Source organism: Streptomyces sp. NPDC055099 (genome assembly GCF_053607685.1).
In genome coordinates, this window is record NZ_JBSGUA010000007.1 from 195,502 (window position 1) to 253,172 (window position 57,671).

At 70.8% G+C, this 57,671-nt stretch carries 44 protein-coding genes and 2 tRNA genes (1 of these 46 running past the window's edge); 16 read left to right on the plus strand and 30 right to left on the minus strand.

Going from position 1 to position 57,671, the window contains the following annotated elements; translation table 11 throughout:
- Positions 1-143 precede the first annotated feature (143 nt).
- The 3 genes from ACWFRU_RS19700 to ACWFRU_RS19710 form a co-directional block, all read right to left on the minus strand.
- Positions 144-1,808 (minus strand): BCCT family transporter, encoded by a 1,665-nt coding sequence (locus ACWFRU_RS19700; RefSeq protein WP_453688598.1) that lies wholly within the window; start codon positions 1,806-1,808, stop codon positions 144-146.
- Positions 1,809-1,941: 133 nt separating this feature from the next.
- Entirely contained in the window at positions 1,942-3,240 is a 1,299-nt protein-coding gene (locus tag ACWFRU_RS19705; protein WP_453688600.1) for a M14 family metallopeptidase, read from the minus strand.
- Complete coding sequence (locus tag ACWFRU_RS19710; RefSeq protein WP_453688602.1) at positions 3,237-5,198, minus strand: Xaa-Pro dipeptidyl-peptidase; 1,962 nt, start codon at positions 5,196-5,198, stop codon at positions 3,237-3,239. Before ACWFRU_RS19710 ends, ACWFRU_RS19705 begins: the two co-directional genes overlap by 4 nt.
- Before the next feature lie 216 nt (positions 5,199-5,414).
- Here ACWFRU_RS19710 and ACWFRU_RS19715 point away from each other — a divergent pair, with 216 nt between their 5' ends.
- Positions 5,415-6,923 (plus strand): M1 family metallopeptidase, encoded by a 1,509-nt coding sequence (locus ACWFRU_RS19715; protein ID WP_453688604.1) that lies wholly within the window; start codon positions 5,415-5,417, stop codon positions 6,921-6,923.
- A 129-nt stretch (positions 6,924-7,052) separates the two neighbouring features.
- Here the strand turns inward: ACWFRU_RS19715 and ACWFRU_RS19720 are convergent, their stop codons facing one another.
- On the minus strand, positions 7,053-7,898 hold the full coding sequence (locus ACWFRU_RS19720; RefSeq protein WP_453688606.1) for an oxygenase MpaB family protein: 846 nt from the start codon (positions 7,896-7,898) through the stop codon (positions 7,053-7,055).
- 288 nt (positions 7,899-8,186) lie between these two features.
- Here ACWFRU_RS19720 and ACWFRU_RS19725 point away from each other — a divergent pair, with 288 nt between their 5' ends.
- A complete protein-coding gene (locus ACWFRU_RS19725) occupies positions 8,187-9,647 on the plus strand; it encodes an aldehyde dehydrogenase family protein (protein WP_453688608.1) in 1,461 nt (486 codons plus the stop codon).
- Positions 9,648-9,689: 42 nt separating this feature from the next.
- Here the strand turns inward: ACWFRU_RS19725 and ACWFRU_RS19730 are convergent, their stop codons facing one another.
- A complete protein-coding gene (locus ACWFRU_RS19730; protein ID WP_453688610.1) occupies positions 9,690-10,301 on the minus strand; it encodes a TetR/AcrR family transcriptional regulator in 612 nt (203 codons plus the stop codon).
- Positions 10,302-10,414: 113 nt separating this feature from the next.
- Here ACWFRU_RS19730 and ACWFRU_RS19735 point away from each other — a divergent pair, with 113 nt between their 5' ends.
- The gene (locus tag ACWFRU_RS19735; protein WP_453688612.1) at positions 10,415-11,569 is read left to right on the plus strand and encodes an acyl-CoA dehydrogenase family protein; all 1,155 of its coding nucleotides are present in this window, start codon (positions 10,415-10,417) and stop codon (positions 11,567-11,569) included.
- Positions 11,570-11,596: 27 nt separating this feature from the next.
- Here ACWFRU_RS19735 and ACWFRU_RS19740 read toward each other — a convergent pair whose 3' ends face one another.
- From ACWFRU_RS19740 to ACWFRU_RS19760, 5 genes are all read right to left on the minus strand, one after another.
- Positions 11,597-12,370 carry an alpha/beta fold hydrolase gene (locus ACWFRU_RS19740; RefSeq protein WP_453688614.1) on the minus strand — a complete coding sequence of 258 codons (774 nt, stop codon included), beginning with the start codon at positions 12,368-12,370 and terminating at the stop codon, positions 11,597-11,599.
- A 61-nt stretch (positions 12,371-12,431) separates the two neighbouring features.
- Positions 12,432-12,911 carry a F0F1 ATP synthase subunit B family protein gene (locus ACWFRU_RS19745; protein WP_453688616.1) on the minus strand — a complete coding sequence of 160 codons (480 nt, stop codon included), beginning with the start codon at positions 12,909-12,911 and terminating at the stop codon, positions 12,432-12,434.
- A 91-nt stretch (positions 12,912-13,002) separates the two neighbouring features.
- Positions 13,003-13,482: a macro domain-containing protein gene (locus ACWFRU_RS19750; RefSeq protein ID WP_453688618.1), complete on the minus strand. Its 480-nt coding sequence runs from the start codon at positions 13,480-13,482 to the stop codon at positions 13,003-13,005.
- Positions 13,483-13,538: 56 nt separating this feature from the next.
- Complete coding sequence (locus ACWFRU_RS19755) at positions 13,539-14,996, minus strand: amino acid permease (RefSeq protein ID WP_453688620.1); 1,458 nt, start codon at positions 14,994-14,996, stop codon at positions 13,539-13,541.
- A 205-nt stretch (positions 14,997-15,201) separates the two neighbouring features.
- On the minus strand, positions 15,202-17,013 hold the full coding sequence (locus ACWFRU_RS19760; protein WP_453688622.1) for an AMP-dependent synthetase/ligase: 1,812 nt from the start codon (positions 17,011-17,013) through the stop codon (positions 15,202-15,204).
- 151 nt (positions 17,014-17,164) lie between these two features.
- Here ACWFRU_RS19760 and ACWFRU_RS19765 point away from each other — a divergent pair, with 151 nt between their 5' ends.
- Positions 17,165-17,899, plus strand: coding sequence for a MerR family transcriptional regulator (locus tag ACWFRU_RS19765; RefSeq protein WP_453688896.1), 735 nt, complete (start codon positions 17,165-17,167; stop codon positions 17,897-17,899).
- An 18-nt stretch (positions 17,900-17,917) separates the two neighbouring features.
- Here ACWFRU_RS19765 and ACWFRU_RS19770 read toward each other — a convergent pair whose 3' ends face one another.
- The 6 genes from ACWFRU_RS19770 to ACWFRU_RS19795 form a co-directional block, all read right to left on the minus strand.
- Complete coding sequence (locus tag ACWFRU_RS19770; RefSeq protein WP_453688624.1) at positions 17,918-18,640, minus strand: hypothetical protein; 723 nt, start codon at positions 18,638-18,640, stop codon at positions 17,918-17,920.
- A 108-nt stretch (positions 18,641-18,748) separates the two neighbouring features.
- The gene (locus ACWFRU_RS19775) at positions 18,749-20,920 is read right to left on the minus strand and encodes a 3-hydroxyacyl-CoA dehydrogenase NAD-binding domain-containing protein (RefSeq protein ID WP_453688626.1); all 2,172 of its coding nucleotides are present in this window, start codon (positions 20,918-20,920) and stop codon (positions 18,749-18,751) included.
- 263 nt (positions 20,921-21,183) lie between these two features.
- On the minus strand, positions 21,184-22,404 hold the full coding sequence (locus ACWFRU_RS19780) for an acetyl-CoA C-acetyltransferase (protein ID WP_453688627.1): 1,221 nt from the start codon (positions 22,402-22,404) through the stop codon (positions 21,184-21,186).
- Positions 22,405-22,455: 51 nt separating this feature from the next.
- Positions 22,456-23,598, minus strand: a complete 1,143-nt coding sequence (locus ACWFRU_RS19785) for an acyl-CoA dehydrogenase family protein (RefSeq protein WP_453688629.1) — start codon at positions 23,596-23,598, stop codon at positions 22,456-22,458.
- A gap of 18 nt (positions 23,599-23,616) precedes the next feature.
- Complete coding sequence (locus ACWFRU_RS19790) at positions 23,617-24,642, minus strand: LLM class F420-dependent oxidoreductase (RefSeq protein WP_363207597.1); 1,026 nt, start codon at positions 24,640-24,642, stop codon at positions 23,617-23,619.
- Positions 24,642-25,799 carry a CaiB/BaiF CoA transferase family protein gene (locus ACWFRU_RS19795; protein ID WP_453688631.1) on the minus strand — a complete coding sequence of 386 codons (1,158 nt, stop codon included), beginning with the start codon at positions 25,797-25,799 and terminating at the stop codon, positions 24,642-24,644. Before ACWFRU_RS19795 ends, ACWFRU_RS19790 begins: the two co-directional genes overlap by 1 nt.
- 196 nt (positions 25,800-25,995) lie before the next feature.
- On the opposite strand from ACWFRU_RS19795, the gene ACWFRU_RS19800 reads away from it, so the two are divergent.
- Positions 25,996-27,207, plus strand: coding sequence for a saccharopine dehydrogenase family protein (locus tag ACWFRU_RS19800; protein WP_453688633.1), 1,212 nt, complete (start codon positions 25,996-25,998; stop codon positions 27,205-27,207).
- On the opposite strand, the gene ACWFRU_RS19805 is transcribed toward ACWFRU_RS19800, so the two are convergent.
- Positions 27,179-27,907, minus strand: a complete 729-nt coding sequence (locus tag ACWFRU_RS19805) for an endonuclease V (RefSeq protein ID WP_453688635.1) — start codon at positions 27,905-27,907, stop codon at positions 27,179-27,181. The genes ACWFRU_RS19800 and ACWFRU_RS19805 overlap by 29 nt on opposite strands.
- 30 nt (positions 27,908-27,937) lie before the next feature.
- Positions 27,938-28,546 carry a hypothetical protein gene (locus tag ACWFRU_RS19810; protein ID WP_453688637.1) on the minus strand — a complete coding sequence of 203 codons (609 nt, stop codon included), beginning with the start codon at positions 28,544-28,546 and terminating at the stop codon, positions 27,938-27,940.
- 157 nt (positions 28,547-28,703) lie between these two features.
- Here ACWFRU_RS19810 and ACWFRU_RS19815 point away from each other — a divergent pair, with 157 nt between their 5' ends.
- Complete coding sequence (locus tag ACWFRU_RS19815; protein ID WP_453688639.1) at positions 28,704-29,000, plus strand: YciI family protein; 297 nt, start codon at positions 28,704-28,706, stop codon at positions 28,998-29,000.
- 6 nt (positions 29,001-29,006) lie between these two features.
- Here the strand turns inward: ACWFRU_RS19815 and ACWFRU_RS19820 are convergent, their stop codons facing one another.
- Complete coding sequence (locus ACWFRU_RS19820; protein WP_453688641.1) at positions 29,007-30,122, minus strand: WD40/YVTN/BNR-like repeat-containing protein; 1,116 nt, start codon at positions 30,120-30,122, stop codon at positions 29,007-29,009.
- A gap of 171 nt (positions 30,123-30,293) precedes the next feature.
- Between ACWFRU_RS19820 and ACWFRU_RS19825 the strand changes: the two genes are divergently transcribed.
- Positions 30,294-30,710 carry an SsgA family sporulation/cell division regulator gene (locus ACWFRU_RS19825; RefSeq protein WP_453688643.1) on the plus strand — a complete coding sequence of 139 codons (417 nt, stop codon included), beginning with the start codon at positions 30,294-30,296 and terminating at the stop codon, positions 30,708-30,710.
- A 33-nt stretch (positions 30,711-30,743) separates the two neighbouring features.
- Here the strand turns inward: ACWFRU_RS19825 and ACWFRU_RS19830 are convergent, their stop codons facing one another.
- The gene (locus ACWFRU_RS19830; protein ID WP_453688645.1) at positions 30,744-31,427 is read right to left on the minus strand and encodes a GOLPH3/VPS74 family protein; all 684 of its coding nucleotides are present in this window, start codon (positions 31,425-31,427) and stop codon (positions 30,744-30,746) included.
- Positions 31,428-31,781: 354 nt separating this feature from the next.
- Here ACWFRU_RS19830 and ACWFRU_RS19835 point away from each other — a divergent pair, with 354 nt between their 5' ends.
- The 4 genes from ACWFRU_RS19835 to ACWFRU_RS19850 all read left to right on the plus strand — a co-directional run bounded on the left by ACWFRU_RS19835 (position 31,782) and on the right by ACWFRU_RS19850 (position 37,716).
- The gene (locus ACWFRU_RS19835; protein ID WP_453688647.1) at positions 31,782-33,413 is read left to right on the plus strand and encodes an ABC-F family ATP-binding cassette domain-containing protein; all 1,632 of its coding nucleotides are present in this window, start codon (positions 31,782-31,784) and stop codon (positions 33,411-33,413) included.
- 10 nt (positions 33,414-33,423) lie between these two features.
- Positions 33,424-35,715 carry an ATP-binding cassette domain-containing protein gene (locus tag ACWFRU_RS19840; RefSeq protein WP_453688649.1) on the plus strand — a complete coding sequence of 764 codons (2,292 nt, stop codon included), beginning with the start codon at positions 33,424-33,426 and terminating at the stop codon, positions 35,713-35,715.
- A gap of 72 nt (positions 35,716-35,787) precedes the next feature.
- Complete coding sequence (gene ddaH, locus ACWFRU_RS19845; RefSeq protein WP_453688651.1) at positions 35,788-36,564, plus strand: dimethylargininase; 777 nt, start codon at positions 35,788-35,790, stop codon at positions 36,562-36,564.
- Between the two features lie 180 nt (positions 36,565-36,744).
- Positions 36,745-37,716: an acyl-ACP desaturase gene (locus ACWFRU_RS19850; protein WP_367046664.1), complete on the plus strand. Its 972-nt coding sequence runs from the start codon at positions 36,745-36,747 to the stop codon at positions 37,714-37,716.
- Positions 37,717-37,749: 33 nt separating this feature from the next.
- Here ACWFRU_RS19850 and ACWFRU_RS19855 read toward each other — a convergent pair whose 3' ends face one another.
- The 5 genes from ACWFRU_RS19855 to ACWFRU_RS19875 all read right to left on the minus strand — a co-directional run bounded on the left by ACWFRU_RS19855 (position 37,750) and on the right by ACWFRU_RS19875 (position 44,082).
- Positions 37,750-41,094: a hypothetical protein gene (locus tag ACWFRU_RS19855; RefSeq protein ID WP_453688653.1), complete on the minus strand. Its 3,345-nt coding sequence runs from the start codon at positions 41,092-41,094 to the stop codon at positions 37,750-37,752.
- A 52-nt stretch (positions 41,095-41,146) separates the two neighbouring features.
- Positions 41,147-41,219 (minus strand) — tRNA-Trp (locus tag ACWFRU_RS19860).
- A gap of 79 nt (positions 41,220-41,298) precedes the next feature.
- Positions 41,299-42,492: a ribonuclease inhibitor gene (locus ACWFRU_RS19865; protein WP_453688655.1), complete on the minus strand. Its 1,194-nt coding sequence runs from the start codon at positions 42,490-42,492 to the stop codon at positions 41,299-41,301.
- On the minus strand, positions 42,489-43,979 hold the full coding sequence (locus ACWFRU_RS19870) for an SDR family NAD(P)-dependent oxidoreductase (protein WP_453688657.1): 1,491 nt from the start codon (positions 43,977-43,979) through the stop codon (positions 42,489-42,491). The genes ACWFRU_RS19865 and ACWFRU_RS19870 overlap by 4 nt, the downstream gene beginning before the upstream one ends.
- 31 nt (positions 43,980-44,010) lie before the next feature.
- Positions 44,011-44,082, minus strand: a tRNA-Gly gene (locus ACWFRU_RS19875).
- A gap of 126 nt (positions 44,083-44,208) precedes the next feature.
- Here ACWFRU_RS19875 and ACWFRU_RS19880 point away from each other — a divergent pair.
- Complete coding sequence (locus tag ACWFRU_RS19880) at positions 44,209-46,680, plus strand: hypothetical protein (protein ID WP_453688659.1); 2,472 nt, start codon at positions 44,209-44,211, stop codon at positions 46,678-46,680.
- Positions 46,681-46,734: 54 nt separating this feature from the next.
- On the opposite strand, the gene ACWFRU_RS19885 is transcribed toward ACWFRU_RS19880, so the two are convergent.
- A complete protein-coding gene (locus ACWFRU_RS19885) occupies positions 46,735-46,974 on the minus strand; it encodes a WhiB family transcriptional regulator (protein ID WP_453688660.1) in 240 nt (79 codons plus the stop codon).
- A 245-nt stretch (positions 46,975-47,219) separates the two neighbouring features.
- Here ACWFRU_RS19885 and ACWFRU_RS19890 point away from each other — a divergent pair, with 245 nt between their 5' ends.
- Positions 47,220-48,446: a glycoside hydrolase family 64 protein gene (locus tag ACWFRU_RS19890; RefSeq protein WP_453688662.1), complete on the plus strand. Its 1,227-nt coding sequence runs from the start codon at positions 47,220-47,222 to the stop codon at positions 48,444-48,446.
- A 108-nt stretch (positions 48,447-48,554) separates the two neighbouring features.
- Here ACWFRU_RS19890 and ACWFRU_RS19895 read toward each other — a convergent pair whose 3' ends face one another.
- The 3 genes from ACWFRU_RS19895 to ACWFRU_RS19905 form a co-directional block, all read right to left on the minus strand.
- Positions 48,555-48,803: a chaplin gene (locus ACWFRU_RS19895; protein WP_453688664.1), complete on the minus strand. Its 249-nt coding sequence runs from the start codon at positions 48,801-48,803 to the stop codon at positions 48,555-48,557.
- 268 nt (positions 48,804-49,071) lie between these two features.
- A complete protein-coding gene (locus ACWFRU_RS19900) occupies positions 49,072-50,091 on the minus strand; it encodes a LacI family DNA-binding transcriptional regulator (RefSeq protein WP_453688666.1) in 1,020 nt (339 codons plus the stop codon).
- A gap of 143 nt (positions 50,092-50,234) precedes the next feature.
- A complete protein-coding gene (locus ACWFRU_RS19905; protein WP_453688668.1) occupies positions 50,235-51,845 on the minus strand; it encodes a GMC family oxidoreductase in 1,611 nt (536 codons plus the stop codon).
- Between the two features lie 150 nt (positions 51,846-51,995).
- Here ACWFRU_RS19905 and ACWFRU_RS19910 point away from each other — a divergent pair, with 150 nt between their 5' ends.
- On the plus strand, positions 51,996-52,964 hold the full coding sequence (locus ACWFRU_RS19910) for a hypothetical protein (RefSeq protein ID WP_453688670.1): 969 nt from the start codon (positions 51,996-51,998) through the stop codon (positions 52,962-52,964).
- Between the two features lie 27 nt (positions 52,965-52,991).
- On the opposite strand, the gene ACWFRU_RS19915 is transcribed toward ACWFRU_RS19910, so the two are convergent.
- Positions 52,992-54,032 (minus strand): multicopper oxidase domain-containing protein, encoded by a 1,041-nt coding sequence (locus ACWFRU_RS19915; protein ID WP_453688672.1) that lies wholly within the window; start codon positions 54,030-54,032, stop codon positions 52,992-52,994.
- Positions 54,033-54,231: 199 nt separating this feature from the next.
- On the opposite strand from ACWFRU_RS19915, the gene ACWFRU_RS19920 reads away from it, so the two are divergent.
- Both ACWFRU_RS19920 and ACWFRU_RS19925 read left to right on the plus strand, forming a co-directional pair.
- Positions 54,232-56,778, plus strand: a complete 2,547-nt coding sequence (locus tag ACWFRU_RS19920) for a ThuA domain-containing protein (protein ID WP_453688674.1) — start codon at positions 54,232-54,234, stop codon at positions 56,776-56,778.
- Positions 56,778-57,671 carry the 5' end (the start) of an OmpL47-type beta-barrel domain-containing protein gene (locus ACWFRU_RS19925; RefSeq protein ID WP_453688898.1) on the plus strand. 1,308 nt of this gene lie beyond the right edge of the window, so 894 of the gene's 2,202 nt are visible here — the first part of the coding sequence; the start codon lies at positions 56,778-56,780; its stop codon lies beyond the right edge, outside the window. The genes ACWFRU_RS19920 and ACWFRU_RS19925 overlap by 1 nt, the downstream gene beginning before the upstream one ends.

A 57,671-nucleotide genomic window follows, 5' to 3' on the forward strand; every position in this document is an offset into this window, starting at 1 on the left:
TTGGGGGGGGGGGGTGTTTTCGCGCTCCGCGGGGCCCCGGCTTGGGTGTGGGGCGGGGGGGGGGTTGGGGGGGGCCCCCCCCCCGCGGGGGGGCGCCCCCTTTTGTTGGGGGGGCCCCCCGCCTCCTGCCTGCGGAAGTGGACTCAGACCTTGGTGGCTCCGGCGTCCTCCTCGTCTCCGTTGTCGCTCGGGCCGATGCGGATCTCGAAGTCGCCGTCGTACTGCTCGTGGCCCGCGATCACGGCCTTCTCGACGGCCTCCGTGCCGTGCTCACCGCGGACGATCAGCGGGTCGTGGCGCAGGTCCCGCATCAGCGCCACGCACATCCCGATCATGACCAGGGTGAAGGGCGCGGCGACCAGGATCGTCAGATTCTGCAGGCCCTGGAGTGCGTTGCCGGACCCGTCGCCGATGAGCAGCATGATCGCCGCCACGGCTCCCGTCACGACGCCCCAGAAGACCACCACGAGCTTGCCGGGTTCCAGCGCGCCCTTCTGCGAGAGCGTGCCCATCACGATCGACGCCGCGTCGGCACCCGACACGAAGAAGATGCCCACGAGGATCATCACGAGCAGGCTCGTCACCGTGGCGATGGGGTACTCGTGCAGCAGGCCGAAGAGCTGGCCCTCGGGGGTCGACTCGCCGCCGAGACCGCCGCTCTCCTTGACCTTCATGGCCGATCCGCCGAAGACGGCGAACCAGATGAGGCTGACGGTGCTCGGCACCAGGATGACGCCACCGACGAACTGCCGGATCGTGCGCCCGCGGCTGATCCTGGCGATGAACATGCCCACGAAGGGCGTCCAGGAGATCCACCAGGCCCAGTAGAAGACCGTCCAGCTGCCCAGCCAGTCCGAGACGCCCTTGCCGCTCGACGCCTCGGTGCGCCCGATGAGCTGGGGCAGGTCGCCGAGGTAAGAGCCGATCGAGGTCGGCAACAGGTCGAGGACGATGACGGTCGGGCCCGCGATGAAGACGAACACGACGAGCAGCAGCGCGAGCACCATGTTGATGTTGGACAGCCACTGCACGCCCTTCTCCACACCGGAGATGGCGGACGCCACGAAGGCCACCGTGAGGACGGCGATGATGGCGACGAGCAGGCCCGTGCCCGCGTTCTCCATCCAGTCGAGCACCTCGAAGCCGCTGCCGATCTGCAGGGCACCGAGGCCGAGCGACGCGGCGGAGCCGAACAGCGTCGCGAAGATCGCGATGATGTCGATGACCCTGCCCCAGGAGCCGTTCGCGCGCTTCTCGCCGATGAGCGGGGTGAAGACGGCGCTGATGGTCTGCCTGCGCTTGCGCCGGAAGGTGCTGTACGCGATGGCCAGACCCACGACCGCGTAGATCGCCCACGGGTGGAGCGTCCAGTGGAAGAGGGTCGTGGACATCGCCGTTTCCATCTTCGCCGCCGAGTCGGCGGGATCGGTGCCCGGCGGGGGCGTGGTGAAGTGGGCGAGGGGCTCGCTCACGCCGTAGAACATCAGGCCGATGCCCATACCGGCGCTGAACATCATCGCGACCCAGGAGATGGTGCGGAACTCCGGCTCCTCACCCTCCTCACCGAGCGTGATCTTTCCGTACCGGCTGCAGGCGAGCCAGAGCGCGAAGACCACGAACCCGCTCGCCGCCAGCATGAAGGCCCAGCCACCGTTGTGGATGAGCCCGTTGAGCATCTTCGTGGAGGCGCTCTCCAGCGAGTCCGTGGCGACGGCTCCCCAGACCACGAAGGCCAGGGTGAGCACCGCGGTCACGCCGAACACGACGCGGTCGGTCTGGGGATGGGCGCCGCCATGGGCGGCGTGCATGATGTGCCCGTCCCCTCCCCCGCCGTCCGCTTTCTGTTGGTCTTGCGTCACAAGTACACCTCTCACGGTTTCGCATTCGTACAAACTCTGTGGTCCGCTACCCAGTACCACATGTGACGCACCTAACAACCACTCAACAATTGGTGTCGGGCGAACCTGTGACGAGGTGGTAGGCAGCGCGCTCGTCGAGAAGCAACGGTACGAGAGAACGCGCCGACTGCCGCATCGGCACGTAGGCTCCCTTGCCGTCCCTCCTGACCTTTACTCCGTGCAGGGCGAGTTCGTCCTTGATGTCACCGAACTGGTCCGCGTCGAGCCGGTAGCCGCACGGCGGGTCCTGGATCACCTCGGCCGGCTCGGCGGGGTCGTTGTCGGCGCCGCCGACATAGACGGGTCCGCGGTCGCGGAAGCCTTCAAGACGGGCCGCTGCGGTGGCCGCATCCAGCTGTCCGCGCCGCTCATCGGCATAGTTGAACAGGCCTCCGAGCGCCGCCAGTTGAGAGGTGACGCGGCGCCGGTTGTTCAGCGCCTCGTCCTTCTTCTCTGCTTCGGTGAGCGGATCGACACGGCTCTCTATGAGCAGACCGGCCGCGTGCTTGATGCCGGAGACGTTGCGCAGGATGCGTTCCTGACCGTCGCCCGCCGTCTGTTTGATGGGCTCACCCGTCACCGGATCGGTCCAGATCCCATACGTCCCCGTCGTATGTCCCGCCTTGCTCGCGGCGGGCCTGACGTACGCCTTGGACAGGGTCTGCGCCTCCTTGTGCACCGCCTCGTCGGTGTTGAGGTTGCGCGGCCACAGGTCGAACAGGTCTTTGTCGTAGTACTTCGGGGTCGCGCCGTACTCGTGCAGGTCGTAGATGGAGTCGGGCTTTTTGTCGCGGATGACGGCGGCCATGGCGCGTGCCTCCGCGGTCTGCAGGGAGATGTGGTCGCGGTTGATGTCGACGCCGTCGGAGTTGCCGCGGGTGTTGGCGGCGCGGCCGTCCGGGTTGGCGGTGGGGATGACGAGGAGCGTGGTGCGCGAGAGGAACCTCTGGGTCTTCTTGTCCTTCGCGTACGCCAGATCGCGAATCGTCGACAGGCAGGCGTCGCGTCCGGACGGCTCGTCGCCGTGCTGGCTGCAGATCAGCAACACCGTGCTCTTCGTGGGGCGTTCACCGATGCGGACGAGCTGGACGGGCCGGTCCTGCTTGGTGGTGCCGATGCGGGACACCGAGACCCGGTCGGTGGCCTTGTCGACGGTGGCGAGCAGCTTCTGTTCCTCTGGCTGACTGGTCCAGCGCGCGCCGTCGGACTCCTCGAATCCGGTGCGGGGCGGGGTCGGCGTCGCCTGCGCGGGCACCGTCAGGAGGGGCGCGGCGAGCGCGGCGGTGGCGCAGGCGAGCACCAGGGTGCGGACACGAGGCGTGAGGCCGGTGCGGGGGCTCATGAGGTGCTGCCTCCAGGTACGGGGCGGAACGGACGCGGCGGGGCCACGCCGTCGAGACGGGAGTCGCGGTCGATGACGGGCCCGGTGGCGCGGAACGCGTCGGCGCCGCCCACCAGCGGGACCTTCGCCGACGTACGCGCCAGGTCGATGGCGAGCGTCGGCCGGTCGGACGGAGGGTCGATGAGGTCCTTGTCCGTGCCCGCGATGATCAGCGCGAGGCGGTGGCCCTTGGGCACGACGTGGTCGCTCGCGGCCAGGTCGAGGGTGATGGTGTGCTTCTTGCCCGGTGTGAGGGGGCGGCCCTTGTGGTCGTCCGCGTAGTTGCCGAGGTCGGCCCAGCCGCGGCTGAAGATCGTGTGCTCGACGTCGGCGGTCTTGGCCTTGGTCTCCTTGAAGCAGGAGCTGTCGCCGGCGGTGCTCGGACCCCAGCAGGTGCGTTCGGGGAGCGTGGTGATGCCCTCGCCGGCGCTCGCGTAGTCGCGGATGGTGGCGGGGCCGAGGTCGACGAGGACCGCGGAGAGGTGGGCGGTACGGGTCGTCGGGGTCGCGGTGACGGTGACCTCGGAGGAGCCGGAGAGGCGCAGGTCGCTGCCGAGAGGACGGCTGATGAAACCGGCCTTCGACGGGGTGGAGGTGTCGATCTGCGCGGCCCAGTCGGTCTCGCTCCGCTTCGGGTCGTCGGTGAAGGTCTCGCTGCCGGAGCCGGGACGTGTCCCGAGGGTGCCGACGCCAGGCGACGTCCCCTTGCCGGGGCGGAGCTTGACCGTTTCGGTGCCGCGCGGGGGCCAGACGCGGTCGGTGGTCCACTGTCCGGGGGCGCGCTCGATGTCGGCCATCGGCTCGCGGTCGACGCCGTTGTCGTAGCCGAGGAGTTCATGGTCGAACCAGCGGTGCAGTGTGCGCACCCAGTCACCGCGGCGGAAGTCGAAGGGGTCGACGTGACCGGTCTGGCTGAGCCACACCTTGCGGTCGACGCCCTCGTCGGCGAGCGCGTCCCACCACTGTCCGAAGTGCTTCATGCGGACGTTCAGGTCCTGCATGCCGTGTACGGCGAAGACGCTGGCCCGCACCTTGTCCGCGTCCGGGGTGTAGTCCCGTTCGCTCCACAGCCGGGTCCAGTCACCGGTACGGGGCGCTTCATCGACAAGTCGCTTCTGTACGGCACCGCAGCGGGCCCGCGCCTCGGGGCTCTCCACGTAGTCCGAGAGCCAGTCGGGGCCGCTGTCGTAGAGCGGGGCGCCCTTGGCGAAGTAGTAGTCGTACCAGGAGGAGATCGCGCCGATCGGCACGATGGTCTTGAGACCTCGCACTCCGGTGGCGGCCACGCCGTTGGCGACCGTGCCGTCGTAGCTCTTGCCGATCATGCCGGTGGCGCCGTTCGACCAGGACGCCTTGGCGCTCTTGCCTCCGGTGCGGGTGGTGTAACCGCGGGCCCGGCCGTTCAGCCAGTCGACGACCGCCTTGGCGGACTGGACGTCGGAACGGCCGCCCACGTCCACGCAGCCGTCGGAGCGGTTCGTGCCCGCGAGGTCGACGGCGACGAAGCCATAGCCGCGGGGGACGAAGTAGTTGTCGTAGTAGAGCGGGAACTGGACGGGGTTGCCGTCCGCGTCGTACGTCTTCTTCTGGCTCTCGTTGCCGCGCCCGCAGCAGGAGTAGTACGGGCTGGCGTCCATGATCACGGGGATTTTCCGGCCGTGCTGCGCCGGTTCGCGGGGACGGACGATGTCGACGGCGACCCGGTCGGTCTTCCCGTCGCTGTCGCCGTCGATCTTCGTGTCGACCCAGACGGATTCGCGGATCGCACTCTCGTAGGAGTAGACGGGCTTGCTCTCACGTGGGGCGCTCGGCGCCCCCTGGGCGGCTCCCGGGGTCAGGAGCGTGGACAGCAGGGCGGCGATGGCCGCCGCCGGCAGGGATCTCCAGATCAAGCGCGTGCGTCGCGCACGTATCGGCATGGCGCGGAAGGTACACCGGTCAACTCCTGCGCGACAGAGGGCAGTACACACGCATGACAGGTTCGTGGGGCGTTTTGGCGCATGTCGGCTGAATGGCGATCGTGTGACAGCAGCGACCATGGACATGACGCGTGGCCAGGGGGCTCAATATGGTCGGACCGAGCCACGGAACCACGCTCACGACCACCCCTACGACGCGTATGACTTGGAGCTCTCGTGCACCGCAGACTCATCGCCCCGGGCGCGCTCGCGGCCTCTCTGCTGCTGGCGATCCCGGCATCGGCGGCCGACTTCACCCCTGGGGCGCCGGGTATCGGCGATCCCTATTACCCGGCGAGCGGCAACGGCGGATACGACGTCTCGCACTACGACCTGCGGCTGAAGTACCAGCCGCGGACCGACCTGCTCGAAGGCACGGCGACCATCAACGCCACCACGACGCAGAACCTCTCCCGGTTCAACCTCGACCTCGGCCTGAAGGTCAGCGAGGTGCGGGTCAACGGCAAGAAGGCCGCCTTCAAGAAGTCCGGCGAGCAGGAGTTGGAGATCACCCCGGCGGCCGGCCTGCCCAAGGGCACGCCGATCACGGTGGTCGTCCGTTACGCGGGCAAGCCGTCCGAGGTGAAGATCAACGGCTTCACCGCGTGGGCGCGCACGCCGGACGGCGGTGTGGCCGCCCAGGAGCCGGAGTCGGCCGCCTGGTGGTACCCGTCCAACGACCACCCGCTCGACAAGGCGACCTACGACGTCTCGGTCTCCGTGCCCGACGGCTCCCAGGCCATCTCCAACGGCGTTCTCCAGTCGCAGAGTTCCAGGCTCGGCTGGACGCGCTTCAACTGGCGCTCGAACAAGCCGCAGGCCAGCTATCTGACGACGCTCGCCGTCGGCAAGTTCGACATCACGACGGACAAGACCGCCGACGGCCTGCCCGTCCTGAACGCCTACAGCAAGGACCTCGGCGACAACGCGGGGGCCGCGCGGGCGAGCATCGAACGGTCGGTCGAGGTCGCGGAGTGGCTGGAGACGGTCTTCGGGAAGTACCCCTTCAACGCGCTCGGCGGGTACGTCCCGAACGTGACGAGCGGCTTCGCCCTGGAGACGCAGACGCGGCCGTTCTACAGCCCGCGGCAGTTCGCGAACGGCTCCAACGTGTCCGTCGTGGTCCATGAGCTGGCCCACCAGTGGTACGGCGACAGCGTGTCCGTCGACGGCTGGAAGGACATCTGGATCAACGAGGGCTTCGCGCGGTACAGCCAGTGGCTGTGGTCGGAGAAGGAGGGCGAGGGCACGGCGCAGGAGCTGGCCGACTACGTGTACGCCCAGCACCCGGCCGACGACCCGTTCTGGAAGGTCAAGCCGGGCGACCCGGGGCCGGAGAACCAGTTCGACATCGCCGTGTACGACCGCGGGGCGCTGGCCCTGCAGGCGTTGCGCAACGAGATCGGCGAGAAGTCCTTCTCGGCGATTTTGAAGGGGTGGCCGAAGGAGCATGCGTACGGGAACGCGAAGGTGGGTGACTTCGTGAAGTACGCGGAGAAGGTTTCCGGGAAGCCGCTGGCTTCGCTGTTCGACGCGTGGCTGTTCCAGCCGTCGCGGCCGGATGCGCCTGCTGCGCGAGGCGCTGGGATCGCTCGGTCCTCGGCGGTTCCGGCTGCGCCGAAGTCGTGGAAGTCCATTGCCGCGACCAACGGTGTGCATGAGGGTGGGCATGGGCACGGTCACTGATTGCTGAGCCGCCGCTTCGCGGCGGATGTCTCCCACCCACCCACCCGTTTACCCGGCAGCGAGCTGCTGGGGAGGGCGGGTGGGTGGGGGGGCGGCCCGTGGTTCAGGGGTCACCGGCGGAGCCGGGGGTCAGCGGTGCGCCCGGGCCCTGCGTGCCAGCGGCAAGTAGCGCAGGCGTTCCGGGAGGCGTGGGACCACCGTCCGCACCACCCCGCCGAAGCGGCGCAGCCTCCGTTCCTGGGCCGGCGTCCACGGCAGGCCGATCGCCGACCTCGCGTCCGGCGGCATCAGGCCGATCGTGAGGAAGCGGCGGAAGCGGGCCAGCGGCGGAAGCAGCAGCGGCCACAGGGCGCGCAGCGCCACCCGCAGAAGGTAGGGGCCGCGGTCCGGAGGCGGGACCGGGCGGTCCGTGGCGACGAGATCGCGGACCACCTCGGTCTCCTCCAGCTCGTCGGCGAGGACCTTCGCGTAGTACGGCCAGAACTCCTCCAGCGTCTGCGGCATGTCCCGGTCGTGGATGCCGAGGATCCGGCCCACCTGGAGCCACTCCGCGTACAGCTGCCGCGCCTCCGCGTCGGTGAACGGCCGGCCCAGGTACTTCTGCGCGTGGTGGTAGACGGGGAACCCGGTGGCGTGGACCCACGCGTAGTAGGCGGGCGTCAGCGCGTGGTAATCACGGCCGTGCGCGTCCGTGCCCCGGATGTGTTTGTGCAGGTCACGCAGCCTGCGCCCCTCCTCGGCCGCGCTCTCGCCGCCGTACACCCAGGTCTGCAGCGACCGCAGCGAGCGCTCGCCGCGCCCCCAGGGGTCGGTCCGGAAGACGGAGTACGTGTCGACGCCCGCGCCCACCGCGGGGTGCGCGACCTGCATCGTGAGCGCGGCGGGCAGGGCGAGCAGGGCGCGGACGTCGCCCGCGATGTCCCACAGGATGCCGCCGGGCGGGGGCGGCTCGGGAGCCTGGCGGCGGTCTGGCATCACACGGCTCCCAGGGGTCGGCGGGCCCGCGGATCGGTGCCCGGTGTGTATGTGTTCCAGTATGCGACTGGTGTTGACTCGACCGGTGAAACAAGTCGATAGTTCTTGTAACTTTGACACACCAGGCGGGAGAGGTCATCAAATGGCTTGGCTCGGGGGCAAGTTGAGGCCAGTGTCGGCCGGTCAGGTACTCGTGGAGGCCGCCGAGGTCCGCTACACCGTACGGAGGCACAGGCACCGTCGGCCCGCACGGCCCACACCCCGGTCACACCCCTGGAGCGCCGCATCATGACCACCTTCTTCGTACGTTCCCCCGCCACCGGCGAACCGCTCGGCGAGTACCCGGTGCACGGCGCCGACGACATCGCGCACGCGGTCGCCCGCGGCCGGGGCGCCGCCGCCGTCTGGGCGGGCCTCGGCTGGTCGGGCCGCCGTGCGCGGCTGCTCAAGTGGAAGCGCTCGCTCGCCGTGCGGATGGACGAGCTCGCGGGGACCGTCGCCGCCGAGACGGGCAAGCCGGAGCACGACGCGCGCGCCGAGGTGCTGCTGTGCCTGGTCCACCTGGACTGGGCGGCCCGGCACGCCCACGGCGTGCTGCGGGTGCGCCGGGTTCCCTCGGGGCTGCTCTCGGTCCATCAGCGGGCACTGCTCGGCTACCGGCCGCTGGGCGTCGTCGGGGTGATCGGCCCGTGGAACTATCCCGTCCACACCCCCATGGGCTCGATCGGCTACGCCCTCGCGGCGGGCAACGCCGTCGTCTACAAGCCGTCCGAACTGACGGCTGGCACCGGGGTGTTGCTGGCGGCGACCTTCGACGACGCCGTGCCGGACTGCGCGGGGCTGTTCCAGACGGTGACCGGGCCCGGGTCGACCGGACAGGCGCTGGCCGAGGCCGGTGTCGACAAGGTCGCGTTCACCGGATCGCCGGGAACCGCACGGAAGGTGGCCCAGGTGTGCGCGCGATCACTGACGCCGCTCCTCGCCGAGTGCGGGGGCAAGGACGCGGTGATCGTGGGCGCGGACGCCGACCTGACGGTCGCCGCGGACGCGGTGGTGTGGGGCGCGATGGCCAACGCGGGCCAGACCTGCGCCGGCGTGGAGCGGGTGTACGCGGTCGAGTCCGTGCACGAGAGGCTCTGCGCGCTGATCGTCGAGAGGGCGCGTTCGCTCAGCGCCGGTGACACCTACGGGCCCATGACGCTGCCCTCCCAACTCGGCGTCGTGGAACGCCACATGAAGGAGGCGCTGGCCGCGGGGGCGCGGGCGCCGCTCGGCGGCCCCGAGGCCGTGCGCGGCCCCTATGTGCATCCGGTCGTCCTGGTGGACGTGCCCGAGGACTCGCCCGCGATGACGGAGGAGACCTTCGGCCCGGTGGTCGCGGTGAACCGCGTGCGCGATCTGGACGAGGCGGTGCGGCGGGCCAACGCCTCGGCGTACGCACTGGGCGCGGCCGTCTTCACCGGGTCACGCAGGACCGGGCTCGCGGTGGCCGCACGGCTGAACTCCGGTGCCGTGTCGGTGGGTTCGGTGCTCGGGTTCGCGGCCGTGCCCGCACTGCCGTTCGGCGGTACCGGCGAGTCGGGGTACGGCCGGATCCATGGCGCCGAGGGGCTGCGGGCGTTCGCGGTGCCGCGCTCGGTGACGGTGAAGCGGTTCGCGCCGTACGCGGATCTGACGTCGTTCACGACGGCGCGGGAGAAGACGGCACGGGCGGTGGAACTGGGGCGCCGGCTGCACGCCCGGCTGTAAGCGGCAGCCCCGGGGTCCCGCCCGCTCACCGAAGCAGGGTTCTCATCTGCCGAGCAGCGGGACCAGATAGCGGCGCGCGAAGTCCCGTACGTGGTCGTCCTCTTCGAGCGCGAAGCAGCTCACCGGATTGAGCAGGAAGGAGACCGTGATCCGCACCATCAGCTCGGCCACCGGCGTCGGATCACCCTCCTCCTTCCCCTCGGCGCGCTGCGCCCGGCGCAGCCGGTCCGTGAGGTACCCGCGCATGGCGAGGAAGGCGGGGCCGCTCTCCAGCGTCAGGAACGGCAGCATCGTCTCGGGTTCGAGGCGCATCAGGCCGCCGATGAGCGGGTGTTCGCGGAGGTGCCGCAGGACCACGACGAAGCCCTCGACGATGCGGTCCTCCATCGTCGGGAGCGGGGCGACGGCCTCGTCCACCTCGCCCACGAACCGGCGGTACTCGCGCAGCAGGCAGGCGGAGACGAGCGCTTCCTTGTTGCCGATGCGGCGGTACACGGTGACGCGCGAGACCCTGGCGCGCTTGGCGACGTCGTCGACGGTCGAGCGGCGCAGGCCGAACGTCATGAACTGCTCGCGCGCCGCGTCGAGTATCTGCTCGGTCAGGGTGTCCGGCGGCGGCGCCGCGTCCAGCGCGCGCTCCATCATCGAATCCATGAGCCCTCCCCGTCGTCCCCACGCACTCAACCACAGCCACGGCGCCAACTCCCCATGGCTACACGGACACTAGCTCAATCTCTTTGTAACTATGCCCAGACCAGGAGGGTTCCATGACGCAGCGGCTCAGCCCGGAGCAGCTCGACTTCACCGCCGCGCTCCGCGACTTCGCGCAGCGCGAGTGCGGCACCCGGGAGCAGCGCGACGCCCTGACCGCGGAGTCCGGCGGCCCGCACTCACCCGCCCTCTACGCGAAGCTGGCCGAGCTCGGCTGGCTGGGCGTGTGTCTGCCCGAGGAGTACGGCGGGTCGGGCGGCGGCATGACGGACGCCTGCCTCTTCCTGCGCGAGACGGCACGCGGCCTGGTTCCCGCGGGCGGCTTCGTCACGTCCGTCATCACGGCGAAGGCGTACGAGAGGTTCGGCTCCGCGGCGCAGAAGAAGGCGGCGGTGGGCGGGGCCGTCGCCGGGCAGGTCCTGTCGATCGCGATGTCGGAGCCGGACGCCGGGTCGGACGTGGCGGCGCTGCGGTGCCGGGCCGAACGGTCCGACGACGCGGGCGCCGGCGGGTGGCTGGTCAACGGGCACAAGACCTGGATCTCCAACGCGCACCTGGCCTCGTACATCCTCCTGGTCGCCCGCACGGACGCGAGCGGGCCCAGGCACGAGGGACTGACGATGTTCCATGTGCCCGCGGACACCCCGGGGGTCGAGATCCGGGGCATCTCCACGATGGGCGGCCGCGAGGTCAACGACGTCTACTTCACGGATGTCCGGCTGCCCGCGGACGCGGTCGTGGGCACCGAGGGCAGGGCGTGGCCGCAGCTCATGGCGGGGCTCAACGCGGAGCGTCTCTTCCTGGCGGCGAACATGCTGGGGCTTGCCGAGCGCATCTTCGACGACACGCTCACGTATGTGCGCGGGCGCGAGCAGTTCGGGCGGCCGGTCGGCTCCTTCCAGGCGTTGCGGCACCGGCTCGCGGATCTGGCGACGGAGATCGAGTGCGTACGGCTCCTCGTCCTCGACGTGGCGGCGAGGTGTGACGCCGAGCCGGAGCGCCTCTTCCCGCGCGAGGCCTCGATGGCCAAGCTGAAGGCCACCGAGACGGCCAAGCGCGCGGCGCTGGAAGGCATGCAGATGATGGGCGGTTACGGCTACGCGACCGAGTACGACATGGAGCGGCATCTGCGGGCCGCGGTGGTGTCGACGGTGTACGGCGGCACCAGTGAGATCCAGCGGGACATCATCGGGAAGAGCTTCGGGCTGTGAGCCGGTCCTCCGCCTCCGCCGGTCCGCTCAGCGGGAGGCCGCGTACGCCTCAAGGATGAGGTCGGTGACCGCGTCGGGCTCGCGCAGGGTCGGGAAGTGGTCGCTGTTCCGCAGCCGTACGAGTCGGCAGCCCGGGATGCGTGCCGCCATCTGTTCGTTGCAGCGGACCACCTCGGGGTCGTCGCGCTCCCCCAGGGCGAGCACGCACGGCACGTCCAGCTCACCGAGGCGCTCGAAGGCCGGCGGGTCGGGCACGTGGTGGGGGTGGACGGCGAACCACGTCGGGATCACTGCCTTGATGAGCGCCGCCGCGGGGTCGTCCCCGGCCCCCGCGGCGGCCGACGTGCGCCTCACCAGGGTCACGATGCCGTCCATGTCGCCCGCCTCAGCGAGCCTGCCCACCTCGGCGGTGAACTCCTCCATGACGAAGTCCGGGTTACCGGTGATCCCGGGGACGAGGAGCGCGAGCCCCGCCACCCTGGCGGGGTCGGCGAGCGCGAGGCCGATGGCGGTGGTGCCGCCCATGCTGGACGCCGCGAGGAACGCCCGTGCGACGTCGAAGTGGTCGAGGACCGCGCTCAGGTCCTCGACGAGCGAGAACGGCGCGGTGGGCGCGGGAGACCTGCCGTACCCCCGCGCGTCGTAGCGGATGACCCGGCGTCCCTCCGCCAGGCGCGGCACGATGCCGTCCCAGACCCGGGAGTCGGCGACTCCTGGGTGCAGCAGGACCAGCGGCATTCCCTCGCCGCCGGAGTCCTGCGCCCACACTTCGCCGTCCTTGACCGGCACCATGAGTTCCATGGTGCGAGCGTGCCGTGGGTCCGGCCCGGTGGCCAGACGGAACTCGGCCTGTCTCCCCGGCCTAGCGGCCCGAAGCCGTCGCCGTCGGGAGCGGCTCTCCCACGATCCTGCTCGCGAGGACCGTGGCCAGTTCGGGGACCTGCGCGCGCAGTGCCGCCTCCGTCGACGCGCGTTCCGTCGCGATCGTGGCCTGGCCCGCGGTGAACAGCTCGTCGCGTTCGCGCACGCCGTCCTGCCTGGCGGCGGCGATCAGGGCGGCGCCTTCCTCCCGGGCCCGCTGTCGCGTCTGCGCGGCCTCGTGGCGGGCCTGGGCCAGCATGTCCTCGCGTTCGGCGCGTATCCGCTCGGCCTCGCGGCGCAGGTCCGCCGCCGGTCCGCCGGTGACGCCCTCAAGGATCGTGGCGCGCTCCTGGAGTACGCCGTTGACGCGCAGGATCATGCGCCTGACGAAGAAATAGAGGGAGCCGAACAGCACGGCTCCTACAGCAAGATGCTCGACATCCGGATTGATCGGCCCTAACGGCATGGGAATGAGCTGCATGCCGCCGATCTACCCGCTCATGTGGGCCCAACAACGCGCATCTGCAAGCAAGTTGGGTGACGCCCGCCACTTCCGGCCCTTGGACGTCGGCTCAGTCCCCGAAGTCGTACACCGTCACCGCGATGCCCCGCTCCACCAGGCGCCGGGTGATCAGGGGCTCGACGCGGGACCACTTGCCGCCCGCGAGCCCGCAGCCGATGCGCGGCATGTGCACGGAGGCGCCGAGTTCGGCGGCCTTGTCGGCGAGTGCGGCCAGGGCGGTGTCGATCGCCTCGTACCGCACGGGGACGCCCTTGCTGCCGGTGCGCATGCCGTGCTGGCCGATCATGTTGGCCACCCATATGTAGGGGCTGACCTCGACGAACTGGACGGCGCCCAGGCCGAAGTCGTTCTTCGCGCGCTCGCGGTGCCACCGGCGGTACGCGGCCTCCGGCTCGGGCCAGCGGCGCGACACCGCGACGACGAAGCCCTTGCCCCAGCCCCCGAGGTCGTTGCAGACATGGGCGATCAGCTTGACGCCCTTGCCCGACGGAGCGGTGGCGTCACCTCGGACGTAAGTGATCTCCGACATGACGCCACCGTAGGCGCTGCCACTGACAGTCGCCGTTGACCCGCTCTTCTCGTGCGCTACTTCGTGAGGCCCGCGGCCTCGCGGTCCACCCTGCGGCGGATCCCGTACCAGCCCGCGGCCAGCGCCGCCGCGATGATCGGGATGAGGTAGAGCGTCTTGCGGCCGATCTCGGGGTCCTTCCACATCAGGCCGAGCACCGAGAGCAGGAAGGCGATCGTGACGATCTCCGTGACCGGGCTGCCGGGGAGGCGGAAGCTCGGGCGGGTGAGCAGCCCCTCCTTGGCCCGGCGGACGAACGCCAGGTGGCAGATCATGATGATCACCCAGGTGCTGATGATGCCGAGGGACGCCACGTTCAGGACGATCTCGAAGGCCTGGCTCGGCATGAGGAAGTTCAGGCCGACGCCGAGCACGCACACCCCGGAGGTGAGCAGGATGCCGCCGTAGGGGACCTGGCTCTTGTTCATCCTTGCGGTGAACTTCGGCGCCGATCCCGCCATCGCCATCGAGCGCAGGATGCGGCCCGTGGAGTACAGGCCCGAGTTCAGCGACGACAGAGCCGCCGTGAGGACGACCAGGTTCATCACGTCACCGGCCGCGGGGACGCCGATCTTGGACAGGACCGTCACGAACGGGCTCTGGTCGGCCGAGTACACCGATCCCGGCAGGAGCAGGGCAAGGAGGACGACCGAGCCGACGTAGAAGAGCCCCACGCGCCACATGATGGAGTTCACCGCGCGCGGGACGACCTTCTGCGGCTCGGCGGTCTCGCCCGCCGCGACGCCGACCAGCTCAAGGGAGGCGTACGCGAAGACGACACCCTGCATGACGATCACGACCGGCATGATGCCGTGCGGCAGGAAGCCGCCGTTGTCGGTGATGACGCTCAGGCCCGGCGTCTGCCCGCCCACGTCCTGCTGGGTGACCAGCAGGAAGATGCCGATCAGCATGAAGGCGACCAGGGCCGCGACCTTGACGATCGCGAACCAGAACTCCATCTCGCCGAAGTACTTCACCGAGATCATGTTGATCACGAGGACGACGGCGAGGGCGATCAGCGCGAGCACCCACTGGGGGATGTCGGTGAACAGGCTCCAGTAGTGCGTGTAGAGCGCGATCGCGGTGATGTCGGCGATGCCGGTGGTCGACCAGTTCAGGAAGTACATCCAGCCGGCGACGTAGGCGCCCTTCTCGCCGAGGAACTCACGCGCGTACGACACGAACGAACCCGACGACGGCCGGTAGATGACCATCTCGCCGAGGGCGCGCACGACGAAGAAGGCGAAGATGCCGCACACGAGGTACGCGACGGCGAGCGCGGGGCCCGCGGAGTGCAGGCGGCCGCCCGCACCGAGAAAGAGTCCAGTTCCGATCGCGCCACCGATGGCGATCATGTTGACGTGACGGGCCTTGAGGTCCTTGCTGTAACCGGCGTCGCCCGCGTCCGCGGGGGCCTGGGACGCATCTGTGCGGGATGCGTCCACGGCGGCCGTGTCTACGGCTTCCTTGCTCACGTGGGGGGTCTACTCTCTGGTGCCCGGAAAACTCCGGTGTCCGGATGTGCTCCGGTCCACGACACCCCTGACGGGTGCGTGGACCGACGCGACACCTTCCCCCAGAGATCACCCGACATGCGGTGGCGCACATCACATAGCGGCACTTCTCACATGGTGGGCAGGGGGTGTACACGCCATGATCACAGGGTGTACGGACCGTGCATCACTCGGAGTACAGCCCGTCGATGGCCTCCGCGTACTTCTCCCGGATGACCCTGCGGCGCAGTTTCAGGGACGGCGTCAGCTCGCCGGTCTCCGGGCCCCACTCCTCCCCCAGGAGCCGGTAGCGCTTGATCTGCTCGGTGCGGTTGAGGCGCGCGTTGGCCGCCTCGACGGCCCGGGCGACCTCTTCCTGTACGGCCTCGCTGGCGAGCAGGTCACCCGTGATCCCGTGGCCCGCGGCCCATACGGGGGCCATCTCGGCGTCCAGGACGAGCAGCGCGACCAGGTAGGAGCGGCCGTCGCCGTGCACGAGGGCCTGGCCGATGAGGGGGTGCTCCTTGAGGGTGTTCTCGACGAGCGCGGGCGAGACGTTCTTGCCCGTCGACGTGACGATCAGTTCCTTCTTGCGGTCGGTGAGCCAGAGGAAGCCGTCCTCGTCGATGCGCCCGACGTCTCCGGTGGCGAACCAGCCGTCCGCGTCGCAGGCCGACTCCACGCCCCCGTCGGGCAGAAGATAGCCGTCGAAGACCGTCGCGCCGCGCACCAGGATCTCGCCGTCGTCGGTGGTGCGGATCTCCAGGCCGTCCAGAGGCCTGCCCACGGAACCGAGCCGGAAGGCGTCCGGGGTGTTGATGGTGACGACCCCGGTGGTCTCCGTGAGTCCCCACGCGTCCATGATCACGATGTCGAAGCCCGCCCAGAAGCGCACGACGTCCAGGGGCATCGACGCCGCCGCGCTCGCGGTCCACACCAGGCGGTCGAAACCGGCCAGCGAGAGCAGCGGCCCGATGACCTTCTCCTTGGCCTCGCGATACGCCCTCTCCAGGTCGGCCGGCGGTTCCTCGCCGCGCTCGACGCAGTCCACGCGCGCGCGTGTCGTCTCGTTCGCCGCCTCGATCGACTCCCGCTGCTCCTGCGGCAGCCCGGCGAGCACGGCCTTCACGGACGCGGCCAGCTTCTCCCACACGCGCGGGACCCCGAAGAACTGCGCGGGACGCAGCTCGCGCGCGGTCGCTGCGACGGCGGCCGGGTCCGCGCACAGGTACACGTGCGAGGCACGGAACACGGGCAGGTAGATGCCCAGCATGCGCTCCGCGACATGGGCGAAGGGGAGGTAGCTGATGTGCTCCACGAAGTCCGGGAGCTCGACGACGGCGTCCAGGGCGACGCCGTTGAGGACGACGTTGCGGTGCGTGATGCGGACACCCTTGGGGTCGCCCGTGGTGCCCGAGGTGTAGACGACGGTCAGCGGATCGTCGGCCCGGGACTCGCGCCAGGCCTTCTCGAAGGCGTCCGGGTCGAACAGCCGCCCTCCGGTGGCGTGCAGCGAGCCGTACGTGCGGTGCGGGCCCGCGTCGGCCGCCTCGACGACCACCAGGCGCTCGATGGGCGCGTCGGGGTCGGTCAGGAGCGGCTCCCAGCGTTCCAGCTCGCGGGCGCCCTCGATGATCGCGAAGCGGGCACGGCTGTGCCGGGCGATGTGCGCGATCTGCTCGGGCGCCGATGTGCCGTACACGGTGATGGGGACCGCGCCGATGTGCACGAGCGCGAGATCGCTCAGCCAGTGTTCGGGGCGGTTGCCCATCATCATCAGGACGTGCTCGCCGCGCCGTACGCCGAGTGCCGTGTACCCGGCGGCGAGGACCGCGACCTTGCGGCGTGCCTCGCGCCAGGTCAGTGTCGTCCACTCCCCTTCGGGGGTGGCGCGCCAGGAGAGTGCGGGGTGGTCGCCGTGGTCCTCGGCGTTGCGGAGCAGCAGGGCGGGGAGCGTGATGTCGGCGGGTTCCCCGGGGAGTCGCAGGATCGTGGTCATGACCGCCTCCTGGCGTCATCGACGAAGCAAGTGACTGGGCGGGACGCTTTCACAACAGTGGTGAGACAGCAATACTGTTGCACCTGATCGGTGCACAACTCGGTGCCCGGCCACGGGTGTACGACTGGGGAGGCGATGCGCTGCCATGACGATGACGACGGCTTCGGACACGGACGAGCCGACGCTCACGGTCGACGAGCTGGCCGCACGCGCGGGCGTCACCGTCCGCACCATCCGCTTCTACAGCACCAAGGGCCTGCTGCCGCCGCCCGTGATCGGCCCGCGCCGGGTCGGGCACTACGGCCAGGAGCACCTGTCCCGGCTCGGGCTCATCGAGGAACTGCAGCACCAGGGCATGACCCTGGCCGCCATCGAGCGGTACCTGGAACAGCTTCCGCCCGATCTGAGCGCCCATGACCTCGCCATCCACCGCGCGGTGGTGGCCTCCTGGGCCCCCGACTCGGCCGAGGACACCGACCACGCGGAGCTGGAGCGCAGGGTGGGCCGCGCGCTGACGGACGGGGATCTGGACCGGCTCTCGGCGATGGGCGTCCTCGTGCCCGCGGAGGCCCCCGGGGCGTACCGCGTCGACCCGGGGCTGCTGCGCCTGGGGGTCCAACTGCTCGACGTGCCCATCGCGCACGAGACGATCCTGGCGGCGCGCACGGTCCTGATGGAGCACACACGCTCGGCGGCCGTCGAGCTCTCCCGGCTCTTCCGCGACGAGGTGTGGAGCCCCTACCGCGACCGGGAGTCGGACCCCGAACACGTGGCCGCGATGCGCTCCCTGTCGGCCCACATGCAGCCGATGGTGGTGCAGGCCCTGGTGACGGCGTTCCAGCGCTCCCTCAAGGAGGAGCTGCGGGAGTGGCTCGCCGAAGGCTGAACCACTCCCGGCTCCCTGCTAGACCCTGGCGTTGGCCGCGGTGGCCGTCGGCGTCTCGCCCCGCGCGGCCTGCCGCAACCGCTTGGCATAGACCTCGGCCAGAACGTTCAGGTCCTTCATGGCCTCCGCGGACCCGGAGTTGTCCCGGATCTTCAGGGTGGCGACGAACTTGCCCTGGAGGATGACGATCTCCCGGGTGTTCTGCCGCGCGGAGTCCGTGAACCCGAAGGTGACGCTGCCGTCGCCCAGCTTCGGCGCTTCAACGACCTTCAGCTCGCGCGTGTGGGTACGCACGTAGTTGTCCCAGACCGCGAAGGCGAGCCCGGCGGCGCTCTCGCGTCGGTACACGATCAGCTCGTAACTCGCGTCCTCGGCCTTGTCGTTGCTGCGGTAGCCGACCCGGCCGTGGGCGACGGCGCCCTTGCACTTGCCGGTCGGCTCCTTGCACACGGAGGGCGCCTTGGCGCGGCTGTGCAGCTCGGTGGAGACGGTGCGCAGGGCGGTGGGCATCGTCTCGGCGGGCGGCAGGATCGCCTCGGCGTCCCTGGCGCCGTTCAGCGCACCGGCGCCCTTGGCCGCCGACCCGCCGCTCGCGCCGCCGACGGTGCGGCCGTGCGACGCCCCCGAACCCGACGTGTGCTTCTTGTCCTTCTTGTTGCCTCCGCAGCCCGTCAGGGCCAGCGTCAGGACCAGCACTCCGACGCCGACCGCTCGCGTCGTTCCCCCAGTTGTCCACCGCACAGCGGTACATCCTCCGTTTGTCGTGATCATGCTTTACGGGAGGATACGACGCGGGGGCGACGACCTGCGGTTCCGCCCCGGATGAAACGGAACCGCAGGTGAAGAGCGTCAGCTGTCGCTGAACTTCTCGCCCTTGTCCGCCTTCTCGACCAGCAGCGCGGGCGGCGTGAACCGGTCCCCGTAGCGGTCGGCCAGCTCACGCGCGCGTGCCACGAAGCCGGGCAGGCCGCCCTCGTAGCCGTTGATGTACTGGAGCACTCCGCCGGTCCAGCCGGGGAAGCCGATGCCGAAAATGGAGCCGATGTTGGCGTCCGCGACCGACGTCAGGACGCCCTCCTCCACCAGGCGTACGGTGTCGAGCGCTTCGGAGAAGAGCATCCGCTCCTGCATGTCCTTGAACGGGATCTGGGTGCCCGGCTTGGTGAAGTGCTCGCGCAGGCCCGGCCAGAGCCCGGCGCGCTTGCCGTCCACGTAGTCGTAGAAGCCCGCTCCCCCGCTCCTGCCGGGACGCTCGAACTCGTCGACCATGCGGTCGATGACGGAGTCCGAGGGGTGCCCGGCCCAGGTCCCGCCGGCCTCCTCGACGGCCCGCTTCGTCTCGTTGCGGATCTTGCGGGGCAGGGTGAGGGTCAGCTCGTCCATCAGGGAGAGGACCTTCGCCGGGTAGCCGGCCTGGGCCGCGGCCTGCTCGACGGACGCGGGCTCGATGCCCTCGCCGACCATCGCGACGCCTTCGTTGATGAAGTGCCCGATCACGCGCGAGGTGAAGAAGCCACGCGAGTCGTTGACGACGATCGGCGTCTTGTTGATCTGGCGTACGAGGTCGAAGGCGCGCGCGAGCGCCTCGTCGCCGGTGCGCTCACCTTTGATGATCTCGACGAGCGGCATCTTGTCGACGGGCGAGAAGAAGTGCAGGCCGATGAAGTCGACGGGCCGCGTGACACCCTCGGCGAGCTGGGTGATCGGCAGCGTCGAGGTGTTGGAGCAAAGGAGCGCGTCCGGCTCGATGATGTCCTGGATCTCCTGGAACACCTTGTGCTTGAGGGCGGTGTCCTCGAAGACGGCCTCGATCACGGCGTCGCAGCCCGCGAGGTCCTGCGGGTCGGCGGTCGGCGTGATGCGGGCGAGCAGCGCGTCGGCCTTCTCCTGGGTCGTACGCCCCCGCTGCACCGCCTTGGCGCACAGCTTCTCGGAGTAGGCCTTGCCCTTGGCGGCGGCCTCGGCGGAGACGTCCTTCAGGACGACCTCGATGCCGGCGCGGGCGCACGAGTAGGCGATGCCCGCGCCCATCATCCCGGCGCCGAGGACGGCGGCCTTGCGGACCCGGCGCGGCTCGATGCCCTTGGGGCGGTTGGCGCCGGAGTTGACGGCCTGGAGGTCGAAGAAGAACGCCTGGATCATGTTCTTCGCCGTCTGCCCGGTGACCAGCTCGGTGAAGTACCGGGCCTCGATGGTCAGCGCGGTCTCGAAGTCGACCTGCGAGCCCTCGACGGCGGCCGCGAGGATGTTGCGCGGGGCCGGGTAGGGGGCGCCGTTGATCTGCTTCTTGAGGTTGGCGGGGAACGCGGGCAGGTTCGCCGCGAACTTCGGGTTGGCCGGGGTGCCGCCGGGGATGCGGTAGCCGGGCTTGTCCCAGGGCTGCGCCGACTCGGGGTTGGCGTCGATGAAGGCGCGGGCCTTCTCGATCATCTCCTCGCGGGTGGCGGCCACTTCGTGGACGAGGCCGTTCTCCAGGGCGCGCTTCGGGTTGTACTGGGTGCCCTGGAGCAGCACCTTGAGCAGCGCGTCCGCGATGCCCATCAGGCGTACGGTGCGGGTCACGCCGCCGCCCGCCGGGAGCAGACCGAGGGTGACCTCGGGCAGGCCGATCTTGGAGCCGGGCGCGTCGAGCGCGACGCGGTGGTGGCTGGCCAGGGCGATCTCGTAACCGCCGCCGAGGGCCGCGCCGTTGATGGCGGCGACGACCGGCTTGCCCAGGGTCTCGATGCGGCGCAGGGAGCTCTTGATGGCGACGCCCGCCTCGAACGCGTCCCGCGCGTTCTCGGGGCCCGCCTTCATCATGTCCTTGAGGTCACCGCCCGCGAAGAAGGTCTTCTTGGCGGAGGTGTAGATGATGCCGCGGATGGAGTCCTTCTCGGCCTCCGCGCGTTCGGCGATCGCCGCGATGGAGTCCTTGAACCCCTGGTTCATGGTGTTCGCGGACTGGTTGGGGTCGTCGAGGACGAGGGTGACGACGCCGGTGTCGTCCTGTTCCCAGCGGATGGTGGTGCTTTCGGTCATGGTCTTGTCTCCGTGAAGTCTGTGATGAGCGGGGTGAGCGGCTACTGGGGAGGGCGGTGCTGGGTCGTTGCCGACATGACGCCGGTGGGGGCTGGTCGCGCAGTTCCCCGCGCCCCTGACGGGCGCACTGCGTGCGCCGTCATGCGGCGCGGCGAAGCCGCTGCCTCAGGGGCGCGGGGCTGTGACATATGCGGCTCCGCCGCGTGGGCGCGACCAGCCACGACGCACCCGCAGTCGGCGACGGACAACAGCCCCAACGGCGCTTAGCCGGAGACCCGCTCCACGATCGTGGCGATCCCCATGCCTCCGCCCACGCACAACGTGGCGAGCCCGTACCGCTTGTCCTGACGCTCCAGCTCGTCCACGAGCGTGCCCAGGATCATCGCCCCCGTAGCGCCCAAGGGATGCCCCAACGCGATCGCGCCGCCGTTGACGTTGACCTTGTCCAGGGACAGGCCCATGTCCTTGACGAAGCGAAGGACGACCGCCGCGAACGCCTCGTTGATCTCGACGAGGTCGATGTCGTCGATGGTCAGCCCCGCCTTGGCGAGCGCCTTGCGCGCGGCCGGCGCGGGACCGGTGAGCATGATGGTCGGCTCGGAGCCGGACACGGCCGCGGAGACGATCCGGGCACGCGGCGCGAGACCGTACCGCTCGCCGACCTCCTTGCTGCCGATGGCGACGAGCGCCGCGCCGTCCACGATGCCGGAGGAGTTGCCCGCGTGGTGGACGTGGTCGATCTTCTCGATCCAGTGGTACTTCTGCAGCGCCACCGCGTCGAAGCCGCCGAGGTCGCCGATGTCCTTGAAGGACGGCTTCAGCTTGGCGAGCGAGTCGGCGGTGGTGCCGGGGCGCATGTACTCGTCGTGGTCCAGGACGACCAGGCCGCTGCGGTCCTTCACCGGCACGACGGACTTCTCGAAGCGGTTGTCCTTCCAGGCGGCCGCGGCGCGCTCCTGGGAGAGGGCCGCGTACTCGTCGACGTCGCGCCGGGTGTAGCTCTCCACCGTGGCGATGAGGTCGGCGCCGATGCCCTGCGGCACGAAGCCGGTCTCGTAGTTGGTCATCGGGTCGGCGAACCAGGCGCCGCCGTCCGAGGCCATCGGGACGCGCGACATCGACTCGACGCCGCCCGCGAGGACGAGGTCCTCCCAGCCCGAACGCACCTTCATCGCAGCCATGTTGACCGCTTCGAGACCCGAGGCGCAGAAGCGGTTCTCCTGGACGCCGGCGACCGTGTCGGGAAGACCGGCGGCGATGGCCGCGATGCGCGCGATGTCGGAGCCCTGGTCGCCGACGGGGCCCACGACGCCGAGGACGATGTCGTCGACGGCCGCCGGGTCCAGGTCGGGGAACCGCGCCCGGATCTCGTGGATCAGGCCGACGACGAGGTCGATCGGCTTGGTGCCGTGCAGGGCGCCATTGGCCTTGCCGCGTCCGCGCGGGGTGCGGATCGCGTCGTATACGTACGCTTCGGTGGTCAAGACAGCAGCCTTTCGCAAAGATCTTTGCAGGTGAGGGTGGGGCAGGAAGGCTCAGGCGAGCAGGGAGCGGCCGATGATCTCCTTCATGATCTCGGTCGTGCCTCCGTAGATCGTCTGGATGCGGCCGTCGGTGAAGGCCTTGGCGACGCGGTACTCGGTCATGTAGCCGTACCCGCCGTGCAGTTGCAGGCAGCGGTCGGCGACGCGCTTCTGGAGCTCGGTGGCCCACCACTTGGCCATCGAGGCGTGCACGGCGTCGAGTTCGCCGTTCGAGTGATCGACGATGCAGCGGTCGAGGAAGGTCCGCGTGACGGCGCACTCGGTGGCCATCTCGGCGATCTCGAAGCGGATGTGCTGGAGCTTGGAGAGCGGGCGCCCGAAGGCCTCGCGCTCCTTGACGTACGTCGTGGTGATGTCCAGGAGGTGCTCGGCGGCGGCGATCCCCGCGACGGCGATGCCCATACGCTCCTGCGCGAGGTTCGTCATCAGGTGGATGAAGGCGCCGTCCAGCTCGCCGAGGAGGTTCTCCTTGGGGACGCGTACGTCGTTGAAGAACAGCTCGGCGGTGTCCTGGGACTTCTGGCCGATCTTGTCGAGGTTGCGGCCCCGCTCGAAGCCGTCCATGCCGCGCTCGACCACGAGGAGGGACAGGCCCTTCGCGCCGCCCTCCGGGGATGTCTTGGCGACGACGATCACCAGGTCGGCGAGGATGCCGTTCGAGATGAACGTCTTGGAGCCGTTGAGCAGCCAGTGGTCGCCCTGGTCGGTGGCGGTGGTGCGGATGCCCTGGAGGTCGGAGCCCGCGCCCGGCTCGGTCATCGCGATGGCCGTGATGATCTCGCCGGAGCAGAAGCCGGGCAGCCAGCGCCGCTTCTGGTCCTCGGTGGCCAGCGAGGTCAGATAGGGGCCGATGATGTCGTTGTGCAGGCCGAGCGCGAGCCCTGACACACCGGCCCGGGTGAACTCCTCGGCGAGGACGGCGCTGTAGCGGAAGTCGGTGTTCCCGCCGCCCCCGTACTCCTCGGGCACGGCGAGCCCGAGCAGTCCCTGCTTGCCCGCGGCGAGCCACGCGTCACGGCTGACGATGCCGTCCTTCTCCCACTCCTCGTAGTGGGGCAGCACCTCCTTGGACAGGAAGGTGCGGACGGTCTCGCGGAACGCCTCGTGTTCGGCGGAGAAGATCTGTCGCTTCACGTACGGCCTCCTACAGCCTCAGAGCCAGCCCTTGACGGTCTCGATCGACTTGGCCGGCTCGGGGCCGACGGGAATGACGTTGAGCATGGTGACGCCCGCCTCGCGGAAGGCCTCGACACGCTCACGGACGTAGCTCTCGGGTCCGCACAGCGACATGAGCTCGCAGAACTCGTCCGGAACGGCGGCCTCGGCTTCCTTCTTCTTGCCCGAGAGATACAGCTCCTGGATGAGCTTGGCTTCCTTCTCGTATCCGTACGCGACCGCGAGGTCGTTGTAGAAGTTCTTCCCCGGGGCGCCCATGCCGCCTACGTAGAGGGCGATCTGGGGTCGGGCCAGATCCCGTACGGCGGCCGCGTCGTCGCCGATGGCGAGCAGTCCGCCCGCGACCGTCTGCAACGGGCCGAGCGCCGGATCGCGCTTCTCCTTGCCCTCCGCGAGCGGAGCGCCCCACACCTGGTGGGCCTTCTCCGGGATGAACAGGGTGGGCAGCCAGCCGTCGGCGATCTCGGCGGTCATGCGGACGTTGGCGGGGCCGAGCGAGGCCACGTACAGCGGCACTTCGGGGCGGACCGGCCTGGTGAGGATCTTGAGCGGCTTGCCCAGCTTGCCGCCCTTCTCCTTGGGCAGCGGCATGTCCGTCACGCCGTGGTGGTCGATGACCTCGCGGCGCAGGATGCGGCGGGTCAGCTCGATGGCCTCGCGGGTGCGGGCGAGGGGCTTGTCGTACGGCTTTCCGTGCCAGCCCTCGACGACCTGCGGGCCCGAGGCGCCGAGCCCGATGATCGCCCGGCCGCCGGAGATCGCGTCGAGTCCGGCCGCCGTCTGGGCGATGAGGGCGGGGGTGCGCGAGTAGACGTTGAGGATCGCGGCGCCGATCTTCATACGCTCCGTGCGTGCGGCCAGGTAGCCCATGATGGTGGGCGAGTCGAAGCCGTACGCCTCCGCCACCCAGACGGCGTCCAGACCGGCGGACTCCAGGGCCGCCAGTTCGTCGGCGGCCTGCCGCGGGTCGCCCGCGTAGGCGAGAGGTGCGGAGATCTCCATCAGCTGTCTTCCTTCGGGGTGGTGTCGGAGTGCCGGACGAGCGCCGGTACGTCCCAGTCGCGGGCCACGGCCTCGGTGTCCGCGCCCGGTTGGGCGGGGCCGCCGCGCACGTCCGTGGGCGTCGCGGAGAAGCGGGGTGCGGGTGCGGGCTGGGTGATGCCGCCGTGGTCGACGAAGGTGCCGCGGGCGGCGAGGTGGGGGTGTGCGGGGGCCTCGCGCAGCGACAGCACGGGCGCCACGCACGCGTCGGTGCCCTCGAAGACGGCCGTCCATTCCTCGCGCGTACGTGACTTGAAGCGGGCGGCGACCGCCTCGCGCAGCTCGCCCCAGCGGGCGAGGTCCTTGCGGGCGGGCGCCTCGTCCGTCAGGCCGAGGAGCTCGATGAACTCGTCGTAGAACTGCTGCTCGAGGGCGCCGACGGCCATGTGTCCGCCGTCGGCCGTCTCGTAGTTGCCGTAGAACGGGCAGCCGCCGTCCAGGAGGTTGGCGCCGCGCCGGTCCTGCCAGCCGCCGGCCGCGAGCATGCCGTGGATCATCGACGTGAGGTGCGCGGTGCCGTCGACGATCGCGGCGTCCACGACCTGCCCCGCGCCGGTCGCACGCGCGTGGTGCAGGGCCGCGAGGATGCCGACGACGAGGTAGAGCGAACCTCCCGCGTAGTCGCCGACGAGGTTCGCGGGGACGGTGGGCGGCTCGCCGGGGTTGCCGATCATGCCGAGGGTGCCGGTGATCGCGATGTAGGCGATGTCGTGCCCGGCGCGCTGGGCCAGCGGCCCCTCCTGGCCCCAGCCGGTCATCCGGCCGTAGACAAGCTTCGGGTTGCGGGCGTGGCAGGCATCGGGGCCGACGCCGAGGCGCTCGGCGACGCCCGGGCGGTAGCCCTCGATGAGGACGTCGGCGCGGTCGACCAGGTCCAGGACGCGGTCCGCGCCGTCCGCCGCCTTGAGGTCGACGATCACGGAGCGTTTGTTGCGGTTGGTGATGTCGTACTCGGGATTGATCGCGAGACCGCCGCCGCCGGGCCGGTCGACGCGTACGACGTCGGCACCGAGGTCGGCGAGGAGCATGGCCGCAAACGGGCCGGGACCGATGCCCGCGAGCTCGACCACACGCACCCCTGCGAGCGGTCCGTGAACGCCCTTGTCCGGAACTGCCATTGAGCCCCCAGCGCTATGGCACAGCTATGACACAACTGATGTAACACCAGTGATGCTAAGAACGTGTTCCACTCCGCACAAGACCCTAGCAAGCAAGCGCTTAGACAAATCGGGGGGCGGGCCTTGCGCCGCGACTCCCCTCGCACGCTAGCCTCGGCCACCGACATCGGCGTGGGGCGCACGGCAGAGAGGTGCCATGACCAGTCAGAACGGCAACGGCAAGGAGCGTGCGGCGGACCGCACGTACGACATCGTGCTCTTCGGGGCGACCGGTTTCGTCGGCGTGCTCACCGCGGAGTACCTCGCGGCGCACGCCCCGGAAGGCGTGCGCTGGGCGATCGCGGGGCGTGACACCGGGAAACTGGCGCGGCTGCGGGACAAGCTCGCCGAAGCCCACCCGGCCTGCGCGAAGCTCCCCCTCGTCCGCGCCGACGTGGCGGACCCGGCGTCCCTGCGGGAGATGGCGGGGCACGCGCGCGTGGTGGCCACGACCGTCGGCCCCTATCTCGAGTACGGCCAGGAACTCGTCGCCGCGTGCGCCGAGGCGGGCACGGACTACGTGGACCTCACCGGTGAGCCGGAGTTCGTCGACCTCATGTACGTGCGGCACGAGGCCCGCGCGCGGGAGACGGGCGCACGCCTCGTGCACTCCTGCGGCTTCGACTCGGTCCCGCACGACCTGGGCGCGTACTTCACCGTCAAGCAGCTCCCGGACGACGTGCCGCTGCGCGTCGACGGGTTCGTGCGCAGCAACGCGACCTTCTCCGGGGGTACGTTCGCCTCCGCGCTCGCCCAGTTCGCACGGGGCCCGCAGATGCTGGCCGCCGCACGGGACCGGCGGCGGCACGAGCCGCGCGTGGTGGGCCGCAAGGCGTACGCGCCGCCGAGCGCGCCCCGGTACGCGGGCGAGGTCGGCGCCTGGGCCCTGCCCCTGCCCACGATCGACCCGCAGGTGGTGCAGCGCTCGGCCCGGGCGCTCGAGCGCTACGGTCCCGACTTCCGCTACCGCCACTACGCGGCCGTGAAGACCCTGCCGTTCGCGGTGGGCGGCGCGGTGGGCGTCAGTGCTCTGGTGGCCGCGGCCCAACTGCCGCCCGCTCGGCGGTGGTTGTCGTCACGCCTGAAGCCGGGCGACGGGCCGAGCGAGCAGCGGCGCGCGGACAGCTGGTTCTCCGTGCGGTTCGTCGGCGAGGGCGGCGGCAAGCGGGTCTACACGGAGGTCTCGGGCGGCGATCCGGGGTACGACGAGACGGCGAAGATGCTGGGCGAGGCGGCCCTGTGCCTGGCCGTCGACGACGACCTGCCGGACGTGGCCGGGCAGCTCACCACCGCCGTGGCGATGGGCGACGCACTGACCGCGCGGCTGACGGCGGCCGGGCTCAGCTTCCGGGTGGCGGCGACGCGCTAGCCGTCGCCTCGCGCAGGGCCGTGCGGCACAGGGCGTCCGCGCGGCGCGTGGACTCCGGGAGTCGGTAGCGCGGCGTCAGACGGAGCGTGTGGGCGCAGGCGTTGTCCAGGCTCACGCGGTGGCCGACGGAGACGAAGACCGGCTTGACGCCCTCGCGGGTGCGCAGGGCGCGGCCGATCTCCTCGGCCCCGTCCAGGAGCGGGGACGCGCTCGCCCGCGGCGCGTCCGGAGCCTCGTAGGTGAACGTGAAGGGGTTCTTGGCCACGCCGATCGTGGGCAGCCCGGTGAGGACGCCGAGGTGGCTCGCGAGGCCGAACCTGCGGGGGTGGGCGATGCCGTAGCCGTCGCAGACGACGAGGCCGGGCGCGGCGTCGAGTTCCCCCAGGGCGGCGAGCACGGTGGGGATCTCGCGGAAGGCGAGCAGCCCCGGCACGTACGGGAAGGTCACGCGGCCCACCGCGGTGGCCTCCTCGACGACGTCGAGTGTCGCCGCGTCCAGGACGACCACCGCCGCCGCGACGATGTCGCGCTCGTCGTCGTAGGCGACGTCGACGCCGGTGACGTGTCCGGTGCCCGGTTCGGGGCCCGTCTCGTCGAGCACGACCCGGGCGCGGAGCCGGTCCTGGACCGCGCGGGCGGTCGGCTCGTCGGTGGGCCAGTCGGCGGGCGTGTGGGAAGAGGCAGTGGTGTGCGTCGTCATGGTGCGGGCAAGCCTAGGCGGCGCCGCGGCTCACTTGGCCGTCGGTGCCTTGGTCGCCTGAGCCTTGGTCCCCGGAGCCTTGGCCGCCGGGAACTTCCAGATGAACGTCCGGCCGCCCTGCTCGGACCAGTGGACCTCCAGGTCCTTCGCGTCCTTGGGGACCAGATAGGTCTCGCACATGACGTGGGTCTGCCCCTTCTTCCAGCCCTTGATGGACCAGGGGGCCTCGCAGCCCGGCGCGCGGTCGGCGGCGCCGACGATCAGGGTTCCGCGTTTGCCGTCCGCATAGATCGTGGTGGGCTGGCTGGCGCGCGGGCGCTCCGTGAGGGTCGGGCCGGACCGGTGCGTGTACTTCACGTAAGCGATCGCCGGGATCAGGCCCTTGGCCAGCTTGGGCTCGGAGACCATCTTCGCGGTCTCGGCCTCCGTGCCCAGTTCGACCTTCTGCGCGGTGAGGTCGTAGGTGACGAAGACGTCGCCCTCCTTCGCCTCGCCGGTGGCGCTCTCACCGGCGGCGCGCGGGACCCGCTTCCTGTCCGACGCGTCCTTCTTGCCGTCGCCGCCGCCGCAGGCGGTCAGCGCAAGGGCGAGCACCGCCACCGTCGCGACGGCGCGCGAAGTGGTCTTTCCGTACAGCAAGGTGAACTCCCGGCAGAAATGGGGCAGCCGCGCGGCACGAAAATGGCCCCATGGAGCGGCAGGTGGAGCCGTCAGCATAAGAGTCGGCCCGGCGGGGGACCGCGACCGCCCCGGGCCACGGCCCCGGATGGCGGCGCGCGGCGGTAGCCTCGCGATCATGTTCGTTCTCGAGTTGACCTACACCGCGCCCGTGTCCGCCGTCGACAAGGAGCTCGATGCCCACGTCGCCTGGCTCGACCAGCTGTATGAGCAGGGCGTCTTCATCGCCTCCGGGCGCAAGAACCCGCGCGACGGCGGCGTGATCCTGGCCGTGGCCGAGGACCGCGCCGCCATCGAGGAGATCGCGGCGGGCGACCCCTTCGTGCTCGCGGAGGTCTGCGAGTACCGGATCACCGAGTTCATCGCCACGAAGACGGCCCCGGCACTCGCCCCCTACCGGCAGCAGCTTCCCTAGGACCCTTCAGTTCCGTTCCCAGCGCGCGATCCGGCCCTTCTCGCCGGACGCCCAGCAGGCCCGGTCGCGCGTGCAGTCGACGGTGTCGTACGACCCGGCGTCGACCGTCCGCCAGCTGCGCCCGCCGTCCGACGTGACGTCCGTGCCGGTCGGCCCGACCGCGAGGGCGCCGCGGCGGCTCCCGGGCAGCCAGGCCACCCCGGAGCGATAGGCGGGCGGGGGCTCGGCGGCCGTGGTCCAGGTGCGGCCCCCGTCACGGGTGGTGGCGGCGGCCTTGGGCGAGGGCTTGCCCGCGTTGTAGTCGCCGCCGACCGCGATGCCGTGCGTACGGTCGCGGAAGGCGAGGCCGAAGACACCGCGGGCCGGGTCGCCCGCCGGGACCGGCGTGTCCGTGGCCGTCCAGGTGCGGCCCCGGTCGGCGGAGTGCAGGACACGCGCGCGTGCCGCTCCCCCGGTGGCGAGCCACACGTCGCGGGGGCCGGAACTCACCAGGCACTGGCCGCTCGCCGCGAAGCCCGCCTCGCCCTCCAGGGCCGCGGGCATGCCGTCGCTGGGCAGGACCTTCCAGGAGCGGCCGCCGTCGGCGGTGGACAGGATGCGGTACTTGCCGTCCACCGGGTCGCTCATCGCCAGGCCGTGGCGCCGGTCGAAGAACGTCATGCAGTCGTAGAAGGCCTTGGGGTCGGTGTTGCGGAAGGACTCCGTCCAGGTCGCTCCGCCGTCCGACGTGCGAAAGACACGGGACGCCTCGCCCTCGCCGATGGCCAGCACCACCGCGCGGCGGCCGTCGAAGGCCTCGACGTCGCGGAACTCCAGCCCCTCGACCCCGGGCGGAGAGACGTTCCGCCAGTTCTCGCCGCCGTCCGACGTGCGCAGCACGGTGCCCTTGGCGCCGGCCACCCAGGCGGTGTGCCTGCTGACGGCGGCAAGACCGCGGAAGCGCGCCTCGGAGCCGCTGTCCTTGAGGGCCCAGCCGCCGCCCCGCTGCGACTGGCTCCCGGCGGCCGCCTGGGCGGGGCCGGGCGCGGCCAGCGCCGTCGCCGCGAGCGCCGCCCCGCACAGTCCCACCGACACCGCGCGGCCCATGGACCGCGCCCATCTCGTCTTCCCCAGAGACTTCATGGCGGGCGAAGTTACCACCGGAACGCAGGATTCCTTCCGGGGATTCCGTGAAGAGAGTGAAGAGCACGCGGTGACCGAGGTCACTCCGTGTTCGCGTGCACGGATTCCGTCATTCCGACGTCTATCAAAGTGCCGACCCGAGTCGTCCAGCTGTAGTTGAGGGAGCAGGCGTTGTCCACCAGCATCGAACAAGCCGTAGAGGCCCGCCTCGTCGCCGCCGCACCGCGGATGTCGACCATTCCCGCCACACTGCACTACGACCGGAGCGATCCGTTCGCCGTCCGGATGAGCTTCCCCGCCCCGGCGACCCTGGAGGGCATCGAGGTCTACTGGACCTTCGCCCGTGAGCTGCTCACCCAGGGCCTGGAGCAGGCGGTGGGCGACGGCGACGTCCGGGTGCGCCCCTATGGCTTCGACCGCACGGTCGTCGAGTTCCACGCCCCCGAGGGCACGGCGATCGTCCACATCCGCACCGGCGAGCTGCGCGGCTTCCTGCAGCGCTCGCTCTCCCTGGTGCCGATGGGCGACGAGCATCTGTACGTCGATCTGGACCGGGACCTCGCCGACCTGATGCGGGACGCCTGCTAGCACCCGGCCGCGGACCGCCCCTCGGGCGCCCGTTCAGCCACTCCCGCCGCCGCTCGACCTGGCCGCCTCAGCGGCCGACACCGCCGACGCCAGGGCCTTGCGCAGCCGGCGCATGAGTTCCGGGAGCTCCGGGGCCGGGGCTCCGCCGCGGTCGGTGAGCTCGTCGAGCCGGTCCCTGTACTGCCTGCGTTCCTTGCCCGGGATGATGCCGCGCAGTTTGCCCGTCGCCGCGCAGACCACCAGGGCCGCGTCGCCCGCCGGGACCTCGGACACCGGCAGCGGGCCGCGCAGCACCGCGAGCGCCTCGGCGTGCAGGACCTCCACGTATCCGGCGCGCTCCAGTTCGTAACGCCGGGAAGGGAAGATCCCGAGGACCCGGGTGCGCTCCGACCGCAGATAGCCCTCCGCCACCAGCTGGTCGCGCACCCGGTCCATCGTGTAGCCGGACTTGTGGGTGATCCAGCCGCGCCACTTGCGGGGCCGGGACTCCTCGATGAGTTCGAGGACGACGTCGAGCGCCGGGTCCCCGGTGCGGGCGCCGAAGACCGGCGTGACGATGCCGTCCACGTCCGAGACGAGTCCTCGCTGGGCCAGCTCCGCCAGCGCGCAGGCCCGTACCGCGTACGGCAGGTCGGGGGCGGCGGCGATCTTGTTCCTTCCCGTGTCCCAGGCCAGCAGGAAGATCCGGGTCGGAAGTGAGAGCGAGCCATAGGGCATGAGGGCCTCCTCGTCCGCGCTCCTGTCCGCGCTCGTCGTCCGCGATCCTCGTCCGCGCTCACGATAAATCGTTGACAGCTCCCGGGCCGCACCCTACGGTGTATAGCGGTTCTGTTGTCGCCGATAGGAGTAGGACGTTGCTCGTCTGAGGTCTGGTGTCACCGCGTCACACGGCTCGGCCGTGTGCGTAGCGTGCGACCTCGGCGTACGAGCCGTCCCCGGGCACAGGGCCCTTTTTTCTGCCCTCCTTCGCGCCCCCTGACGACGCTGCTCCCGTCCTTCCGTCGCACGTCGCGGTGTCCCGAAACGCGTTGCCCCTGACCGCGCTTCATCTCACGCAACCGCGAGGACCCCATGTCTACCCACCCCACCTCCATCACGTGCACGTCGCTCGACTTCACCTGGCCGGACGGAACCCGCGTCTTCGACGATTTCCAGGCGGCCTTCGGAACCGGCAGGACCGGCCTCATCGGCGTCAACGGGTCAGGAAAGTCAACCCTGTTGAAGCTCGTCGCCGGTGAGCTCACGCCGACCGACGGCACCGTCCGCGTCGCCGGTGACATCGGGTACCTGCCGCAGAACGTCACCCTCGACACCACTCTGCGCGTCGACGAGGTGCTCGGCATCGCGTCGACTCGCGCCGCCCTGCACGCCATCGAGTCGGGCGACGTGGCCGAGGAGCACTTCACGGCGGTCGGCGACGACTGGGACGTGGAGGAGCGCGCCGTCGCGGCCCTCGATCAGCTCGGCCTCGGCCACATCGGCCTGGACCGCACCACCGGCGAGGTGTCCGGCGGCGAGTCCGTGCTGCTGCGCCTTGCCGCACTGCTGCTCGGCCGGCCCGACGTGCTCCTGCTCGACGAACCCACCAACAACCTGGACCTGTACGCCCGTCGGCGCCTCTACGCGACCGTCGAGTCCTGGCCCGGGGTCCTGGTCGTGGTCAGCCACGACCGTGAACTCCTCGATCTGGTCGACCAGATCGCCGATCTGCGGGACGGAGAACTCAAGTGGTACGGAGGCAACTTCTCGGCGTACGAGGAAGCGCTGGCCGCCGAGCAGGAGGCGGCGGAGCGCATGGTGCGCGTCGCCGAGTCCGACCTGAAGAAGCAGAAGCGTGAACTGGCCGACGCACACGTCAAGTTGGCCCGCCGCAAGCGGTACGGCCAGAAGATGTGGGACACCAAGCGCGAGCCCAAGGTCATCATGAGCGAGCGCAAGCGTCAGGCACAGGTGTCCGCGGGCAAGCACCGCATCATGCACGAGGAGAAGCTCACCGAGGCCAAGGAGCGTCTGGACGAGGCCGTCGAGGCGGTGCGCGACGACGACGAGATCCGCGTCGACCTGCCGTTCACCGCGGTCCCGCCGGGCCGCACGGTGCTCACGCTGCGCGAGCTGACCCTGCATTACGGGGCGTGCGTGCAGGGTGAGTTCGAGCTGCGCGGACCCGAACGGATCGCGCTGGTCGGCCGTAACGGCGCGGGCAAGACCACGCTTCTGCGGACCATCGCCGGAGAGCTGGCAGCCGTGGAAGGCGAGGCGCTCGCGCACGTCCCGCTGCGCTTCCTGCCCCAGCGCCTCGACGTCCTGGACGAGGAGCTGACCGTCGCCGAGAACGTGGCACGCTACGCGCCCGGGGCCACCAACAACAGGATCCGGGCCCGCCTGGCCCGCTTCCTGTTCAAGGGGGCACGGGCCGATCAGCAGGCGGCGACCCTGTCGGGCGGCGAGCGGTTCCGTGCGGCGCTGGCCGCGCTGCTGCTCGCGGAGCCGGCGCCGCAGCTCCTGATGCTGGACGAGCCGACGAACAACCTCGACATGGCGAGCGTGAAACAGCTGGCCACGGCCCTGGAGTCGTACGAGGGAGCACTGATCGTGGCCAGTCACGACGTGCCGTTCCTGGAGTCGATCGGCATCACGCGCTGGCTGCTTCTCGACGGAGAAATGAAGGAAATCACGACAGAAGCTGTCGGGTATCCCGGCTAGCTTCGCGTGTATGCACCAGTTCATCACCATCACAGGAGCCCGTGAGAACAACCTCAAGGAGGTGAACCTGCGCATTCCGAAGGACCGGCTCACGGTGTTCACCGGCGTATCGGGGTCGGGGAAGTCGTCGGTCGTGTTCGACACGATCGCGGTCGAGTCGCAGCGCCAGCTCAACGAGACGTTCACGTGGTTCGTCCGCAACCGGCTGCCGAAGTACGAGCGGCCGCACGCGGAGACCATCGAGGAGCTCTCGCCCGCGATCGTCGTCGACCAGCGGCCGATCGGCGGCCACTCGCGGTCGACGGTGGGCACGATGACGGACATCTACTCGGTGATGCGCGTGCTGTTCTCGCGGCACGGCACACCGAGTGCCGGGCCGGCCACCGCGTACTCGTTCAACGACCCGTCGGGCATGTGCCCCCGGTGCCACGGCCTGGGCAAGACCGTACGGCCCGACTACGACCGCATCCTGGACCCTGCCAAGTCCCTGGCGGACGGCGCGATCCTCTTCCCGCCGTTCGCCGCCGGGACCTGGCAGGGCCAGACGTACACCAACACCCCCGACCTGGACACCGACAAGCCGGTGGGGCAATTCAGCGCGCGGGAGCGGGAGTTCCTGATGCGCGGCGGCAAGCAGGGCGGCAAGGTCAACGTCGACAACACCGGCGGCGCGCGGGACATCGACTACGAAGGGCTCGCGGACCGCTTCGAGCGGCTCTACCTCAACCGCGACCTGTCGACGCTCTCGCAGAAAACCCGCGACCTCGTGCAGCGCTTCCTCGTCGAGGGCGAGTGCGACCTCTGCGAGGGGGCGCGGCTCAACGCGGCGGCGCTGGCCACCCGTATCGACGGCATGAGCATCGCCGACTGCTCGCGCATGGAGGTCACCGACCTCATCCCCGCGCTCGCGCGCATCGACGACCCGGTGGCGGGCCCCGTCGCGTCGGCGGCCGTGGCGGCGCTGGAACGGATCGAGGCGATCGGCCTCGGCTACCTCAGCCTCGGCCGCGAGACCTCCACCCTCTCCGGCGGCGAGGGGCAACGCCTGAAGACGGTGCGGCACCTGGGCTCCAGCCTGACCGGCATGACGTACATCTTCGACGAGCCGAGCGTCGGACTGCACCCGCGTGACGTGGGGCGCCTCAACGACCTGCTGCTGCGCCTGCGCGACAAGGGGAACACCGTCCTGGTCGTCGAGCACGACCCGGACGTGATCGCCGTCGCCGACCACGTCGTCGACATGGGCCCCGCGGCGGGCACGGGCGGCGGTCTGGTCGTCTTCGAGGGGACACCGGACGAGCTGCGCCGCGCCGACACGCTCACGGGCCGCCACCTGCGGCGCTCGACGGGCGTCAAGGAGAACCCGCGCGAGGCCATCGGCGGGCGGTGGGTCAAGGGAGCCGACCTGCACAACCTCAAGGACGTCAGCGTGCGCGTGCCGACGGGGGTGCTCACGGCGGTGACGGGCGTCGCGGGATCGGGCAAGAGCACGCTGGTGTCGCGTGCGTTCGTCGCCGAGCACCCGGACGCCGTGGTCGTCGACCAGTCGGGCATCGGCATCTCGGGCCGGTCGACCCCGGCGACGTATCTCGGGATCATGGACTCGCTGCGCAAGCTGTTCGCGCGCGAGACCGGCCGGGAAGCGGGGCTGTTCAGCTTCAACTCGGCCGGAGCGTGCGAGAGTTGCCAGGGCCGCGGGATCATCTACAGTGACCTGGCCTTCATGGACCCGGTGACCACGACCTGCGAGGCGTGCGAGGGGCGCCGCTTCAAGGAGGACGTGCTGCGGCTGACCGTAGAGGGCAGCTCCATCGCCGACGTCCTGGACATGACGGCCGAGCGTGCCCTCGGCTTCCTCGCCGCAGTCGACGACACGGCCGTGCGGCGCAGGCTGCGGGCCCTGCACGACGTGGGGCTCACCTACCTGACGCTCGGGCAGCCGCTGAGCACCCTGTCGGGCGGTGAGCGCCAGCGCATCAAGCTCGCCACGCAGCTGCACCGCACCGGCACGACGTACGTCCTGGACGAGCCGACGACCGGCCTGCACATGGCGGACGTGGACGGCTTGCTCGCCCTGCTGGACCGGCTCGTGGACGCGGGGAACACCGTGGTCGTCGTCGAGCACAACCTGGAGGTCGTCAAGCACGCGGACTGGGTGATCGACCTCGGCCCCGACGGCGGCAAGCACGGCGGTCGGATCGTCTTCGAGGGAACGCCGGGACAGCTCGTGGAGGCGACCGGATCATTCACCGCCGATCATCTGCGACGAGACCTGGGCCTGGACCCCTCGCACGCTGCATGATGTCGGAAAGACCCCCACCCGGCGCCGGGTGGGGACTCCCCCCGGCCGCTCCACCCCTACGGAGAACACCCCGTGCCCAGCAGGAAAGCGCTGATCCGCCGCCCAGGGCCGCGCCTCGCCGAAGGCCTGGTCACCCACGTCGAGCGGACCCCGGTCGACGCGGGCCTCGCCCTCCGGCAGTGGGAGGCGTACGCCGACGCGCTGCGGGCGCACGGTTGGGAGACGGTCGAGGTGGAACCGGCCGATGACTGCCCGGACTCGGTCTTCGTCGAGGACACGGTCGTCGTCTTCCGCAACGTGGCGCTGATCGCCCGCCCCGGCGCCGAGTCCCGGCGGGCGGAGACGGCCGCCGTGGAGGAGACCGTGGCGCGGCTCGGCGCCTCCGTCAACTGGGTGTGGGAGCCGGGCACGCTGGACGGCGGCGACATCCTGAAGGTCGACGACACCATCTACGTGGGCCGGGGCGGGCGCACGAACGCGGCCGGTGTGCGCCAGCTCCGAGCGGTCTTCGAACCGCTGGGGGCACGGGTCGTGGCCGTCCCCGTCAGCAAGGTCCTGCATCTGAAGTCGGCGGTCACGGCGCTTCCGGACGGCACGGTCATCGGCCACCCGCCCCTGGTGGACTCCCCCTCTCTCTTCCCGCGCTTCCTGCCCGTGCCCGAGGAATCCGGGGCTCATGTGGTGCTTCTCGGTGGCGCGAAACTGCTGCTCGCCGCGAGCGCGCCGAAGAGCGCGGAACTGCTCGCGGACCTCGGTTTCGAACCCGTCGTGGTGGATATCAGCGAGTTCGAGAAGCGTGAGGGCTGTGTGACATGCCTCTCAGTCCGGCTGCGGGAGCTGTACGTCTGACCAGTCCTGGGGCGGGTGGGACGCGAGAGGCTCCTGGGCCCCTCCGTCTCAGCCACTTTACGGAGGGCTTAACCTACGGCAACGTAACCTACGAGACCGTAGGTAGGTAGCACCACTCATACCACCGCGTAACCCCTACGCACGTAATCCGTAAAAACTCCCGTCCCCCCTGGAGCCCCCGTGACGATCACCTCTCCTCATCTCGGCAGCACGGACGACTGGACCGATGCCCGGTTGCTGTTCGCCCTGGAAGAAGTGGTCGAGAAGGAGCTCAACCGCCACCTGAAGGTGGCGAAGGACTGGATGCCCCACGAGTACGTCCCGTTCTCGGACGCCCGGAACTTCCCCGGCTACTTCGAGGACGGCGAGGCCTGGGAGCCCGAGCAGTCCAAGGTGACGGACATCGGCAAGATCGCCCTCGTCGTCAACCTGCTGACCGAGGACAACCTCCCCAGCTACCACCACGAGATCGCATCCCTCTTCGGCCGCGACGGCGCCTGGGGCACCTGGGTGCACCGCTGGACCGCCGAGGAGGGCCGCCACGGCATCGTGATGCGCGACTACCTCCTGGCCTCGCGCGCCGTGGACCCCGACAAGCTCGAGCAGTTCCGCATGGCGCACATGGCCGAGGGCTTCGAGTCCGACAACCGCCACTCGATGCTCCACTCCGTGGCGTACGTGGCCTTCCAGGAGCTCGCGACCCGCGTCTCGCACCGCAACACCGGCCACCAGTCGGGCGACCCGGTCTGCGACCGCATGCTGGCGCGCATCGCCACCGACGAGAACCTGCACATGGTCTTCTACCGCAACCTCCTGGGCGCGGCCTTCGAGCTCGCCCCCGACCTGACCATGCAGTCCGTGCGCGACGTCGTGGTCAACTTCCGGATGCCCGGCCACGGCATGCCCGGCTTCGAGCGCGCCGCCGCGCAGATGGCCATCGGCGAGATCTACAACATGCGCATCCATCACGACGACGTGATCCAGCCCGTCCTTCGCTACCTGAAGGTCATGGACATCGACGGGCTCGGCCCCGAGGGTCTCAAGGCACAGGAAGAGCTCGGCCTCTACATGAACGGCCTGGACACCGAGGCCTCCAAGTTCGACGAGAAGCTCGCCGCCCGCAAGGCGCGGATGGCGGCCCGGGGCAAGTAGGACACCCATCCCCGCGGGGTGCCGCCCCCACGGTCACTCCCCCGTCGTGCACACCGACAGCGCGGCGTCCCGGACATCCGGGACGCCGTGGCCCCGCAGGGACCCCAGCAGATCCCGCCAGGCCTCCGGCCAGCCTTCCCGCTCCCCGCAGGACTCCACCGCCGCCACGGCGAAGAGGCCGGACGCCTGACCGCCGTCCTCGGCAAGGCGGCGGGCCACGGGCAGCAGCGATGCCGGCTCCCCCTCCGCGTCGGCCAGGCGCGCGCCCAGCGTCGACGCCGTCCGTACGGCCAGCGCGGGCCGCCCCTCGTGCAGCCGGGCCAGCCGCGACAACGCGGCGACCACCTCGGCGGGCTCGCCGTCCAGCGCCACCGCACCGGCGAGCACCTCGGCGGCCTGCGGCACGAAATCCCCGTACCCGGCAAGAAGCCCGGCCGCCCGCAGGGCAACGGTCCGGTACACCTCGCCCTCGTCGGCCAGCGTCTGGGCCACGTACTCGATCCGCCGCCGTGCGGGCAGATCCCGGTCCGGCTCGCGTACGTCGGAACCCGCCAGCGCGGCCAAGGCGCCGCACAGTGCCTCGCCGCCGCGGGGCGCGGTCGCCGCCGCCGTCACGAGCCCCCGCGCGGCCACCTGCCACGTGGCCCGCCGGTCGAGGTCCGCGACCGCGTGCGCGAGGACCGATGCCGCCTCCGGCGACCACGGGGCCCACCGCGCCAGGGCGGCGAGCGCCTGGCCCGCGGCCTCGTCGTCATCGGCCCCGACCGCCTCGCGCACCAGGCGCGCGTACCGCTCCCGGTGCTCCGGCGCCAGGTCGAGCGGCCGGACCCGAAGCACCGCCGTGCGCAGCACCGCCTCACCCCCGGCCGCGTCCGCCAGCAGCGCCCAGACCCGCTCCTCGCCGAGCAGCCCGCCCGCGAAGGCGACACAGGCCGCGCGTACGTCGCGGTGGGCGTCCGGCGTCTCGTAGGCGTCGGCGAGCAGCGCCGCCGCCTGCGGCGCGGGCAGCCGTACGGCGGCCAGACGCGCGGCCTCCTTGCGGCTGGTGACCTTCTTGCCGGGCCCGCACAGGACGTCGCGCAGCAACGCCGCGAGCCGGGAGGGCGGTACATGCCGTGACGCCCGCGTCGCCGCGTACACCGCGACCCGCGCCCGCTCGCCACCCGCGTGCGCCAGCAGGTCGGGCAGCGTGTCCCCGGGCCACGAGGTGTGGGCGAGGGCGCCGATGGCCGCCTCGGCGAGCACGGTGTCGGACGACCGGGCCCAGCGGCGTACGAGCTCCTCGCCCGCGCCGGGGATGCACGCGCCACGCGCGATCGCCTCGGCCCGGTCCCACTTCGGGAGCCCCGCGTCACCGGCCGCCTGCTCCAACTGCCGTGCCAGCGCCTGTTGTTGACGCGGCAGCCAGCGGCCGATCCGGCGGGCGCCGGCCGGCAGGGTCCAGGCGGCCCCCTTGGTCAGGAACCGTCCGTAGGGCGGTGTCGCGGAAAGGAGGGGGTCGAGCAGGTCCGTGCGGCGTGAGCACACCACGGTGTGGACCGGGGTGAGCACACCGGTGGACTGCTCGTGCGCCAGGACGCGGGCGACGCGTTCATCACGGGTCGCGGGTGGCTGCAACCACAGGTCGACCGCTCGCGACACCGTCGCGTTGCTGCCGAACCGGATGGCCTGCCACAGGAGTTCCTGCAGCTCCCTCATTCCGGCGGCCCGCCGGCCGACCGCGCGGGCCAGCGCGAAGGTGAGGCTGTAGTCGGCCTTCTCCGCGCCCGCCTCGATCCAGGGACGCAGCGCCTCGAACACCTCATGTTCCTGGCCGCGGCGCAGCGTGCGGTCCAGGCGTCCGAGGTCCGCGCCACCGGTGTTGCCGGAGATGCGGACGAGCGTGCGCAGCGCCCAGTTCACCAACTCCCGCTGCCCGCCCGCCGCGTGCTCCCGCAGGACGGCGACGGCCAGGCGGCTGAGGCTGCCGCGGGTGGCGTGGGAGGAGTCGCGGGCCGCGACGGCGTCGGCGCAGATCCGGTCGAGGAACGGTTCCGCGTCGGCCCCGAAGAGGGCGGGGCGGGTCTCGGCGAGCGCGGTCAGGGCGGCGGACCGCACGGGGTCCTGCTCGTTGGCCAGCCGGGTCATCTCTTCGAGTACGGCGGTGACTTGAGCCTGCTCGCCGGAGCGGGCGGCATTGCGGACGAGCAGCGGCCAGGCTTGCGCACGGTCGTCGGCCGCGGGCCGCCGGGTCGCCGCCACGAGCCGGTCGCGCACCTCGGCGCAGGGCAGGAAGGACTCGGCGAGCAGGACGGCACTCCAGTGGCCGCCGCTCTCCTTGACCCGCTCGGCCGCGCGCCGGGCCTCGTCGGCGGCGGCGCCGCGGGGCAGCGCGCCGAGGATGACCCCGTCGACGGTGACGGCTCCCGCGCCGCGCCCCTCGACGGCGCGCGCGTGAACGGCGGCCCGCTCGGCGGGCGGGTGGGCGAGCATCAGCCGGGCGAGGTCGGCGGAGTCGTCGGCGACGGTGCGGGCGTACGCGCGCAGTTCGGGCGCGCCGGAGCGTGCGAGCTTGCGCAGCACGGGGGCCGTGAGCTCGCCGCTGCGTCGAAGCGGCCACCCCCAGGGCCCGCACAGGATCGCCAGGACACGCCCCGGCGCGGCATCGGCAAGCACCCCAAGACGCGAGCGCAGACGCAGCGGGAACACGCTGGGCGCGAACCGTTCGAGGAGGTCGAGCACCCGGGTCGGCTCCGCCTCCGTGACGGCCGCGACCCCCGCCGCGTACCGCTGCCACCAGGCGTCCCGCAGCGCGACGGGCAGCGCGTCGAGTTCACGTCCGGCGACGTCGAGCAGGGCTCCCGCGTGCCGTCGCGCCAGTGGGCGCCAGCCCCGTACGGCGTGGAAGAGGCCGGGCAGCAGCCGCTCGACCACGGGGCCCGAGCAACCGGGGAGCAGTCTGGCCGCCTCGGCGTCGCCCCACTGCCGGCGCAGCGGGTCGATGACGCGATCGGCGAGCGCGGTGCGGCGCCCGGCGACGATCGCCCGCAGCAACTGCCGCCGCACCACCTCGGGCGCGTCGTCGAGCGCTGCCTCGAAGACGGCGTCCGGCACCCCCTGGCTCTGCGCGACCCGCAGCGCGTGCCCCCGCACGAAGGGGTCGGGGTCGGCGATCCGCGCCGCGATCCACTCGGCGTCCCCACCGGCACAGGCCAGCAGGACGGCCACCCCGCGCTCGTACGGGCCGCCGCGTTCGAGCTCCTCGATGACGGACCGCAGCGCCCCGCGCCCCGCGAGGTCCCGGGCGCTCTCGGCGATCTCCCGCAGCCGCCGCGGATGGGGCAGGGGGTCGAGGTCGGAGAGCAGATATCGGGCGGCGGTCGTCTCGTGCGGTGCCATGCGCGGATTCTGCCTGGTGGGACCGGCCCGGGGACAGCGAATTGCGAAGGGGGCGGGACGGCTGGAATCGAACCAGCGTGTTCCGGTTTTGGAGACCGGCGCGACAGCCCCTGCGCTACGCCCCGCCTTGCGGTGAATCGTATCCCCGGGGCGGGCCGCAGGCTTGCGGATTCGGTGTTGTGGGGAAGGTTTCGCCTCGCGAGCTCAACGGTGAACGCTGCGTACCGCCGCCACATCCCGTGGCGTCGTCGGCGCCGGGATGTGGGCGCTGAGGCCGACGAGGCGGCGTTTGATGCTCGCCGCGATGCCCTGGCCGAGGACGAAGCGGGTGGGTGTGCGCGCGTGGACGGCGGTGTCGAGCAGGCGGTGTGCCTCGCGACTGCGCAGGCCGGTGTGGGTGAGCACCAGGTGCGCCAGGCGGTGTTCGACCGCGGCGAGGCTTTCCGCGATGGCTGCGGCCGCCGTGTCGTCGACGTGGTTGTCCGCCGCCCCGAGCGTCCCCGCGGCACGCACTCTGCCGAGGTCGAGCAGCCGTACCCCTGCGGTCACGGAGGCCGCGACGAGCCGGGCGGCGGCTCGCGGCCCGATGCCGTTGCTGGCGAGGGCCAGACGGTCGAGCCCACCCGGCTCGGCGCGCTCCAGCGCCTCCGCGAGCAGCAGCGCTCCCTCGTCGCCCAACCCCGCAGCCGACACGTACAGTTCACGCACTCCGCCCCGCGCGATCAGCTCGGCCAGCGGGGCCGCGCCCGACGGTCCGAGCGGGTTGCCGCCCAGGAAGACGCGCTCGACGCGACGCCCGGCATCGGCTCCCGCGAGCAGGGCGTCGGCGAGAGCCGCCGTCCCGGCCGCGTCCAGGCCGGTCTGGACGAGGTCGAGGGTGCGCAACGTCCGTACGGATTCGATCAGTTCGGTGGCGGCGGCTCCCGCCCCCGGGCCCAGCGGGTTGCGCTTGAGCCAGAGACCGGTCACGACCTGCGGCGAGGCGCGCAACTGGTCCGCGATGCGGCAGGCGCCGCCGGCGGTGATGCCGTTGCAGCCCAGGTAGAGCGTCTCGACGCCGGTGGGGCCCGTCTCACCGGTCGCGACCGCCGCCGCGACGGCCGCTCCCTCGTCGCCCAGGCCGTCCGTGCCGAGCAGCAAGTGCCGCACGGCGGGCTGCTGTTCGGCGCGATCGGCCCGTAGCACCTCGGCGACCAGCGCGGCACCGCGCGCTCCGATCGCCTGCTTGCACAGGTCGAGCCGCCCGTCCGGAAGCACCGTCCCGGCCGAGAAGTCGAGACGCTCGCTCGCCGCCTGCCCGCCTCGCAACCAGGCGAGGAGCGGGGCCAGTTCGGCGACGGGGCGCGGCTCGACGCGGGGCACGCCCGCGAACCGTGGCGCCTCAAGGGGGTCGTTCACCACTCCGCCTCCCGGTAGTCCTTGAGGAAGACCCCCGAGACCGGCGCGCCCGCCTCGCCGCGCACGATCGGGTCGTAGATCCGGGCCGCGCCGTCCACCACGTCGAGAGGCGTGCGGAAGCCCGCGCCGGCGATGCGGTCCTTCTTCGGTGCGGGGTTCTCGTCGGTGATCCAGCCGGTGTCGACGGCGCACATGTGCACGCCCTGCCCGGCGAGTTCGGCGGCGCTCGTGCGCGTGAGCATGTTCAGGGCGGCCTTGGCCATGTTCGTGTGCGGATGCCCGGCCGTTTTGTTGCGCACCGCGAAACGCCCCTCGACCGCGGTGACGTTGACGATGTACGTGCGGGGGCGGGGCGATGCGAGAAGCAGCGGCAGCAACCGGTCGCAGAGCAGTGCCGGGGCGAGCGCGTTGACCAGCTGGGTCTCCAGGACCTCGGCGGGGTCGAGGCCGCCGAGCCGGGCCGACCAGGAGTTCTCCGGCGAGGGATCACGCAGCAGGCCCGCCTCGTCGGCCGCGTACAGGGCGGTGGATGCGGGCTGGGGGCTCATCTCACCCAGGGCGTCGGACTCGCGCAGGACCAGAGCGAGCGCGCCCCGCGTCGCGGCGGAGTCCTCCAGCGCCGCCATCGGGCGGAACCCGGGGGCGCCACGGGCCCCGGCGGGCAGCCGCGCCGACTCCCCCGCCGTGAGCGCCGCGTACGACTCGGGCGGCCTTCGCACCGTCTGTGCCGCGTTGTTGACCAGGATGTCCAGCGGTTCGCCCTCCTTACGCAACTCCTCGCACAGTCCCAGGACTTGGCGCGGGTCACGCAGGTCGACGGCGAGCACGGTGAGGCGGTCGAGCCACTTCTCGCTGCCCGGCACGGCACGGAAACGCCGCTGCGTGTCGTGCGGGAAGCGGCTGGTGACCAGGAGTTCCGCGCCGTCGCGCAGCATCATCAGGGCAAGCTGGAAGCCGATCTTCACGCGGCCCCCGGTGAGCAGCGCACGGCGCCCGCTCAGATCGGTGGCGAGCCCGCGCCGGGCTCGGTTGTCGGCGGCGCAGTCGGGGCAGAGCCGGTGGTAGAAGGAGTCGACCTGTCGATACGACGCCTTGCAGACATAGCAGGGCCGGGGCCGCCGGAAAACTCCCGCGACTGCCGCGGCACCCGCAGCACCCGCAGCACCCACAGCACCTGGGGCTTCCGCGAAACCCGCGACACCCGCGGCCCCCGCGGTCCCATCGGCGACCAGCGGCGCGTCCTCACGGCGGTCGTCGGCCCCGGTGGCGGTGGCGGCCATCACGGCCGCGTCGGCGGCGGAGAGTTCGGCGCCGCGCGCCTTGCGCCTGCGCAGCCGTCCGTCGCGGGCGAAGGACGCGGCGACCTGCTCGGCGCGCAGCCGCGCGGGGTCGTCGACCGGCAGCGCGCGGAGCCTGCCGACCAGGTCGTGGAAGACCGCGAGGTCGGCCTCGCCGATCGCCTCGCCGGTCCCGCCGCTCTCACTCATGCCGTCCCGCCCCGCCCGTGCCGTCCGCTCGTGGTCCCGACCGGATTCGAACCGGCGTATCCGCCTTGGCAAAGCGGCGAGTCTGCCTCTGCTCTACAGGACCCCGCACACGCGGACCAGGAGTCTTCGGTCCGCCCGCGCTCCCGGATCGTAACCGCACAAGACCCCCGTGCCGAACCGATTTACGACCGCCCGCCCTGGTGCAACGGTGGGCACGGGGGTGGAACCCATGGCGCAGACCCATGAATGGATGTTCTACGAGGTCATGTGGCGCGGCTGGGCGGGACGGGCTCAGGTGCCCTACCCCGTTCCGTGGTGGGCCCAGGCGGCCTTCCGGCACTGGAGCGACGACTTCGACTCGGGAACGTACGAATCCAAGGAGGCCGCCTTCGCCTCGAACGCCCTGTACCGCTACTGGCACATGGTGGGTGTCAAGGACCACCGGCAGGAGTCCCTGATCGGGCAGGCGGGCGAGATCGAACCGGTCTACGACAAGTACTGCCTGTCCTTCTTCCTCTACTCACCCTCGACCGGCGCCGTCCGCCTTCCGCAGCTGACGGACGCCGGAGCCGTCGGCCAGCGCATGGAGGCGCCCCATCTGCCGGTGGTCCTGACCACCTTCCGCACCGCCGACGGCACCGAGTTCGTGCAGCGCACCTTCGGGACGGCGATCGGCCCCCGGCAGCGGGACCTCGTCGTGACCCGGCTGACCGTGGGCAGCGCGACCGGGCAGCCGCGCGAGGGCTGGCTGTGCGCGGCCGTCATGCCCGCGGGGCCGAGCGGCTTCCAGCGGCACGACCGCAACGGCCGCCAGATCACCGACCGGCGCCTGACGTTCCTGCGCCATCTTCCCGACGAGGGGCGGGTGGAGACGAACTCGGGCTGGGGCCCGGTCTTCGACACGGCCCCCGAGCAGTTCGGCGTGTACGGCAACCCGGACTTCACGTACGACCCGGGCTCCTATCTGACCCGCAACCCGTTCCACGACCTCGTGACGGGCGGCAAGCTGAACGGCGCCCTCCAGGCGCAGGACCAGATCGCCGGGATGTGCAGCGCGGCGTTCGCCTGGCCCTACCGGATCACCGACGACGAGCTGTTCGAGCTCGACGTCCGGCTTCCCGTCGACCTCTACAGCGGGTCCGCCGATCTGGCGGAGATCAAGGCCACTCCCGCCACGGAGCTGGAGGAGGCCAACCGGGTGTTCTGGACGGACAAGCTGATCGCGCGGGGCGTGCAGCCGCAACTGCCGCAACCTGTGGCCCACTTGGCCGACCAGTTCCGCCAGTGCCGCTCGCAGCTCCTGATCCTCTCCGACCACGGCGAGATCCACCCGGGGCCGACGGTGTACGACTCCTTCTGGATTCGTGACTCCTCCGTCGAGGCCACCGCGTGCTCGCTGGTCGGTGACGCGTCGCTGGCCGAGCGCCAGTTGGGCACGCACTATCCGCTCAAGTTCAACCGCGGATCGGGTCGCATCGGGCCGTGCGCGGAGTACGGCTTCTACGGCGGGCCGCACGAGAAGGACGACCGCGAGTGGGACAGCAACGGCCAGGCGCTGTGGGCCATCGGCCGCTTCGACCGGACCCATGGCCGCGCCACCGCGTTCGGCGCCAAGCTCTACACGCCGTACGTCATCGACGGCGCCCGGTGGCTGCGGGACAACCGCGACCAGAACGGCCTGCTGCACAGCGGCTGGAGCGCCGAACATCTCGGCGAGCGCCACAAGCCGCACTACTGGGACGACTTGTGGGGCCTGGCGGGACTCTACGAGGCCGCGCGGCTCGCGGAGCGGCTCGGGTCGCCCGATGTACCCGAACTCTGGGGCGCTTTCGACGACTTGAAGCGGGCGACGGCCGACTCGATCCGCTGGGTTCTGGAGGAGCAGCGCAGGCAAGGCGCCTGGGAGACGTACATTCCGACCGGGCCCGCCGACGTCGGGCGGCTCGACTCGACGATGATCGGCACGGCGGCGTTCTTCCACCCGCTGCGGCTGCACATGGGCAGCAAGCTGGGCGAGGACATCGACCGGGCGGCCCGCTGGACGCTCGACACGATGTACGCGCACTTCGTGACCGGCGGGTACCGCCACGAAGCGGCCTGGAACACCTACGGCCCCTACCTCACGACCCAGTTGGCGCACGCCTACCTGCTGGCCGGTGACACCGAGCGGATGGACGCGCTGCTCGGCTGGATCGTCGGCGCGTCGCTGCCGAGGACCGAGGAGCGGGCGGTGGCGCTCGGCGCGTGGAACGAGCAGCACGCCTTCCCCATCGCCTCCGACTACGGCGAAGTCCCGGGTCGGCACTGGTACATGGGGGACATCCCGCACGGCTGGGCGGCGGCGGAGTATCTGCTCCTGATCCGCGACATCCTCTTCTTCGAGGCCGACGAGGACCGCGACCCGCACCTCTACATCGCGCCGGGCATACGTCCCCACTGGGTGCCGGACGGGGTCACGGTGGCCGTCGACGACGCCCCGAACCTGTTCGGCGCGCCGTTCGGCTACCGGCTCACCCATGACGCGGGCGCGCGGAAGGTGACCGTGGACATCACACGGGCGCCGAAGCGGGTGCGGTACGTCTATCCGTGCCGGTTCGGCCCGGTGCGGGCGGTCACGGCGGACGGCCGGGACCTGACGGTGACGGGGGACGACGTACACATTCCGGCGGGCACGAGGAGGTTCACGGTCACCTACGCCTGAGGTGACGCGCGGCCGCGTACGCGTGAGGCGGGCGCGGCCGGGCGCGCGCGTGGGTCAGGTGCGTCTGAGGCTGAGCCGCTCCTTCTCCGAGAGGCCGCCCCAGACGCCGAAGCGCTCGTCATGGGCCAGGGCGTACTCAAGACACGCGGGGCGCATCTCGCAGAGCTGGCAGATGTATTTGGCCTCGCGCACCGAGCTGCCCGGTTCGGGGAAGAAGAACTCGGATCCGGTCTGGGCGCACAGGGCCTGCTCCTGCCAGGCGAGTTCCGGCTCGGCTGTCATCTCGATCTGCATGCCGCCGATGCTGGCAGGGCGCGCGAAACAGGAGATCAACGAACGATCAACGTGGGCCCGGGTCCGTCACACCGCCACCGACAGTGCACGCATGCTGCCACCTTGTGAAAGAATCAAGATTCTGAGAGCGCTCTCAGTCACAACTCTTGACGACTGAATGGGCCGACGCGACAGTGGTGCACCACACGGCCACCACCCCCCACACGGCCGCATGACATCCCCCCACACATCCCGGGAGACCTTCCGTGATTTCGCGTCGAGTGTTCCTGTCCACTGCCGTCGGAGCCGCCGGAGCCCTCACTTATCCCGTCTGGGGAAGTGTCCTCAGCCCCGGCGCCAAGGCAGCCCCCGCGACCTGTGAACTCGCCCTGGAGAACAAGTCGTTGCCCGGCAAGGTGCACGCCTACGTCACCGGGCACGAGCAGGGCACCGACCGCTGGGTCCTGCTGAAGCCGGACGGGGGCGTCTACCGGCCCGACTCGCCCTCGGCCCCCGAGACTCCGCTGCCGGTCGACTGCGCGATTCCGCTGGGCGCCGCAGGCTCGGCGCCGAAGGTGCTGACGCTTCCTCAGATGTACGGCGCACGCGTCTACTTCGTACGGGACGACAAGCTGGACTTCTTCCTGAACCCGGGCCCTTCGCTGGTCGAGCCCGCCTTCGCCACCAAGGAGGACGCCAACTACGGGCGCACCTGGTCGTTCTGCGAGTTCACCTTCAACAGTTCGCAGTTGTACGCCAACATCAGCTACGTCGACCTCGTCACGGCCCTGCCCATCGGCCTGACCCTGGAGGGCGACGGTACGCACACGGTGGCCCCGCTGCCGGACGGCGCCGTCGACAAAATAGCCGCCGACCTCGTGGCCCAGGGCGAGAAGGACGGGCAGCCGTGGGGCGATCTGGTGATCCGCGGCGACGGCGACAAGGTGCTCCGGGTCATCTCGCCGCAGAACCTCATGGCCCCGTACTTCGACCGCCCGGACGAGATGCCGTTCCGGGACGTGTGGAACAGCTACATCGACGAGGCGTGGGAGAAGTACCGGAGCACCGACCTGAAGATCGACCTCCAGGGCGGCCGGGGCGTGTTCACGGGCCGCGTGAGCGGCGACACGCTGACGTTCAACGGCGGGCACACGTTCCCGAAGCCGACGTCGAAGGACATCTTCACCTGCAACCACGGGCCGTTCACCAACAACCCCGGGGACTCCGACGACAAGAAGGGCCTGCTCGCGCGGCTCGCGGCGGGCTTCAACCGCAGCATCATGCTGTCGCACGCGGAGCAGCCGAACGGGGCCGGCGCGGGGGACTACTACAAGGGTGACGTGACCAACCACTGGGCCCGAGTGGTGCACGCGAACTCGCCCATCGGTTACGCGTTCCCGTACGACGACGTCCGGCCGGACGGTGAGCCGGATGTGTCCGGGGCGGCGCACGACGGCAACCCGCGACGGTTCACGGTGAGCGTCGGCTCCTGACACCGGCTCCCGCACCGGCACACCCCCCACACGTGCACCGCCCCGTCGCGCACTGGTCGCGACGGGGCGGCGTGCCGTCCGGCAGGGATCGCCCGCCGGTCCGGAGACCTACTTGCAGTGGTTGCCGGCTGCCGGGTTCAGAAGACCGACGACGTTCAGCGAGTTGCCGCACGCGTTGACCGGGATGTCGACGGGAACCTGGATGACGTTGCCGCTGATGACGCCCGGCGAGTTCTTGGCCGTGCCCTCGGCGTACGCACCGGGGCCGGGGTCGGCGGTGGCGGCGGCCGAACCGGCACCGCCGATGACGGTGACCGCGGCGAAGGCCGCTGCTGCCAGGATCGCGCACTTGCGCATGGTGTTACCTCCGGATGAGGGGAAGTGCTGAACCGAGCCTCACCCGGCCACGGTGAGACAAAAACACGAGTGGACCGTGCGGGGGAACGAGGGCACCCGTTCGTGGGACGGGGGCCGGTCCTGGGCCTCGGAACGGCGGGGCGGCGGCTCCGTGGGCGCGGGCTGCCGGTGGCGTCGCGGTCGTGGCTCGCGGCCGAGCGGCACGGATGAGCAGGTCGGGTCGAGGCAGGGTAGGTACGGAAACCGGTGGGTGGTGCGCGTTCCGGTTCTACGCCGAGGCCCGGCGTACCAGTTTCGTCGGGAGGACCACGCTCTCCGGGGGGAGGTCGTCGCGTGACAGGAGCATTCGGGCCATGAGGCGGCCCATCTCCTCGATGTCCTGGCGTACCGTCGTCAGCGGCGGGTCCACCTGCTCGGCCACCGCCAGCATGTCGTCGAAGCCCACCACCGCGACGTCCTCCGGCACCCGCTTCCCCCGCTCCCGGAGCACCCGAAGCGCGCCCGACGCCATCAGGTCGTTGGCGGCGAAGACCGCGTCCACGTCGGGGACGCGGTCCAGGAGCTCGCGCATCGCCCGCTCGCCGCCCGCCGGGGTGAAGTCGCCGTGCGCGACGAACCTCTCCCCCGCCTCCGGAAGCACGTCACGGAAGCCGTCGAGGCGGTCCACGGCCGACGTCTGGTCGAGCGCGCCGCTGATGTGCGCGATCCGCGTGCGCCCCAGCGAGAGGAGGTGGCGGACCGCGTCCCTCGCCCCGCCGCGGTTGTCGCAGTCGACGTACGGAGTCGTCACCGTCCCGTCCGGCCACCCGGGCCGGCCGCCGAAGACCGTCGGCACCCCCGCGCCCTGGATGATGCCGGGCAGCGGATCGTCCAGGTGCAGGGAGAAGACGAGGGCGCCGTCCACATGGCCGCCGGCCAGGTAGCGGCCGACCCGCTCGTGATCGTCCCGCCCCTCCGTGAGCAGCAGCACCAGCTGGACGTCGCGGGACGTCAACTCCTTGCTAATGCCCCGCAGTTGAAGCGCGAAGAAGGGGTCGGCGAAGACCCGGGTCTCCGGCTCCGCGATCACCACGGCGACCGCGTCATGCCGACGGGTCACCAGACTGCGGGCGGCGCGGTTCGGGACGTAGCCGAGCTCGTCGACAGCCACCCTGACCTTTGCGGCCAGCACCTCACGTACACCCGTGTCGCCGTTGACGACACGGGACACCGTGGCCCGCGAGACCCCGGCTCGGGCGGCCACGGCCTCCAGGGTGGGGCGCGGGGCGGCGCTCGGCGGCTCGGTCACGTGGGGCTCCTCGGGGGCGGCTGGCTGGTGCGCCGGTCAGGATACGACCGGTGGGCGGGGCGGGGGGACATCCCCCTGACCCCCGCCTTTGTCACCCACCCTTTTCACCCGCCTTCTTTACCCGCCCTCTTCACCCGATCTTTTCACCCGCGCGCGTCCGCCCTGATCAGCTCGGCCGCCTTCTCCGCGAGCGCCACCGTGGGGGCGTGCGTGTGGCCGCGCGTGATCCGCGGCATGACGGAGGCGTCCACGACCCGCAGCGCCGACGTTCCCCGCACCCGCAGCGCCGGATCGGTGACGGAGGCGTCGTCGAGGCCCATCCGGCAGGTGCCCACCGGGTGGTAGAGGGTCTCGGAGGCCCCGCGGATCGTCCGGGCGAGCGTCGCGTCGTCGACCGTGCCCGGATGCGGCGCCAGCGGCCCCGATGTGTACGGGCCGAGGGCAGGCCCCGAGAGCAACTCCTCGGCGCGGCGCACCCCGGCGACGAGCGTACGGATGTCGGCCTCGGCCGTCAGATACCCGGGGTCGATGAGCGGCGCGGAGCCGACGCCCGGCCCCCTCGGCGTGATCCGCCCCTCGCTCTCCGGCTGGAGCAGCACCACGCCGATCGTGATGCCGTGTTCGGTGGGCGGGGTCAGGCCGTGGTGCACGAAGGGGACGGGTGCGTAGACCAACTCGATGTCGGGGGCGGCCAGTTCCGGCCGCGTCTTGATGAAGGCGACGGCCTCGCCGACGTTCGACGTGAGCGGGCCACGCCCGCCGAGCAGGAAGCGGCCGACATTGGCGAGGGAGTCCGCGCCGGTCAGCGTGACGGGCTCCGGGCAGCGCATGGTGACCGCGTAGGCGAGATGGTCCTGGAGGTTGCGGCCCACGCCACGGCACTCGATGCGCGGTTCGATGCCGGCCTTCGCGAGGTCGTCCGGGTCGCCGACGCCGGAGGCATGGAGGAGCTGCGGGGAGCCGATGGCGCCCGCGCAGAGGAGCACCTCGCGGCGGGCGATCAGCTTGCCGGGGACTCCGTCGGCGATGACCCCGGCCACGCGCGTCCCGTCGAACTCCAGCCTGCGGACCCGCGCTTCGGTCAGGACGTCCAGGTTGCGCCGTCGCCTGGCCGGTTTCAGATAGCCGTCGGCGGCGCTCCACCGGCGCCCGCGGCGCTGGTTGACCGGGGTGAGCGCGAAGCCGCTGTGGTCCGGCTCGTTCAGCTCCGTCAGCTCGCGCAGGCCCGCGTCGCGGCAGGCGTCGAGGAACGCGCGGGTGGTCGGGTTGAGGGCGCGCGGCGGCGAGATCCAGAGCGGCCCGTCACTGCCGTACACGCCGCCGGAGCCGCTCGCCCCGCCCGAGCCACCCACCTCGCCCGTCCACCGCTCCGCGCGCCGGAAGTACGGTTCAAACGCGTCGTACGACCACTCCGGCCCCGCCGCCTCCCCCCAGGCGTCGTAGTCGTCGCGGTGGCCGCGCACCCACATCATGGCGTTCATCGAGGACGAGCCGCCCAGCGTGTGGCCACGGGGCCAGTACAGCTCGCGGCCGTCGAGCGCGGACTGTTTCACCGTGCAGTAGTCCCAGTCGTAGGGCGACTTGAACAGCTTCGGGAAAGCCGCCGGGATGCGGATCTCGGGCTTACGGTCGCGTGGCCCCGACTCGACGAGCGCCACCCGCACCGCGGGGTCCTCGGAGAGCCGCGCGGCAAGGACGCATCCCGCGGAACCGGCACCGACGATGACGTAGTCGTACACGCTGTCCTTGCTCAACTCGACTCCCTTGAATGGCAGTTCACGGAGGGATGCGCACAGGGGACGTACGGGTGCTGCGCATGGATGACGCGTACAAGGAGTACACCCAACGTGGACCTGTGGGTAAAGGGATGGCGCCAGGATCGGCCTGTCCTACACGATCTCCACATGACGAACAGAAAGGGCGACGCCGAGCACGGCACGCGACCGGCCGCTCAGCCCATCCGGGCCACCTCCGGGCCCGGCGCCCAAGAGACACCGCTCACCCTGTACGCGCGGCTGCCCCGCCGCTTTCACGACCGCCACGTCGCGCACAGCACCGTCGACGCCTTCGGACAGGCCCACTGGCTGCTCACCGCGCGCGAGCCGGGTTCCGGACGTGGCGCGATGAAGCCGTACGACGCGGTGGTCGTCACCGTCGACACCGACGGCCGGGACCACGCCACGGAGCTCAGCGCCGTGCGGGCACGCTTTCCGCAGGTCGACGCGCTGCCCGACGGCGGTTTCGTCGTGGCGGACGCGCGCAGCCGCAGATCCGAGCAGCACGTGCAGATCTTCGACCCGCTCGGGAGGGAGTCCTGGGCCTTCCGCGTCGGGGACGGCATCGAGGACCTCATGGCAGATCGCGCCGGGCGGCTGTGGGTCGGCTACTTCGACGAAGGGGTCTTCGGGGACGACGAGCTCAGCCAACCGGGCCTGCGCTGCTGGAGTGCGCAGGGCGAGCCCCTGTGGGTGTACGAGGCGTCGAAGGGCACGAGCGAGATCTACGACTGCTACGCCCTCAACGTGACCGACGAAGCCGTCTGGGTCTGCGCCTACAGCGACTTCTCCCTCTTGGAGGTCCGCGAGGGCCGTGCGGTCCGGCAGCGCGCGAACGACGTGGCGGGGGCCAACGCGCTGGCCGTACGCAAGGGCCAGGTGACCTTCTTCGGCGGGTACGACGACGCGCATGACCGGCTCGTGCACGCCGAACTGCGGCACGAGGAGGTGCGGCCGTACGCCTCCGGACGGCTCGTCGGACCCGACGGAAACCGGCTCGGGCAGCGCAGGACCGTCAGCCGTGGCCCGCGGATCTACGTACAGGAGGAGCCGTTCACGACGTGGACCGTCCTCGACATCAGCACGCTCGCCGTGTGACGCGCCGTCGCCGGGCGAGTGCGACCTCTAGCCGTGATCGTGCCCTGACGCACCCGACTCGGCCTCGCCGGAATCACTGGAGCCGGCCGACTTGCCGGACTTCTTCGCGGCCGAAGCGTGGTGCGGCTCGTAGTCCGGGATGGTGCCGTCCGCCTTCTTCACCAAGAAGTACCCGGCCATCCCCATGTCGGAGTGGCTCTGCACATGGCAGTGGTACATCCAGGCGCCCGCGCCCACCCCCTCCCCCGCGATGACCTGGAAGCCGAAGGAGTCACCCGGCCCGGTGATCTTGTCATCGAGGACCTGGCTCGGGTCGTCGGGGCCGGTCAGGAGGCCCGTGCGGTTGTCCGCCCAGCGGTGACCGTGGACGTGGAACGTGTGGTAGTACTCGCCGTGCGTGATCGAGATGAACTCGATCCGATCACCCACGGTGGCCTCGAAGTTGGGGCTGTCGTGCCCGGCCTTGTTGTTGATCGTCATGTCGTTGAAGACGATCGTGAACGTCTTGTCCGGCAGCAGGTCGCCCTTGCGGCGCACGACCAGCGCGCCGTAGAGCCCCTTGCGCACGCCGCCCGTCCCGTGATCGGTGCCGACGACGTGGTCGTGGTAGTGCCAGTAACCCGCTGTCCCGGGCCGCCAGGTGCCGTCCTTGCGGCGGCCCGGGGCGTGGGTGCGCCAGGTGTACGTGCGCTTGCCGCCCGGCTCGACGTGGCTCTTGGTGTGTCTGGTGCCGTCGCTGGAGATCTCGTAGTCCATGCCGTGCACGTGCAGGCTGGCGTCGACGTCCATGAGGTTCTCGAACTCGATGTGCAGCGTGTCGCCCTCGTTCAGCTCGATGAGCGGGCCGGGGATGGACGCCTTGCCCTTCTCCAGGCCGTAGCCCATCTGCCCGTCCGGCAGCTTCTCGGCGTACATCTTGATGCGGCGCACCTCGCCGCCCGCGGGGGCGGTCTTGGGCCCCTCGGCCGTGCTCGCCTCGGGCGCGGTGGCCAGCGACAACGATGTCACCCCGGCCGTCGCAACCGCCCCACCCACGAGCATCCGCCGGTTGAAGCTGCGTCGGTCCATGCCGAACTCCCCACTGCGGTACGGAGACTGACGGGGCGAAGGTGGCCCCGGGACGGCCACACGGTATCGGGGGGATCTCCGTTTATCCACACGCAGGACAAAGTTCGCGGTATTCCGTCCGTACCTATTGGCGAGTGGCAAAAAGAGGTCTAGCTTCATCCGCGCCTGTTGCTGTGACCGACGAGGGGTGGGTGTACTCATGCGGCTCACACCGCATCAAGAGCCCTTGGCTGTACGAGGGTTGAGCAGAGCCAGACGCAGACCGAACCGCCACGACCGGAACCGGAGCCGCTCACGCCGTGCCTGGGCCGCCGCCCTGATCTCCGGGGTCATGGTCACCGGGGCGCTCTCCACGCAGGCCGCCACCGCGCGGCCCTATCCCGAGCCACCGTTGACAACGATGTCCCTGCCCTCGCCGCCCGGCCAGGCGAACGTGCGCGTCCTCGTCTTCCACGGTTCGGCGGCGGGCGGCGACGAGTCACCGGTCGTGAACGCCGGCATCGAGGCCATCGAGAAGATCGGCCAGTCCGGTCCGGCCGCCCAGCGGTTCAAGATCGAGGCGACGGACGACCCGGCGGTCTTCACGAACGAGGCCAAGCTCGGCAAGTTCAACGCGATCGCCTTCCTGACCGGCGGCGGCGACGTCCTCGACCCCGAGCAGGAAGCGGGCCTTGAGGCCTACATGGAGGCCGGCGGCGGCTTCGTCGGCCTCCATGACGCGGCCCGCGCCGAGCCGTACTCGTCCTGGTTCACCGGCCTGATCGGCGCACGCCCGGCGGACTCCAGCCCGACGAACGTGCAGCGCGCCACCGTCGAGGTCGGCGACCGGGAGAATCCGGCCACCAAGGACCTGCCCCTGGAGTGGAAGCGCCCCGACCGGTGGCTGAACTGGACCAAGAACCCGACCGGCGAGGTCCACACCGTGGCCCGCGTGCGGGAGTCCACCTACCAGCCGGGCGAGAGCAAGAACGGCGCCGACCACCCGGTCTCCTGGTGCCGTGACTACGACGGCGGACGCTCCTTCTACACCGGAATGGGCGGCACGGCGGCCTCGTACGACGAGACGGACTTCCGTCAGCATCTGCGCGGCGCCCTGCTGTGGACGAGCCGCATCGCGCGTGCCGACTGCAAGTCGACCATCACCGCCAACTACAAGGCGTCGCGCCTGACCCAGCCCAACCAGCCGGGCCAGAACGACCAGATCGGCGAGCCGCACGGCCTGGTCACCGCGCCCGACGGCCGTGTCTTCTACATCGGCCGCGGCGGCGCCGACTCCTCCCAGCCGGTCATCACCGACTGGAACAACCCGGACATCGGCAAGGGCAAGGGCGAGATCCACGTCTACGACCCCAAGACCAAGAAGACGACCCTCGCCGGAGCGCTGACGGTCTTCGGCAACAAGGGCGGCGGCGATGAGCTGATCAAGGTCGAGGAGGGCCTGCTCGGCATCGAGCTCGACCCGAAGTTCGAGCAGAACGGCTGGGTGTACCTGCACTACACACCCCACTCGAAGATCAACCGTGAGACGCACATGGCCGAGCGCTACGTCTCGCGCTTCACGCTCGACCAGACCACGAACAAGTTGGACCTCGCCAGCGAGAAGGTCCTGCTCAAGTGGCCCGTGCAGATCCACAGTTGCTGCCACGCGGGTGGCGGCATGGCGTGGGACTCCAAGGACAACCTCTACATCGCCACCGGCGACAACAACTCGTCGGGCTTCAGCAACGGATACTCGGGCAACAACCCGGAGCCCAACTTCAAGGGTGTCTCCTTCGCCGACGCGCGCCGCACGGCGGGCAACACCAACAACCTCAACGGCAAGATCCTGCGCATCCACCCGGAGCCCGACGGGACGTACACGCTCCCGGAGGGCAACCTCTTCACCGGCAAGGAGCCGGACGAGGGCGGCGGCAAGACGCGCGGCGAGATCTACGTGATGGGCGTCCGCAACCCGGCGCGCATCTCCGTCGACAAGAAGACGGACACGCTGTACGCGGGCTGGGTCGGGCCGGACGCGGGCGCGCCGTCGACGACGTGGGGTCCGGCGAAGTACGACACGTTCGCCGCCATCACGCACGCCTCCAACCGCGGCTGGCCGTACTGCATGGGCAACAACCAGCCCTACCGCGACCGCAATCTGCCGGACCCGACGAAGCCGCTGGGCTGGTACGACTGCAAGAACCTCAAGAACGAGTCGCCCAACAACGACGGCCTGGTGAACATCCCACCGGCCGAGCCGAACAACATCTGGTACTCGCCGCAGGGCGGCGGCGTCGACTACCCGCGCGACGCGAACGGCGTCCCGAGCTACAAGACGGAGGAGCAGAAGATCCTCCTGCCATGGCTCAAGGGCGGCGGCCAGGCCACGATGAACGGCCCGGTCTACCGCTACGACGCGGCCAACACCAGCGCTGACAAGTGGCCCTCGTACTGGGACGGCAAGTGGTTCGTCGGCGACTTCTACGACGCCGACCAGCCCCGGCACGCGGTCCTGACCGACCCGAAGACGGTCGGCAAGGGCGGACTGCCCACGCACGCCGAGTCCCTGAAGAAGATCATCCCGATCGGCAACGACGGCATCAAGAACCTCATGGACTGGAAGTTCGCCCCGGACGGTTCGCTCTATGTCCTCGACTACGGCCGCGGGTTCTTCACCTCGGACTCCAAGTCGGCGCTGTGGCGCGTCAGTTACTCGGGCGGCGCGGCCACACCGGCCGCCAAGGACCTCGCAAGGAAGGCCGGATGATGCGGGCGGTACCCAAGCGAAGACTCTGGACGGCGCTTCTCGCGTCGCTCCTGATGGTGCTCGGCCTGACCTCCACGGCGGCGAGCCAGCCCGACAACCCGGGCCGGGCGGCGGCCCAGACCCTGACCTGGACCGCGGGCAACGACATCGACAAGTACCTCTCCGCGCCCGCCACGGCGGTCGCGGGCGCGACGACGATCGTCTTCGAGAACAGTGAGGCGACCGGCAACACCACCGGCATGCCGCACACGCTGACGTTCGACGTCTCGGACCCCGAGTACAACAACGACGTGCCGCTGAACATCCTGGCCAACCCGAACGACGACCAGGGCGGCAAGCACACGGCCGAGGTCACCCTGACGCCCGGCCGGTACCGCTACCACTGCACGATCCCCGGCCACGGCTCGATGCAGGGCATCCTCGTGGTGACCGAGGGCGGCGGCGAGGACACCACCGCTCCCGAGACGTCGGCCAAGGTGGAGGGTCAGACCAACGCCGACGGCGCGTACGTCGGCTCCGCCACCGTCGCGGTGACGGCGACCGACGAGGGTTCGGGCGTCGACAAGACCGAGTTCGCGGTCGGGGCGGACGGCCCCTGGCAGCCCTACACGGCGCCCGTGGTCGTCGACCAGGTCGGCACCCACAAGATCCGCTATCGCGCGAGCGACAAAGCGGGCAACGTGGCGGCGGAGAAATCCGTCGACTTCACGGTGGTCCCGCCGTCGTCCGACGACAAGACACCGCCGGAGACCTCGGCCACGGTGACCGGAGAGAAGAACGACAAGGGTGAGTACGTCGGGATGGCGACCGTCACCGTGACGGCGTCCGACACCGGCTCCGGCGTCAACAAGATCGAGTACGCGGTCGGTGACGGCGGCGCGTGGACGGCCTAC

Coding starts and splice junctions, on each gene's coding strand:
- ACWFRU_RS19700 (WP_453688598.1), bottom strand. CDS start 1,808: ATGCACGCCGCCCATGGCGGCGCCCATCCCCAGACCGACCGCGTCGTG.
- ACWFRU_RS19705 (WP_453688600.1), bottom strand. CDS start 3,240: ATGAGCCCCCGCACCGGCCTCACGCCTCGTGTCCGCACCCTGGTGCTC.
- ACWFRU_RS19710 (WP_453688602.1), bottom strand. CDS start 5,198: ATGCCGATACGTGCGCGACGCACGCGCTTGATCTGGAGATCCCTGCCG.
- ACWFRU_RS19720 (WP_453688606.1), bottom strand. CDS start 7,898: ATGCCAGACCGCCGCCAGGCTCCCGAGCCGCCCCCGCCCGGCGGCATC.
- ACWFRU_RS19725 (WP_453688608.1), top strand. CDS start 8,187: ATGACCACCTTCTTCGTACGTTCCCCCGCCACCGGCGAACCGCTCGGC.
- ACWFRU_RS19730 (WP_453688610.1), bottom strand. CDS start 10,301: ATGGATTCGATGATGGAGCGCGCGCTGGACGCGGCGCCGCCGCCGGAC.
- ACWFRU_RS19735 (WP_453688612.1), top strand. CDS start 10,415: ATGACGCAGCGGCTCAGCCCGGAGCAGCTCGACTTCACCGCCGCGCTC.
- ACWFRU_RS19740 (WP_453688614.1), bottom strand. CDS start 12,370: ATGGAACTCATGGTGCCGGTCAAGGACGGCGAAGTGTGGGCGCAGGAC.
- ACWFRU_RS19745 (WP_453688616.1), bottom strand. CDS start 12,911: ATGCAGCTCATTCCCATGCCGTTAGGGCCGATCAATCCGGATGTCGAG.
- ACWFRU_RS19750 (WP_453688618.1), bottom strand. CDS start 13,482: ATGTCGGAGATCACTTACGTCCGAGGTGACGCCACCGCTCCGTCGGGC.
- ACWFRU_RS19760 (WP_453688622.1), bottom strand. CDS start 17,013: ATGACCACGATCCTGCGACTCCCCGGGGAACCCGCCGACATCACGCTC.
- ACWFRU_RS19765 (WP_453688896.1), top strand. CDS start 17,165: ATGACGACGGCTTCGGACACGGACGAGCCGACGCTCACGGTCGACGAG.
- ACWFRU_RS19775 (WP_453688626.1), bottom strand. CDS start 20,920: ATGACCGAAAGCACCACCATCCGCTGGGAACAGGACGACACCGGCGTC.
- ACWFRU_RS19790 (WP_363207597.1), bottom strand. CDS start 24,642: ATGGAGATCTCCGCACCTCTCGCCTACGCGGGCGACCCGCGGCAGGCC.
- ACWFRU_RS19795 (WP_453688631.1), bottom strand. CDS start 25,799: ATGGCAGTTCCGGACAAGGGCGTTCACGGACCGCTCGCAGGGGTGCGT.
- ACWFRU_RS19800 (WP_453688633.1), top strand. CDS start 25,996: ATGACCAGTCAGAACGGCAACGGCAAGGAGCGTGCGGCGGACCGCACG.
- ACWFRU_RS19805 (WP_453688635.1), bottom strand. CDS start 27,907: ATGACGACGCACACCACTGCCTCTTCCCACACGCCCGCCGACTGGCCC.
- ACWFRU_RS19815 (WP_453688639.1), top strand. CDS start 28,704: ATGTTCGTTCTCGAGTTGACCTACACCGCGCCCGTGTCCGCCGTCGAC.
- ACWFRU_RS19820 (WP_453688641.1), bottom strand. CDS start 30,122: ATGAAGTCTCTGGGGAAGACGAGATGGGCGCGGTCCATGGGCCGCGCG.
- ACWFRU_RS19830 (WP_453688645.1), bottom strand. CDS start 31,427: ATGCCCTATGGCTCGCTCTCACTTCCGACCCGGATCTTCCTGCTGGCC.
- ACWFRU_RS19835 (WP_453688647.1), top strand. CDS start 31,782: ATGTCTACCCACCCCACCTCCATCACGTGCACGTCGCTCGACTTCACC.
- ACWFRU_RS19840 (WP_453688649.1), top strand. CDS start 33,424: ATGCACCAGTTCATCACCATCACAGGAGCCCGTGAGAACAACCTCAAG.
- ACWFRU_RS19855 (WP_453688653.1), bottom strand. CDS start 41,094: ATGGCACCGCACGAGACGACCGCCGCCCGATATCTGCTCTCCGACCTC.
- ACWFRU_RS19870 (WP_453688657.1), bottom strand. CDS start 43,979: ATGAGTGAGAGCGGCGGGACCGGCGAGGCGATCGGCGAGGCCGACCTC.
- ACWFRU_RS19880 (WP_453688659.1), top strand. CDS start 44,209: ATGGCGCAGACCCATGAATGGATGTTCTACGAGGTCATGTGGCGCGGC.
- ACWFRU_RS19885 (WP_453688660.1), bottom strand. CDS start 46,974: ATGCAGATCGAGATGACAGCCGAGCCGGAACTCGCCTGGCAGGAGCAG.
- ACWFRU_RS19895 (WP_453688664.1), bottom strand. CDS start 48,803: ATGCGCAAGTGCGCGATCCTGGCAGCAGCGGCCTTCGCCGCGGTCACC.
- ACWFRU_RS19910 (WP_453688670.1), top strand. CDS start 51,996: ATGACGAACAGAAAGGGCGACGCCGAGCACGGCACGCGACCGGCCGCT.
- ACWFRU_RS19915 (WP_453688672.1), bottom strand. CDS start 54,032: ATGGACCGACGCAGCTTCAACCGGCGGATGCTCGTGGGTGGGGCGGTT.
- ACWFRU_RS19920 (WP_453688674.1), top strand. CDS start 54,232: ATGCGGCTCACACCGCATCAAGAGCCCTTGGCTGTACGAGGGTTGAGC.